Origin of the sequence: Hymenobacter sp. UYCo722 (assembly GCF_040547115.1) — a bacterium.
Classification (GTDB): Bacteria; Bacteroidota; Bacteroidia; order Cytophagales; family Hymenobacteraceae; genus Hymenobacter.
In genome coordinates, this window is the sequence record NZ_JBEPPC010000011.1 from 56,576 (window position 1) to 109,273 (window position 52,698).

Below are 52,698 nucleotides of genomic sequence, written 5' to 3' on the forward strand. Positions count from 1 at the left end.
TCGATGCCTTTCGCCGCCTGCAGGTGGAGGGCCCAATTACCAGCGTTGCACTGCGCGCCGCCCACGTGAGCGGCCCTGGCGTGTATGATTTGGGCGGCCCGGCCGAAATCGCCGGCCGCACCGCCGCCCTGGCCACCAGCAACCGCCAACTGGCCTACGCGCTGGGCACTGGCACGCTCACCATCACGCGCCTCGACACGGCTGGTGCGCACCCCGTAGTGGCTGGCCGGTTTGAGCTGCGCACCAGCCTTACCCCAGAATCTGCCTGGCCCGCCGGTTTCCCCGCCAACGTACGCGTGACCGAGGGGCGGTTCGATATCGAGCTCAGCCGCTAGCTGCTGGCAACGGTGGACAAATGCCGGCTGGCCGGGCGCGGTGCCGGGCTGGGGCCGCTGGTCCGTGCCCGCTACCTTTGCCCATCCAACCCACCCGTTTTCCTCGCATAATGCCCACCGCCCCCGCCCTCACTTTGGCTAACGCTGACCTTCAGTTCGACCGGCAAGACCTTTCCAACGAAACCCTACTGCACCTCTACCAGCACCTGCTGCGGCCCCGGCTGATTGAGGAGAAAATGCTGATTCTGCTGCGCCAGGGCAAAGTGAGCAAGTGGTTCTCGGGTATCGGGCAGGAGGCCATTTCGGTGGGCAGCACGCTGGCGCTGGAGGCCGACGAGTACATTCTGCCCCTGCACCGCAACCTGGGCGTGTTCACGGGGCGCGAGGTGCCGCTGGGCCGCCTGTTTGCGCAGTGGCAGGGCAAACGCCTGGGCTTCACCAAGGGCCGCGACCGCAGCTTTCACTTCGGCACCAACGAGCACCACATTGTGGGCATGATTTCGCACCTCGGCCCGCAACTGGCTGTGGCCGGCGGCATTGCCCTGGCCGATGTGCTCGATAAAAACCCCAAAGTAACCGTGACCTACAGCGGCGACGGCGGGGCCAGCGAAGGCGACTTCCACGAGGCGCTGAACGTGGCCGCCGTGTGGCAGCTGCCGGTTATCTTCATCATCGAAAACAACGGCTACGGCCTGAGCACGCCCAGTAACGAGCAGTTCCGCTTCAAGTCGTTCGTCGATAAAGGCCCCGCCTACGGCATGGAAGCCGTGCAGGTCGACGGCAACAACGTGCTCGAAGTGTACACCACCATCAAGCGGCTGGCCGAGGATATGCGCCAGAACCCGCGCCCGGTGCTGGTCGAGGCCCTCACGTTCCGGATGCGCGGCCACGAGGAAGCCAGCGGCACCAAGTACGTGCCCCAGAGCCTGATGGAGGAATGGGCCGCCAAAGACCCGGTCGAAAACTACGAAAAGTGGCTGCTGGCCGAGGGCATCCTCACCGAAACCGCCAAGCACAGCATCCGCGAAAAAATCAAGGCCGCCATCGAAGCTGGCCTGCAGGAAGCCGATGCCGAGCCCATGCCCACGGCCGATATTCAGGAGGAAATCGCCGACATGTACGCGCCTTTCGAAGCCCCCGTAACCGACGTGCCGAAAGATGCTCCGGCTCCCGAAAAGCGCTTCATCGATGCCATTCAGGAGGGCCTGAAGCAGAGCATGGAGCGCTATCCCGAACTCGTGCTCATGGGCCAGGATATTGCCGACTATGGCGGGGTATTTAAAATTACCGAGGGCTTCGTGGCCGCGTTTGGTAAGGCCCGGGTGCGCAACACGCCGCTGTGCGAGTCGGCCATCGTGGGTATTGGTTTGGGCTTGAGTATCAAGCGCAAGAAGGCCATGGTCGAAATGCAGTTTGCCGATTTCGTCACCTGCGGCTTCAACCAGATTGTGAATAACCTGGCCAAGAGCCACTACCGCTGGGGCCAGAACGCCGACGTGGTGGTGCGCATGCCCACCGGCGCGGGCTCGGCGGCCGGCCCGTTCCACTCCCAGAGCAACGAGGCGTGGTTTACCCACGTGCCCGGCCTGAAAGTGGTGTACCCCAGCAACCCGCACGACGCCAAGGGCCTGCTCTGCGCCGCTTTTGAAGACCCTAACCCGGTGCTGTATTTCGAGCACAAGATGCTCTACCGCAGCCTCACCGGCCCAGTGCCCGAGGCCTACTACACCACCCCCATCGGGCTGGCCGCGCTGGCCGCCGAGGGCGACGAGCTCAGCATTATTACCTACGGCATGGGGGTGCGCTGGGCCCTGCAAACCTGCCAAGACCTGGGCGTGTCGGCCGATATTCTGGACCTGCGCACCCTGCTGCCCTGGGACCAGGAAGCCGTGCGCCGCACCGTGGAGAAAAACGGCCGCGTCCTCATCCTGCACGAAGACACGATGACCGGCGGCATCGGCGGCGAAATCGCGGCCTGGATTGGTGAAAACTGCTTCGAGCACCTCGATGCGCCGGTGCGCCGCGTGGCCTCGCTCGATACCGCCATTCCGTTTGCTCCACCGCTGGAAGCCGCTTTCCTGCCCCAGCAGCGCTTGCGTGAGCAGGTGCAGGCCCTGCGCAACTACTAGTCCGGCACGGGTTGGCGCGGTTTTCGCGCGTCTGCCATATCGCTATTTACGTATCCTGAGCTTCGGCCCAACTCGCAGTGAAACAACGCTTTTTATCCAATCTATTTTCGCTGCTGTTCGGCGTGCTATTGCTGGCGGGCTTGGGGGGCTGTAGCCTCTACCACAAGGTGGTGCATCCATACCGGCTGCCCACGCCCAAGCCTTCGCGGGAGTTCATTGCCCAGCAGAAAGCCGAGAAGAAGGCCAAAGCTGCCCGCGAAAAAGAAGCCCAGGCCAACAGCGGCCAGAAAACCGGTTTGCTGAGCGGGCTATTTGGGTCGGGCAAGAAGAAGCAGGCCAGGGACGCCAATGGCGCTCCCGAAGCCGCTACCGATGTGTCCACGCCTTCGGGTGCGCCGTTGGCTTCGGCCACGCCGGCGGGCCCGGCAACCAGCACGCTGCCCGAGCGCTCCACGGTGAAATACGACAAGCAGCAGCTGATGAAAAAGCCGAAGCTGAACCGCCGTAAAATCCACAAGCAGTACAAAGGCTTCCATCCAATCGAGTCTATCCGCAACTTCTTCAAATTCGGCCTCCATGCAAAGCCCAACTACAGCCCCGACCACCGGCCCGCGCCCAAGCAGCCCAGCGCTGCTCCCGACAACGCCCCAGCCCCTGATGGTGCTACCCCGGGCGGCCCGCCGCCAGCTCCGGATGCTGGCCCCGGTGGCCCGCCCGCTGCGCCTGGTGCCGGCCCCACGGGCAAGCCGTAACCGCGCCGGCGGGCTGCTGGTGTTCGGGCTGCTGCTGCTGGCGGGGCTGCTGGCGCCGGCCGCCCACGCCCAAATTGTGAAGGAGAAGCCCGGCCGCATCCGGGCGGCCAACCGTCGCGCCCTGCGCGAGGCCCGCACCACCGAATCACCATACAAGGACAGCCATCTCATCGTAACGCCCGACCGCCTGAAGCGTGGGGCCAGCACCGAGCCCCGTCCGGCTACCAACCCCGAGCTCGACTACAAGTCCGGTATCGCTCCCAACGTGCAGCCCGCCGGCCTGCTGGGCCAGCGCCGCAAAACGGCCATTCAGCGCCCGTCGGCTCAGGAAACCAAAAAAGAAAAAAAGAAGTGAGCCTCCTCGCGGGAATCAACTGCCCGCTAGTTGTTGTAGTGTCACAGCCGCCCCAATGTGCTTTGGGTGGCCATCGTTATTTTCCTTATTGCTAACTAAGTAAACCCCGAATGTCCACTCCCTGGCTTCCCCTCACCCAACCCGAACAGCTTACCGACCTCGCGCAGGCTTCGCACGAGCAGCCCGTACTCATTTTTAAGCATAGCACGACCTGCTCCATTAGTGCCGCCGCTAAGGGCAAAATTGAGCGCCAATGGGCCGACAGCGGCCTGACGTTGCCCATCTATTACCTCGACTTGCTCCGTTTTCGCCCCCTCTCGGCCCAGATTGCCGACCAGTTCGGCGTGCAGCACCAGTCACCGCAGCTCTTGCTCATCAAGAACGGCGAATGTGCCTACGATGCCTCGCACATGGGCATCCGCCTCAGCGATGTGCAGGCAGTGGTTAAATAGTTGATTGGTGGAGTAGTTGAGGAAGTTCGGGCTGCTTGGCGGGACGAAGTTCCTCAACTACTCCACCAATCAACTATTTGTATTCGAATACGATGTTCTGCCGCACTTCCGGGTGCAGGCTCAGGCCCACCGGGCAAGTGTGGGCGGCGCGCTCCAGCAGGATACGCTCCTGTGGGGCCAGGGTGGCTGGCAGGGTAAACGTCACGTCAATTTGGGCAATGCGGCGTGGCGGCTCGGCGCTCATGTGCTTGAGCACGGCGAATGTGCTGCCCACGAGGTCCCAGCTGTGGCGTTCGGCCACGATACCTATCACCGTCATCATGCACGAGCCCAGGGCCGTGCTCACGAGGTCGGTGGGGGAGAAGGCCTCGCCCCGGCCGTGGTTATCGACGGGCGCGTCGGTCTGAATAGCGTTACCCGAAGCGGTATGCGTAGCTTCGGTGCGGAGGTGGCCGGCGTAGCGGGCGGTTGCGGTGTTCTTCAAGTCAGATAGTTACCTTTAAGGCATCATGATTTCAGTAGCTAATTTACACCTGCCCGGGAGTTCTGCATCGGAACGGACTGGTTTTGCCCGCTTGCGAGCCGGCATTTGCTTCATCGCGCGCGGCCTGCCGGTGGTGGCGCTGGGGCTGCTGCTGGCCGTGGGGCCGGCGCGGGCGCAGGCGCCAACGCGCGCTGGTGGCGTGCTCCCAGCTCCCTCCGACGAGCAGTCCTACAACAAGGAATTCGTGTTCGGCATCAACTTCAACACCCAGGGCGGGCTGTTGGGCGGGGCGTCCATCCGGTCGTCGCGCGTGCTCGACGACCGCAACCTGCGCTTCTGGATGTTGGAAGGCGTGATGCTGAAAAATGCGAAGGAGCAGCGCGTGACCAATCCCTACGTGGGCGGCACCTACATCGCCAGCAAAACCAACTACGGGTTTGTGCTGCGGCCCTCGTTTGGCCTGCAGCGCGTGCTATTTCGCAAGGCCGCCGATGCCGGTGTGCAGGTGAATGTGCTGGCGAGCGCCGGCCCCTCCATTGGCCTGCTCATGCCCTACTACATTAGCTACGACCGCACTTTCGCGGTTGGGCAGGCCCAGTACAATCTGTCGCAGGACGACATTGTGAACGAGCAATACGACCCCTTAAAACACAACGTCGAGCTGGCTATTCTCGACCACGGCCCGCTTTTCAGTGGTATCGGCCAGACGCAGGTGGTGCCCGGCGCGCACCTGCGCGGCGCGCTCAGCTTCGAGTATGGCCGGTATCGCGATGCCGTGGCCGGCCTGGAAGTAGGCTTTTTGGTAGAAGGGTTTACCAAGCGAATGATGATTCTTGCGCCCAACCCCAACTTGGCCAGTGACCAGCTCAACCGTCGGTTTTTCCCCTCGGTGTATCTCACGCTCTACTTCGGGCACCGCAGCTAAAAGCAGTTAACAGTTAATAGTGAGCAGTTAGCAATGACTGTGCAAACTAGGAAACTGCTATTGCTGTTGGCCAGTGATTCTGAGGTTATTTTTGTGCCGCTGCTGGGTTGAAACGATTTAGCGGCGAATTGCTTTTCATAGGGTTAACTGCTCACTGTTGACTGCTCACTGTTAACTGAAAATGATTGATTTGCCCGTTATCCAGCCCGAAACGGCTGCCCCTGCCCGCCCCCGCAAGCCCGACTGGCTGCGCGTGAAGCTGCCCGTGGGCGAAGAATACGCCGCCGTGCGCCGCCTCGTGGACGAGCACAAGCTGCACACCATCTGCGAAAGCGGCAACTGCCCCAACATGGGCGAGTGCTGGGGGGCCGGCACGGCCACGTTCATGATTCTGGGCAACATCTGCACCCGGTCGTGCTCGTTTTGCGCCGTGGCCACCGGTCGTCCCACCGAGTACGACCTCGACGAGCCCCGCCGCGTGGCCGAAGCCATTGCCCTGATGAAGGTAAAACACGCCGTCATCACCTCTGTGAACCGTGACGAGCTGAAGGACCGGGGGGCCAGCGTGTGGCGCGAAACCGTGGTGCTCACCAAGCAGCTCTCGCCCGGCACCACCATCGAAACCCTGATTCCGGACGTGAAGGCCAACTGGGATGCGCTGGACGTGATGATTTCGGGGGGCCAGGAAGTGATTTCGCACAACATCGAAACCGTGGGCAGCCTCTACCGCCTCGTGCGCCCCCAGGCCCGCTACGACCGTAGCCTCGAGCAAATCCGGCGCACCAAGCAGGCCGGCCACCGCACCAAATCCGGCATCATGCTGGGCCTGGGCGAAAAAGCCGACGAGCTGTACCAGGCCATGGACGACCTCGTGGCCAATGGACTCGATATTCTCACCCTGGGCCAGTACCTGCAGCCCACCCGGCGGCACCTCGACGTGGCCGAGTTCATCACCCCCGACCAGTTTGCCCACTACAAGGAAGAGGGCCTGCGCCGCGGCCTGAAGTACGTGGAAAGCGGCCCACTCGTGCGCAGCTCCTACCACGCCGAGCGCCACGTGAACGTGCCGATATAATCCAGCCTTAAAAAAATCCGCAATGGCTTTTTTTACTGGTGCGGGGCGTTTGCGCCGCCGGGGGTATTTCTGTCGGGTGCTGGGGCTTTATGCGCTGGCGCTGGTGGTATATGCCCTGCCAGGCTGGCTTTACGCAATGGAGGTGCCGGTTCCCGTTGCGCTACTGGCTTTGGCGGGGTTTGTCGTCATCTTCTATCTGGTAGTCGTGCAGGCCCTGTTGCGGTTGCACGACCTGAATCTCAGTAGCTGGTGGAGCCTGGTAATGCTCCTGCCGGTGGTGAGCTATATTTTGGGAGCCGGCCTGCAATTCGTGCAGGGTACGGTGGGCCCCAACCGCTTTGGGCTCGACCCCAAGCGTCCGTACCTGCTTCCACCACCACCGCCACCGATGATAGTACCGCCGGGGAATACCGAACCCGAATAACGCAAAAGAGCCGCCCCATCTAGGGCGGCTCTTTTGCGTTATTCGGCGATGCTGCCGGGTTAGCGGCGGGCGTTGTTGTCCTGCGGCGGGTAGGTGCTCAGAATTCCGTTCACAATGCGGTGGGTTTCCACTTCATCGATGGTATTCTGGTTCACCTGCGCTTGGCCGGTGCCGCGCCAGGCGAGCTCCTTGCGGCGGGCATCCACGATGTCGATGACTACGGTGCCAGCTTTGTACTGCGTCACGGGCGAGTAGCCGCGGCCGTAGTAGCCATAGCCGTAGCCGTAAGGGTAGCCCAAGCCATTGTAGTAAGGCGAAACCTGCTGCTTATCCTCAACGCGGGCACTGTAGGCTACATAAATGTCGGGGGCCGCGGTCACGGCTACCTCGGTCAGGCCCTTGGCGGTCATCTCGGTCGTTACGGCAGCGCGCATACGCTTGTCAAGGAATGATTCGTAGCCTTTGGCGGGTCCGCCCTCGGCATCTTTGGGCTGCTGTGGGTACCAGGCCCAGGTTTTGAAAGCCCGGAAGTTAACGGCGTGGTCAAAATCGTTGGTCACGCCCACGCGGGCGGCGGTGGTGCAGCCGCTGGGCCCCAGCAGGAGGAGCAAGCCAATAGCGGCCAAAGCCGCCGGACGGGCCAGATAACGGGTGATGCGGTTCATAGAATAAAAATGGAACAAGTGAGTGGAGCGCCTGACGGGCCGTTTATCAGTGCAAACGAGCGGGTGCCGGCGGCTATTGTACTAACGGAAAATGATAATCCGACGTTCAAATTTTACCAGTTCCCGAAAAACCCCCGTCTGGCCACTAATTATGCTTGCCTACTATTGACTTAACAGGATTTTGCTCTACCTTACCCACAAAATACATCTTCCTGTTTCTCGTTTGATTAATGAAAAATACAGTCTTACTCTTAGTGTCCGTAGTTGGATTGGTTGCTGGCTGCACCGCCTCCCGTGACGAACTGAACCGAGGCGGCATCGAGCGTACGCCCGTCGCCTACAATACCATCGTCGATTGCCCGGTGTATGATGGCATGACCAAGACCTCAGCCGTGCTGGCCCAAACCACTACCGGCAACGAAGTGCAGGTGACCGACACCATCAATGCCTATTTCGTGCGGGTTCGTCTCGACAAAGGTGGCCAAACCCAAATGGGCTACATGGACCGCCGCTGCTTCGGCGAGCGGGGTAACGAGCGAGGCAACCGCAAAAAGAAATAAAATTTTCGTCGCCGGAGGTTTCACCGCCACAAACCCCGGCAGGGCAGTCACAAAAAAGCCTCGTCAGCAATGACGAGGCTTTTTTGTGACTGCCCTGCCGGACTTGGTTAGTACGACGGGCCTTTATCGGCCTGCACCAGCTCTTCCTGCTGGTCGGCGTATTCTTCCATGGGCGTGCAGCTGCAAATCAGGTTGCGGTCGCCGTAGGCCGAGTCGATGCGGCTGACGCTGGGCCAGAACTTGTTGGCGCGCACGTACTCCATTGGGTACACAGCTTGCTCACGCGAGTAGGGGCGGGTCCAGTCGTGCACGAGCACGGTGGCGGCGGTGTGCGGGGCGTGCTTGAGGACGTTCTCCTTGGCATCGGCCTTGCCCGACTCCACATCGGCGATTTCCTTGCGGATGGAAATCATCGCGTCGCAAAAACGGTCGAGCTCGGCTTTGCTTTCGCTTTCAGTGGGCTCAATCATGAGCGTGCCGGCTACCGGGAAGCTCACGGTAGGCGCGTGGAAGTTGTAGTCCATCAGGCGCTTGGCGATGTCTTCAACTTCGATGCCGGCCTTTTTGAAGTGGCGGCAGTCGAGAATCATCTCGTGGGCGCAGCGGCCGTGGCTGCCGGTGTAGAGCACCGGGTAGTGCGCTTCGAGGCGGGCCTTGATGTAGTTGGCGTTGAGAATGGCCAGCTCGGTGGCGCGCTGCAAGCCGTCGCCCCCCATCATCGAAATGTAGGCGTAGCTGATGGGCAGGATGCTGGCCGAACCCCACGGCGCGGCAGATACGGCACCGCTGGTGCGGCCCTCGACGGGCACCACGGCGTGGCCGGGCAGGTAGGGCGCGAGGTCGGCCACTACGCCGATGGGACCCACGCCGGGGCCGCCGCCGCCGTGCGGAATGCAGAAGGTTTTGTGCAGGTTCAGGTGGCACACATCGGCCCCGATGGCGGCGGGCGAAGTGAGGCCCACCTGGGCATTCATGTTGGCCCCGTCCATGTACACCCGGCCGCCATACTCATGAATCATATTACAGATGTCGATGATGGTTTCCTCATACACGCCGTGCGTGCTGGGGTAAGTCACCATCAGGCAGCTCAGGTTGGCGGCGTGCTTGTCGGCCTGCGCCTTGAGGTCGGCCAGGTCAATGTTGCCGTCTTCGGAGCTTTTCACCACCACTACCTGCATGCCGGCCATCACGGCCGAGGCGGGGTTGGTGCCGTGGGCCGACGACGGGATGAGGGCCACCTTGCGGTGGTGGTCGCCGCGGGCCTCGTGGTAGCCACGAATGGCCAGCAGGCCGGCGTATTCGCCTTGCGCACCGGAGTTGGGCTGCAGGCTCACGGCGTCGAAGCCGGTTACCTCGCAGAGCCAGGTTTGCAAGTCGGCGAAAATCTGCTCGTAGCCTTTGGCCTGCTCAACGGGGGCAAAGGGGTGGAGGCCACCGATTTCGGGCCAAGTCACCGGAATCATCTCGGCGGTGGCATTCAGCTTCATGGTGCACGAGCCGAGTGCAATCATGGAGTGGGCCAGGCTGAGGTCCTTGTTTTCGAGCTGCTTCATGTAGCGCAGCAGCTCGTGCTCGGCGTGGTGGGTGTTGAAAACGGGGTGCGTGAGGTACTCGCTACGGCGCACTAGGGCGGCGGGCACGTGCAGCTCGGCGGCTTCGCTTACGTCGGCCAGCTGGCCGGCTTCCTTGCCCAGCACTTTGGCAAACACGTCCAAGATGTCGGCTACGTCATTCAGCTCGGTGTTCTGGTTGAGCGAGATGCCAACGCGCACCTCTTCAAAATAGCGGAAGTTGAGGCGGGCGGCTTCGGCTTCTTTTTTCAGGGCCTGCTGCATCTCGGCGCTCTCAAGGCGCAGGCTCAGGGTGTCGAAGTAGTGCTCGTTGGTTTGCTCGACGCCCAGCTTTTGGAGGCCGGCGGCCAGGGTCTGGGCCAGCAGGTGGGTATTGGTGGCAAACTGCTTCAGGCGCTGCGGGCCGTGGTACACGGTGAACATGCCGGCCAGCACGCTCAGCAGCACCTGGGCGGTGCAGATGTTGCTGGTGGCTTTTTCGCGGCGGATGTGCTGCTCGCGGGTTTGCAGGGCCATGCGGAAGGCTTTGTTGCCGGCCGCGTCGATGCTCTGGCCAATGAGGCGGCCGGGAATAACGCGCTTGAACTGCTCGCGGCACGAGAAGAAGCCGGCGTGCGGCCCGCCGTAGCCCATTGGCACGCCGAAGCGTTGGGAGTTGCCCACGCACACATCGGCCCCCAGCTCGCCGGGCGAGGTGAGGAGCGTGAGGGCCAGCAAATCGGCGGCCATTACCACGAACACGCTGTTTTTCTGAGCATCGGCGATGAAGGCCGAGTAGTCGAACACCTCGCCGTCGGCGGCGGGGTACTGCACCATGGCCCCGAAGAAGCCGTCGTTGCTGAAGTCTACCTGGCGGTGGTCGCCCACCACCAGCTCGATGCCCACCGGCGTGGCGCGGGTGCGCAGCAGGTCGATGGTCTGGGGCAGCACCTGCTCCGACACGAAGTATTGGTTGGCCCCTTTTTTCTTGGTCTGGCTGTGCAGCATGTGCATGGCCTCGGCGGCGGCGGTGCCTTCATCCAGTAGGCTGGCGTTGGCGATTTCCATGCCCGTGAGGTCAATTACCATCGTTTGGTAGTTGATGAGGGCTTCGAGGCGGCCCTGGGCAATTTCGGCTTGGTAGGGCGTGTAGGCGGTGTACCAGCCCGGGTTTTCCAGAATATTGCGCTGGATAACGGGGGGCAGGGTGGTATCGTGGTAGCCTAGGCCGATGTACGACTTGAACACCTGGTTCTGGCCGGCAATCTGCTTGAACTTCGCCAAAAAAGCCCGTTCGCTAAGGGCGGCGGGCAGGTCAAGTGCTTTCTTCAGGCGGATGGCGGGCGGTATGGTTTCGGCGATAAGCTGCTCGATGCTGTCCACGCCGATGGTGCGGAGCATGGCGGCCTGCGCGTCGGCACTGGGCGCGTTGTGGCGGGCTTCAAAAACGTCGACTGGCGAGAATTTCAACGACATAAAGACGGGAATGGATTGGTGGGGAGCCGGTTAGGCGGGTGGGATTACGGAGTCAGATTCCTTAACAAAGGTACGCCCGAAACGTCCCGCCGAACTGTAAGAAAGCTGTAATTTTGGGCGTCGGCTGGTTTCTTGGTGCATTGCAGTGCCATTAAACCCATGCGTCATCCTGAGCGCAGCGAAGGAGCTTATCACCGCTGAGCGATTTGTGGCAACGCTGGCAGCACAGGCGTGATAAGGTCCTTCGCTGCGCTCAGGATGACAGACGCTTCCCCCATTCCTTTCTCCCTACTCCCACCCATGTCCCTCACCATCGGCCTGATTCGCGAAGGCAAAACCCCGCCCGATAAGCGCGTGCCCCTTACCCCCAAGAAATGCGGGGAGGCGCAGGCGGCCTTTCCCGGCCTGCAAATCGTGGTGCAGCGCAGCAATATCCGCAGCTACTCCGACCAGGAATACCGCGACCTCGACCTGGAAGTGCGCGACGATATTTCGGCCTGCGACGTGCTGATGGGCGTGAAGGAGGTGCCCATCGACCAGCTTATTCCCCATAAAACCTACCTCTTCTTTTCGCACACCGTGAAGAAGCAGCCCGCCAACCGCAAGCTGCTGCGCGCGGTGCTCGACAAGCACATCACCCTGATTGACTACGAGCGGCTGACCAATGCTCAGGGCGAGCGCATTGTAGCTTTTGGGCGCTACGCCGGCATCGTGGGGGCGTATAACGGCCTGCTCACCTACGGCCGCAAGCACGGCCTCTACCACCTGAAACCCGCCTACCAGTGCGTAGACATGGACGATATGCAGGAGGAGTTTTTTAAGGTGAAGCGGCTGCCACCCATTAAAATGGCCGTTACGGGCTCGGGGCGCGTGGCCCAGGGCGCGCTGGAAGTGCTCGACCGCATGGGCATCCGGCGGGTGAGCGTGTACGACTACCTCTACCTCAATTTCAATGAGCCGGTGTACACGCAGCTGCGCAGCTCGGATTACAACCGCCGCCGCGATGGCCGCGTGTGGGATACCCAGAATTTCCACCAGCACCCCGAGGAGTACGAATCCACATTCGGCAACTTTCTGCCCGTGACCGACCTGCTTATTTCCTGCGCCTACTGGCATCCGGCCGCGCCACTGCTCTTCAGCGAAGCCGACACGCGCCGGCCCGATTTCCGCATCAACACCATTGCCGACGTGACGTGTGATGTGAATGGCTCGGTGCCCACCACCAAGCGCAGCAGCACCATCACCGAGCCGGCCTTTGACTACAACCCCGCTACCGGCGAGCTGGAGCCGCCCTACTCGCGCCCGGAAAACATCACCGTCATGGCCGTGGATAACCTGCCCTGCGAGCTGCCCCGCAATGCCAGCCGCGACTTCGGCCGCCAGCTAATCGACATGGTGCTACCGCACCTGCTGGGCGACGACGCCGAGGGCGTGATTGCCCGCGCCACTATTGCCAAAAACGGCGAGCTTACCGAGCCCTACCAGTACCTGACCGACTACGTAACCGCGCCGGTGCAGGCATAGCCGCTACAGGCCCCGCAGCAAGGGATAGCGGGCGTGCACCAGCGAATAGAGGCCGTAGGCAATGAGCCCGACGGCAACGGCAGCCAGTGCAGGTTGCCCCATAGCGGCCAGAAAGTCGAAGGCCTCGTCGGTATTGCCGACGGCGCCGGCCCGTGACTGCTGCCCCGCCTGCACGAAAAAATAGCCAATGATGCCCACCACGATGCCCCGGGCCGTGACGCCCACTTGGGCAGCCCGGTACACGAGGCGGCTTTGGGTGGCACTAAGCCGGCGGGCACTCACATCAGATTCCAGCCGCCCGGAGAAGGCGCGGTACCCTTGGTACAAGCCGATGAAGATGGTGACCACGCCCGCAACAATCAGGAGCCAGTCGCCCCCGGGCCAGCTCAGTATTTTGGCGGCCAGGGTTGTCAGGGTATCGTCGTCTTCGTCGGCGTGGCCCCGGAGGGCTAGCTTGGCGGCATAAATGGCCAGGCCACTATAGAAAAGCCCGCTGCATACGTACCAGAACCGAAAGCTCAGCCCCTTGAGGCTGCTCCCTTTGCCTTCGGTATCGAGCAGCGCCTGCACGAAGCGCCACAGAATATAGCCGAGCAGGCCCAGCGCAATCAGGCCCAGGAGCACGCTGCCGCCGGGCACCTGCTGCAGGTGCCGCACGGCTTCTTCCCTGTCGGCATGCTGCGCACCGCGTTGCTCGGCCACGGCCGCCAGCAATGCCAGCACGCCCATAAGCACATACACCACGCCAATGGCGGCAAAGCCGAGCTTGGCCAGCGCTTTGACGCCAGACGAAGGGGAAGAAGGGATAGTGGCAAGCAGCGTATCGAGGGCAGACATGGCAACGGCGTAAGACGGAATTATTCTACGCAGCACCCCGGAGGCAAGGTTGAGGTAGTGAGGCGCGCATGCATACAAAAAGCCCCTGCTGTTTCCAGAAGGGGCTTTATGGTGATGAAGCAACCCGGCGCAGATTGGAATCGCGTCACTTCATCAAAAGCGGAATGGACTAGAACGTACGCTGAAACCAGCTTTTGATGTCATCGACGGCGTGGCCCGTTTTCTCTTGCAGGCGGCCGTACCACTCGTCCTGTTTGCCGTCTTCGTAGTCGAGGTCGTCGTCGGTGAGGTTGCCCCATTTCTGCTTGGCTTGGCCTTTAATCTGGTTCCAATCGCCGCGGGCTTTCAGCTCGGTGCTGTTGCCGCTGGCCACCGCGCCGGCATCGCTGGTGGTGTTGTGGAACCAGTTCTTGATGCTATCAATGGTTTCGCCGGTTTTCTCCTGCAGGCGGCCCAGCCATTCGTCCTGTTTGCCTTCGGTGTAAGTCAGGTCGTCGTCGGTCAGGTTCGACCATTTCTGCTTGGCGGCACCCTTCATTTGATTCCAGTTGCCGCGAGCTTGCAGCTCGGTGTTGTCGCCGATGTTATTGTTGTTAACGTCCATGGTTAAAAGGAAATTTTAGTGAAAGATAAGGGTGGGAGGAGGTGAAACTGTTAGGATTATACGCAGGGCTTTTTGGCTGCGTTGAGGCGACGGGCCGAAAGCCGGAATTTTACACCCCCTTCGCTGGCAGCTAATAGCCCGGCCGGCAGTGGTGCTGCGCTACTGCAAGCCCGCCACAATGCCGCCAATAAGCGCTACCCACATGCCCGCGCCCACACCATAGCCGCTCCAGGCCCGGCCGCGTTTGCGGCGCTGGGCCTCCGCGCGATAGGCCTGTCCATACGCCGGGTCGGCCAGCAGCCCGGGTTGAGGGGCCTTCAGGTTGGCCGTCGCTATCGCATGGGGTGCGATAATGGCCGGGGCCACCACGCCCAGCAACGGCCCTCCATATATCGTCGCGCCCAGCGAACCCCAGAACGGGCCGTTGTTGCTGTAGCTGCGGGCCGCATCCTGGCGGCCCTTGGCGCTGCGTTGCGCGGCGCTCAGGTCTGGCAAAAGGTCGGCGCTTCGCGGCTTTTCCGATGGCGATACTGGGTGCAGCATCTCGCGGGTGCCGTTGGCGTAGCGCACCAGAAACACCTCGGCAATGGCCAGGCGCAGGGTATCGGTACCGGCGGGCGGCAGGTAGCACAGCACCAGAGGCGAGATGGTGAGCACCCGGCCTGCTACTTCGCTGCCGTCGATGCGAAGGATAACATCCGTTTTTGCAGCTTCCTGAGCATGAGCCAGGCTCAGGCCAGCCAGCAGCAGGAGTAGCAGACACCGTAAGTGGCGCATGGCCGTAGCAAGAGTAAGCATGGCCTAGCGATGACGGGCGTTGAAACCGAGCAGCAGGCTAATGCGGGTACCACCGTTGCCCGGCACCACGGCCAGATTCACGGGAAAGTTGATGCCGTTGGAGCGAAACGAAGTGCCCATCGCCAAAACCAGGTTGGCCCCCAGAGGCGTCAGGTTTGGGCCCACGCCAAACTCGAAGCCCTTGGCCCCGCGCATGCCCAGCAGCCCGCTCAAGCTGGGCAGAAATTTGCCCTGCTCCAGCCCGCCCACCAGGGGTACGAATTCCACCAGCCCGCTCACTCCGTTGGGCATCCGAAACAAGCGGCTTTCGAACTGCCAGCCAAACTGCGTTAGAAAAGGGCTGAGGCCCGGTACGCTTTCGCGGGCTTTGTCCAGCACGCTGGCCGATAGAATGGTGAAGCCAATGCGCGGACCATCGAGCCGAATGGGCTCGTCCAGGATAGCATCGTCGGGCGACTGATTGCTGACCGTGGGCACATTGGTCGGGAAAGCCGTGCGCGCCGCCGCCGACATGGGTACTCCGGCACTGGCCGCAACCGGGGGCGTGGTAAGCACTTCCTTGGTGCCGTTGGCGTAGCGAATCATAAACACATCGGTACGCCACAGGCTGATGAGCGGGCCGTCGGGATTGTCGGTACGGCGGTATTTTACTTCGGTGGGCGTTATTTCAACCACCTTCACCGCAACTTCGTCGCCGTTGCGCTTGGTAAGCAGGTCCTGGGCGTGCGCCAGCGGACTCAGCAGGATGAACAGGAGCAGGAGTAAAAAAGGGCGCATGAGCAAAGGGCTAAAAGTGAGGTGTAAGAACAAATCAAATATGAGGTTTTAAACTGCCGCTGTCCAGTCAATATTTGCTTTTTGCAGACTTTGCTTTAAAACCAATTTTATATTAATGTCTATGATATTCAGTTGATTGTGAACGAATTTTCTGACTTTATAACTTCCCGCTCGGCAGCTTGTGCCTTGGTGCCTCCCTCCGGCGTAATTTGGCCACATGGATGACCTGCGCACTACTCTGCTCACCCTCAGCACCGATGAGCGCCGCGACTTCGGCGTATTCATTCAGCGGCAGCGCCGCAAAACCAACGGCCGGCTCGATTCGCGCCTCTACGAGCTGCTGGTGCAGGCCAAAGAGCTTAAGCCCGAGCAGCTGGTGGCCAAGCTCTACCCAGCCCAGCCCAACGCCGTAGCCTACTACGCCCTGCGCAAGCGCCTCATGCGCCACCTAACGGACTACCTGCTGCTACGCCAGCGCCAGCTCGATACCACGGCGGCCGCCACCGTGCGCGGCCACCTCACCCTAGCCCAGTACCTGTTCGAGGCCGGTATTCCGCGCCTAGCCTGGAACACGCTGCGCAAAGCCGAGAAGCTGGGCCGCGAAAGCGAGCAATACGAGCCGCTGAATGCCGTCTACAACCTCCAGATTCAGTACGCCAGCTCGCCGCATGCCGAGCCGCTCGATGACATTCTGCCCCGCTACCGCCTCAACAAAAAAGCCGCCGACGAAGAAGAGCGCGCCAACATTGCTGACAGCGTGCTGCGCCAGCGCCTGCGCGGGTCGCGGGCGCTGGGACGGGCCATGGTACCAGCCGATGATATTTTGCGCCAGGTGCTGGCTGAATACGATTTGCAGGAAGCCTTCGCCCGCTCGCCTTCGCTGCTGAGCCGGCTCATGTCCATCACGCGGAATGCCATGCTGGTGCGGCGTGATTTCGCGGCTTTCGCGGTCTTCATCGAGCGCTGCTACAAGCTCATGGAGCGCCGCCACGGGTTCGCGCCGGCCCAGCGCGGGCACCAGCTCAAGCTGCTCTACATGCTGGCCCACGCCCTGTACCGTTCGCGCCGCTTCGCCGAGTCGGTTGCTTATCTGGCGCAGGCGCAGGACATGCTGGCCACCGGCCCGGGCCGGCAGTTTGGCGAGTACGCACCGCGCTTTACGCTGCTGCTGGCCGCCAACTATTCCTTTCTGCGCCGCAACCTCGAAAGCATCGCGCTACTCGATGCCCTGCTGGTCGGCCCCAAGCCCCTCACCGAAAACAACGAGTTGGCGGTGCGCCTGCAGCTCACATTTCATTACTTCGCCGAAGGCAAGTTTGCCAAAGCCAACCATATTCTGCTCAGCCTGGCCCGTACCGACCACTGGCTGGAGCAGCACCTGGGCCTAGAATGGATGCTGAACCGCAACATCGGCGAAATGCTGATTCAGGTGGAGCTGGGCAATACCGAAGTGGCACTGGGCCGCCTGCGCGCCCTCGACCGCGGTATCCGCGAGCAGTTCCCGGCGGTACCGGCCACCGCCTATGCGCCGGCGATACCCGCCGGCGGCGTGTACCAACCCGTCCTGACTTACCTGGCCCTGGTGCGCGAGTTGGTCGAAAACCCGCATATCACCCAGGAGCGCCCTTTCGGCAACCGGGTAATGCATCTGCCGCCATTTATTTCGGAGGGGCGGGAAGATTTGCAGGTCATCAGCTTCTACGCCTGGCTGAAAGCGCGCATTTTGCAGCGGCCCTACTACGAGGTGCTCCTGGAGCTGGCCCATGCCTAGCAGTAGGGCAGCAACTGGCTCTTATGGCCATAAAAATACCCCAGGCGTGGTGGCCTGGGGTATTTTTTGGTTGAAGCGAAAGGAGTTGGCCCGAAGGTCAGACTACTTCTTCATGGCGTCTTTCATGTTCGCTTTGGTCTGCTGGGCCGATTTTGAAGCGGCATTGCCCATGGCGTCCATCTTGTTGCCAGCGGCTTCCATTTTAGCATCCATTTTGGCACCGGCAGCATCCATTTTAGCACCGGCTTCTTCCATCTTGTTGTCCATTTTGGCACCAGCGGCCTCCATGTTGCCTTCCATTTTGTTGCCGGCGGCATCCATTTTATCGCCAGCCTCTCCGGCCGACATCATCGTGGTCGAATCCGTGATGACGGTGGCAGTGGTGCCCTCGGGCGTGGTGACGGTGGTTTCGGCGGTTTTGGTTTCGCAGGCAGTGGCGGCAAAAGCAACGGCAACAGCTACGAGCAGGGTTTTAACGGAGAGATTCATGGCTTTGAAAAAATGAGTGGGGGTGAGATTATGCTCTTAATCGGCGTTGGTCTTAAAAGGTAACCCATCGGCCGGCCGTCGTTGGCCGGGCCCGGCGCTAACTTTTTAGGGCCGGGCCTAGTATAGTCCCTTACCCATTTTCATCACCTCCGCTTTCTTATGGATTCCACCGCCTCCACTCCGCAAACGCCCGCCATGCCCGCCGTGCCCATGGCCGTGAGCGACCAGCAAAACACCGCGCTGCTCGACGATACGCTCACGTTCCTCACCAGCAGCAAAGCCATCAACTCCGGCCCCGAGGGCCGCACCGAAATCGACCGCTGGCTGGCCGTGCTCGGTGCCTCGGAGCGTACTGGCCTGGCCAAAATTAAGCAGGAGCTGGCCCAGCTCAACGAGCTGCTGGCCAATGCCAAAACTCCGGCCCACGACATCGCCGAAGTCCTCGCCAGCCTTGGGGCCGAAACCGCCAAGGTGGCCGACGAAGCCGGCGGCGACTACAGCGCCCCGCTCACCAACCTCAGCAAGCAGCTCATCAAGGCGGCCTCCACGCTGTCGAAGTAAGCCCGCCCAGCGGTTTCGTAACTATTGTAGCGCGAACTTTGTGGTTCGCGCCGCCCGTGCCAGCCGGCATATGCCCGGCCAATTCGGGTGGCGCGTGCCCAAACGCTCGCGCTACTGCTTTTTATGGCCCCACTCACTCCCGCCGCCCTGCTGCCCTACGACCCGTTCGACGGCATGCGTTTCGGCCCCGAAACCTGCTTTCTCAGCGGACAGCCCGTTGGCCCCGATGATACCGTGCCCGTATTCGCCGAATGGCTGCAAGCGCGCTATGAATTGGCCGAGCGCCCCATTCAGCTCCTCGACCAGCGTACCGTCCTCATTAAAGACCTGCGCCTGCCGGCCAGCCCGGCGGCCCGCCAGCGCATCGAAGAACTGGAAAGCAGCATAGCCGCCGCCGCCGCCGATGGCCCCGCCGCTCTGCGCGCCCTTGGCGACGATACGCTGTTCCTTTGGCTGGGCAAAATGTTCTACGGCATCTTCATCACCGAGCTGCTGAATGAGTTCGAGCCGCTGATAAAGCCCAAGTACCCGCTGGCCGAAAATGCTGCGCTGGTGCGCCGTTTTCAGGCATTTTTCCAGCTGCTGCAGGGCCTGCGCGTGCCCACCGAGTACGCCGATTTCGTGCCCGGCTCCGTATTTGTGCTCGAAGCCGATTCCGCTGAGGATGCCACGCCTTTCGAGTACGACGACGACCTGAACACGCTCGTCTTCAGCATCAAGCTCGATAAAACCGTGTTAGTAGCCTGTCTGGTCGATATCGGCCTTGTGGGCCAGGCCATGCGCAAAGTCTACGCCGACGCTCAGCGCCCGCTGCATCCGGTTCAGATTGCCGAGTTCAAAGCCCGCGTGTATTACGCCGCCCACCTGTTGCACGTCGTGCCCGACGTGTATCCGCGCCACCCGCGTCCCGGCGACACGCAGATTGTATTCGATGCCCTCATTGATGACGTCACCGGTGCCATCTTCAACCCCTGGGAAAACAGCGCTTATACGCAAACCCTGGCCGAAATGTGGCAGCGCTGGAACATCACCCTCGCCGATGTAGTGGCCAAACCCACCGAGCCCATGACGCTGCTTTATAACGAAGACGGTACGCCGCGCGAGCTAACGCATTGGCCGGTGGTTGACCAGTAAGAACGGTGCCAAGCGCAGCGGGCCACCGCACGCGCCGCACTAAATTTATCATGCCACCCTGCGAGCGGGACTTCTCGGCTGCGCTCGCCACGACGACCTAACCTTTTAAATGCTGTGCTAAGAAACTATATGCGGCTGCTGCTGCTGCTCGTGCTACCCCTCACCAGCTGCCTCAAGCTCCTTAAGCCGCCGCACGACTTCGCCTACTACCACCCCGGCCCCGGCCCCGACTACGCCGACGGCCACAACTGGGCTGCCCTACCCACCCGCCACGACTCTTCCCACGCGGTGCCCTCGCAAACCCGACTCCGCGACCAGCAGGCCACGGCCGAAGCCGATGTGTTTTTCGTGCACCCCACCACCTACTTCTGGCGCGGCTCCTGGAACGCCGACGTGGGCAACTGCCGCCTCAACCGCTATACCGACAAAACCACCATCCGTAAGCAAGCCACCGTGTTTAACGCTGCGGCGCGTATTTACGCACCGCGCTACCGCCAAGCCACGCTGTATTCCTTCTTCGATTCCACCGCCGAAGGTAGCAGCCGCAAAGCGCTGGCCCTGGCCTATTCCGACGTGCGGAAGGCCTTCCAATACTACCTCGCGCATTACAACCAGGGCCGCCCCATCATCATCGCCGGCCACAGCCAGGGCACCGACCACGCCACCCGTCTTCTGCACGAGTTCTTCGACAACGACCCTAAGCTGCGCCGCCAGCTGGTAGCTGCCTACCTCATCGGTTTCAAAGTGCGGCCTCACGAGTACCAGACCATCCGTCCCTGCCCGGACTCGCTCGCAACCGGCTGCTTCGTGGCCTACAATTCTGTAGCCACCGGCAACGAATTTCCGCCCTTCAGCCACTTCGCCGTCATCAATCCGCTCACCTGGACGATGGATACGATTCGGGTTCCCGCCAGCCTCAACCGGGGCGGCGTTAGCCAGCGCTTCAAGGGCATCGACCCGCACGTGACCGATGCCAAAATCCACGACGGCCTCCTCTGGATAACGCCACCCAAACCCAGCGGCTACCCCCGCTTCCTGCTCCCCGGACTCCCCGAGCTGCGCCATTCCTATCACATCGCCGATTACGGCCTGTTCTACATGAACATCCGTGAGAACACGAAGGCGCGGGTGCGGGCGTGGCAGAAGAAATAAGACACTTTTATTTTCTTAGTTGAGTGACCGTTCCTTCAAGGAACTTTGCCCACTTATCAGCAGGGTATTGCTCCCGAAACGTTTGATAATCGCGCCAGAACCATTCTTCATTGAAATCCTCGAAGTCATTACTAGAATAAAATGCAAGGTTATGTATCCAGTCAGTTAAGCTGTTAATAAATCTTAACACCCTCTCTTGTCCGACTTCTTGCCAACTGGATTCATATGAATGCCCACGCAAATCAATAAGGGCTGTATAGAGGAGTTTTCGGTACAGGTTCTTGCGTTCTTGAGTCATAACCACAAAGAAAAGCCCCGCTGGCACAATGCCAGCGGGGCTTTCAGTTTAGCTAAAAACGGCAATTAAGCGCCGATAGCCACGCGCTTGAAGTCCGAAACCGTCATGCCTTTCGACTTGCTGTCGAGCAGCTGGGCGATGGTCATCGAGTTGTCTTTCACGAATTCCTGGTTCAGCAGGGTGTTGTCCTTGTAGAACTTGTTGAGCTTGCCCTGGGCAATTTTCTCCAGCATCGCCTCGGGCTTGCCTTCGGTGCGGGCCTGCTCTTTGCCCACTTCAATTTCACGCTCCACCGTAGCCGAGTCCACACCGTCTTTGTCAACGGCAACGGGCTTCATGGCCACAATTTGCATAGCTACGTCGCGGCCCACAGCAGCAGCGTCGGCGTCGCCTACGTTCTTCAGGCCCACCAGTACGGCCTTTTTGTTGTCGGAGTGGATGTACGAAGCTACTTTCTCGGCGGTCAGCGTGGCGTAAGTCACCTCCAGCTTCTCGCCGATTTTGCCCATCAGGTCCGTTACGTGCTCCTGAATGCTCATGCCATCCGACGCCTTGGCGGCAAGGATGTCTTCTTTCGTGCCCGCGTCGATGCGCACGGCCGTGTCCAGAATTTGCTGAGCCAGCTCGCGGAAGTTGGCCACTTTGGCTACCGATTCGGTTTCGCAAGCCAACGCCACCAGTTTGCCCTGGGTGCCGTCCTCGCTCACGTTCACCAGCACGAGGCCTTCCGACGTTTCGTTCTCGGCGCGCTTGTCAGCGATTTTCTGGCCGTGCTTGCGCAGAATGTCGCGGGCGGCTTCGAAGTCGCCATCGGCTTCCACGAGGGCTTTTTTGCAATCCATCATGCCCGCACCGGTCATGGTGCGGAGCTTGTTTACGTCTGCGGCGGTAATAGCGGCCATTAGAGTAGGTATTTGTTGGGTTGGAATTCAGGAAAAAGAAAAAGGGAACCTCCGGAGCCTAGACTACTCGAAGGTTCCCTTCTTTCAAAGAGCTAAGAAGGGACTATTCTTCGTCAGCAGCCGTTTTCTCAGCAATGGCAGCCTCGTCGGCTTCCTTGCGGTCGGCATCTTCTTTGTCAACTTTGCGCTCCGACAGGCCGTCTTCGATGGCCTTGCCAATCACGCCAACAATCAGTTGGATAGATTTCGAAGCGTCGTCGTTGGCGGGAATCGGGAACTGGACCAATTCGGGGTTCGAATTCGTGTCGCAGATAGCAAAAACCGGGATGCCCAGTTTGTGCGCCTCTTTAACGGCGATGTGCTCGCGCTTCACGTCGATAACGAACAGGGCAGCGGGCAAACGGCCGAGGTCGGCGATACCGCCGAGCACGCGGTCGAGCTTTTCGCGCTCGCGCTGCATCATCAGCTTCTCGCGCTTAGCCAAGGCGGCGTAGGCGGTGTTCTCTTTCACCATCTTGTCGATGGTAGCCATCTTCTTCAGGCTCTTGCGAACCGTGGCGAAGTTGGTGAGCATGCCGCCCAACCACCGGTCGGTCACGAAGGGCATCTTCAAACGCTCGGCTTCCGTGGTGACGATTTCCTGCGCCTGCTTTTTCGTGGCTACGAACATGATTTTGCGGCCGCTTTTCGCAATGTTGCGAATAGCCGTGGCAGCGTAATCAAGCGAAACCAACGTTTTGTTGAGGTCGATGATGTGGATGCCGTTCTTCTCCATGAAGATGTACGGCGCCATTTTGGGGTCCCACTTGCGGGTGAGGTGACCAAAGTGGGCACCTGCGTCGAGCAGGTCCTTATAAGTCGTCTGAGCCATGATAGTATCCTCCTGGTTTTAGCGTTTCGAGAACTGGAACGAGCGACGAGCCTTGCGCTTGCCGAATTTCTTGCGTTCCACCATGCGCGGGTCGCGGGTGAGGAAACCTTCCTTCTTCAAAGCCGGACGGGTTTCTTCGTTGTCGCTAACCAGCGCTTTGGTGATTGCCAGACGGATAGCCTCGGCCTGAGCCGAAATCCCGCCGCCTTTCACATTCACCTTGATGTCGTACTGGCCGACTTGCTCAAGAATTGCCAGGGGCTGGTTGACCACGTTCTCCAGCAACTCGTTGCTGAAATACGCCTTCATGTCCCGGTCATTGATAGTGATATTCCCTTGCCCGGCCTGCATGTAAATGCGGGCCACCGAGGTTTTTCTTCTACCAGAGGTGTTGGTAATTGCCATTAGTGGAAAAATTGTGAGGTAAGCTTGAGCTTGCCGGATAGCAAGCCATTTAAAAAAGCAGGACCCGACACGGCAAGCAAAAGCTTACCGCACGTGGACCTACAGGTTTTTCAGTTCGATTGCCACGGGCTGCTGCGCCTCGTGCGGGTGCTCCATGCCGGCGTACACGTACAGGTTGCGGTACTGGGCCGAGCCCAGCTTGTTGCCCTGCAGCATGCCTTTCACGGCGTGCTCGATAACACGACGCGAGTCGCGGTTCATCTGCTCACGCACGGTGCGACGCTTCTGGCCGCCGGGGTAGCCCGAGTGGGTGATGTAGACCTTCTCGGTCATTTTTTTGCCCGTTACACGCAGGTTATCAGCGTTGAGGACGATGACGTTGTCACCGCAATCAGCGTTGGGCGTGAACGAAGGCTTGTGCTTGCCGCGCAGAATGTTGGCAATCTGCGAGCAAACGCGGCCCAGAGGGGCGACGCTGGCGTCGATGATAACCCAGCTCTTCTGGGCGTTGGCCTTGCTGACGTGGGTCGTCTTGAAGCTCAGGTGGTCCATGAGTCGAAAAAAAAGGTATGCTAAACTATTGAATAAGAGTGCGGAGCCGCCAGGGCTCCGGGAAAAACGGACACAAAGGTACTGATTTATGGGCGAATAGCCAAACGTAGCGCAGTAGTTTTTCTGAGAATCACCGGTTTGCCTATAGCCCCCGCACCTAGCGGTTCTGGCCCAGTACTTCTACCAGCACCCGGAAATCTTTTGGATACGGCGCTTCCACGCTGATTTCTTCGCCGTTCAGGCCCGTGAATTGGAGACGCAGGGCGTGCAGGGCGAAGCGCTTAATAAAAGGCTGCTCTTCCTGCCCTTCTTTCAGGTTAAACTTCTTCTTGAGCGACGACAGGAAGAAATCTTCCCCGCCGTAGTCCTTGTCGCCCACAATGGGGGCTTGCAGGTACATCAGATGCAGGCGAATCTGGTGCATGCGGCCCGTCACGGGCTCGCAGAGCATCAGGGCGTGGCGGGCGTAGGTTTCGAGGGTGGTGAAGTGGGTTTCGGCAGCCTTGCCTTTGTAGGCGAGGCGGGCCTTGCCGCGGCTGGTGGTTTCAATGTTGCGCGTTACCACTTCGTCGGTCAGCTGCGGGGCACCCCACACCACGGCATGGTACTGCTTTTTCACCTCGCGGTTTTCGAACTGCATGGCCAAGTGGCGGTAGGCGGCGGGGTTTTTGGCGAAGGCCAGCGCGCCGCTGGTTTCGCGGTCGAGCCGGTGGGCCGCCTGAATATCGTCGTGCTGCTCGCGGGCCAGGCGCAGCATGTTGGGCGCGCCGCCCACCCGCTCGTCGAGTGTGGCCAGAAATGGCGGCTTGTTGACGACGAGGTAATCGTCGTTCTCAAAAATAACGAGGTCGGAAAAATCAGGAAGCTTCATAAGAGGCCGCAAAGGTACGACGGCCTCAGGCCGCGCCTTCCACCGGGCCGGTTTTGGGCTTATTCAGCTTGAATTCCAGCGTGGTGCCTTCGCCCAACGTGCTCTTTATCTTGATGGTAGACTTGTGCGCCTCCACAATGTGCTTGCTGATGGCCAGGCCCAGCCCCGAGCCCCCCGACTCGCGCGAACGGCTCTTGTCAATCCGGTAAAACCGCTCGAAGATGCGGCTCTGGTGTTCCGGGGCGATTCCCGCACCGTCGTCGCGCACGGCAACGCGCACTGTGCGGCCGCTTTCAACCAACGACACTACCACGCGGCCTCCATCGCGACCGTATTTGATGGCGTTGTCAATCAGATTGACCAGCACCTGCCGAATGCGGTTGCGGTCGGCAATAACCGGTAAGCCGGTTTCGGGCAGGCTGGGCGGAAACAGCTCAAGGTGGGTACCGCGTCGGTCGGCCTGCTGCTCTAGCAGCTCGAAGATTTCGCGCACCAGCACAATCAAATCGAAGCGCTGGCGGCGCATGCGCACCACGCCTTTTTCGAGCTGCGCGATGGTGACCAGGTCCTGCACCAGGGCATCGAGCGTGTCGAGGCTGGTGGCGGCTTTGCGCAGGAATTTGCGGCGCGTAGCCAGGTCTATTTCGTCGTCGTCGTCGTCGAGAATGGTGTGCACAAAGCCCTGTGCGGCAAACAGCGGCGTCTTGAGTTCGTGTGACACGTCGGCCAGGAACTCGCGGCGCAGGGCCTGCAGGCGCACCAGCTCATCCAATTCCTGCTGGCGGCGCTCAGCCATCTGAATTATTTCTTCGCGCACGCGCTTCACCGGCTCGGGCCGGAACAGGAACTTGTTGCTCAGCTTCTTAAACTCCTTGCGCTTGATGTTTTCGAGGCCCGCGTACACGCCGTTGATTTCGCGAAACAGCAGCGCCTCAAACGACAGGTATACCAACAGGAAGCAGGCCGCTATCGTGACGCCCGCCGCCAGAAAGGCTTCCCGAAACGGCAGGGTGGGGGCAATGCGCGCGTAAGTCGTGAGCACTGCGGCCACCAGCAGCGCGATGAAAACGGCAATGGTGCGGGAGGAGAAGTTCATGGCAAATAGGGCAAGTCGGGTTAAAATAAGTCATCCTGAGCGCAGCGAAGGACCTTCTCACGGCTGAACGAGTGTTGTTCGGGCGTGAAAAGGTCCTTCGCTACGCTCAGGATGACAGACGAGGGCCGACAGAATTAGTCGGCGTTGAACTTGTAGCCCACGCCCTTGATGGTCTGGATGTGGTGGTCGCCCACCTTTTCGCGCACTTTGCGCACGTGCACGTCCACGGTGCGAGCCAGCACAAAAACGTCGTTGCCCCAGATATTCTGGAGCAGCTCTTCGCGGTTGAACACCTTGTGGGGCGAGGAGGCCAGGAAGGCCAGCAGCTCAAACTCCTTTTTGGGCAGGCTGATTTTTTTGCCATCCTGGTACACGGCGAAGGCCGTGCGGTCGATGCGCAGGCCGTTGATGTCGATGGCATCGACGGCGGCGTGGGGGTCCTGGTCGCGGCGCTTCACGGCGGCGAGGCGGCCGAGCAGGGCGCGCGGCTTGATGGGCTTGGCGATGAAGTCATCGGCCCCGGCATCGAAGGCGGCTACCTCGGAAAACTCTTCGGCCCGGGCCGTGAGAAACAGAATGTAGGTGTCCTTGAACTTGGGGTTTTCGCGCAGCAGGCGGCAGGTGGCAATGCCGTCGAGGTGCGGCATCATCACGTCGAGCAGGATGATGTCGGGGTTGAAATCGGTGGCCACTTCCAGCGCTTTGCGGCCATCGGGAGCCGAGGCCGTCTGGTAGCCTTCTTTCTTCAGGTTGAACTCCAGCAGCTCCACGATATCGGGGTCGTCATCGACCACGAGGATTTTATACACGGGCGTTTTAGCGGCAGTCACGGCGAAAGGGCTTAAGTGAAGCAGAACAATGCGCCAGCAAAAGTACCGATTCCGACGGCGGGCGCTGTGTTACGATTGTGTGACCACAGCTTGAGGGGATTTTAACGAATGAATTCATCCGTTAAAATCCCCTCAAGCTGTGGTCTAGCCCCTCATTCTGTGGTCTAGTTCACCATGTTCAGCTTCCAGCGCAGGCCTTGATAGCGCACCATGTCCACCTTCACGGTACCCACAAACATCTCGGCTTGAAACAGCACCGGTATTTTATTGCGGTCGTCGGAAAAATATATCGAGATGGCATTTTCGCCCCGGAATAGCTTGTTGTTGGGCATACGCGGCACCAACTTAAAAGCCCGCACATCGCCGGCTTTGGTCTCCACTACTTCGCGGCCTTTAAACACGACTTCGAGCATGAAATTATCGCCGTCGAAATAGCCCGGCATGCGCACCACGTCGCCCACCTTCATGCGGTCGAAATTGAGCGTGCGCAGGAAATAGAAACCACTCACCAGCTCCAGGGTATTGTTGGCCACTTTCACCGAAGTACGGGCATTTTCGTGGGTGTGGTCGGTTACTTCGGCCATGTCGTGCAGGTGGTCGAAATCCACGGTTTCGCGCTTGCGGTAGTTCTTCTCGGCAATCTCGCGTTGGGCGCGCAGGGGCAGAATACTGGTCGTGTCGATGAGGGCGCGCCATTGGTCGCGGATGCGCAGGAAAAAGTCGAACGAGCCGGTGGTCTTGCCGCTCACCGAGGCGCGGTAGCAGGGCCGGCCGTTGAAATGCTCTAGGCCGCCGCCAGTTTCCACGGTGGCCTCGCCACCGTTGATGAGGCCGTAGTGCACCGTGTACTTAATGGTTTCGCCCCGCCCGAAGCTGGACTGCGGAACACTGCGCGCGGCATCGCCGGGGCCCAGCGCGGGCACGGCAGCTGCCAGAAACAACACAACAGCAGGAGTAAGAATGAGCCAGCGGCGATTCATAATGATAACAAAAGGGAACGTAGCCCGGGCTTAGACAAACGAAGTGCCAGCTCGACAGTGCTATCAAAGATACGGACGTAAAAAAAAGCCCGCCGCCAAAGGCAACGGGCTTCCAGTTGAGAGTTGTAGGTTAGGAGTTAAGAGCTAGTGGTTCACAGTATACGCTCTTAACTCAATTTACAGCGTGTCCTCGCCGTCCTCTACAATGGTCAGGTCCACGGGAATGACGTCGGTATCGCCCTTAGCCATGTCGCGGATTTTCTTTTCGATTTCGGCGGCCAGCTCGGGGTTGTCGAGCAGCAGGGTTTTCACCGCCTCGCGGCCCTGACCGATTTTGGTTTCGCCGTAGTTGAACCACGAGCCCGACTTGCCGATGATGCCCATATCGACGCCCAGGTCCACAATCTCACCTACTTTGGAAATGCCCTGGCCGTAGATGATGTCAAACTCGACCACCTTGAAGGGCGGTGCTACTTTGTTCTTCACCACCTTCACCTTGGTACGGTTGCCGGTAATGTTGTCTTTGTCCTCCTTAATCTGGCCGATGCGGCGGATATCGAGGCGCACCGAAGCGTAGAATTTCAGGGCGTTGCCACCGGTGGTGGTTTCGGGCGTGCCGAACATCACACCGATTTTTTCGCGGAGCTGGTTGATAAATATGCAGCAGCAACCCGTTTTGTTGATGGTGCCGGTGAGCTTGCGCAAGGCCTGGCTCATGAGGCGGGCGTGCAGGCCCACTTTTGAGTCGCCCATGTCACCTTCGAGCTCGGCCTTGGGAACCAGGGCGGCCACGGAGTCAATCACGATGATGTCGATGGCACCCGAGGAAATCAGCTGGTCGGCGATTTCGAGAGCTTGCTCGCCGTTGTCGGGCTGGGCGATGAGCAGGTTGGTGGTGTCGATGCCCAGCTTCTCGGCGTACGATTTGTCGAAGGCGTGCTCGGCGTCGATGAACGCGGCCATGCCGCCTTTTTTCTGCGCCTCGGCAATCATGTGCATCGTGAGCGTGGTTTTACCCGACGATTCCGGGCCGTAAATCTCAATGACGCGGCCGCGGGGCACGCCGCCAATACCGAGGGCAATGTCGAGCGAAAGCGAACCGGTGCTGATGCTGGGGATGTCGACCACCACATTGTCGGAGAGCTTCATGACGGTGCCTTTGCCGTAAGCCTTGTCCAACTTGTCCAGCGTGAGCTGGAGGGCTTTCATTTTTCCGGCGGCGGTGTTGAGGTCGCCGGTCTCTGCTTTTTCAGCTTTCTCGGCCTTGGGAGCCGCTTTGGTAGCTAGTGCCATGTGGGGATGTTTGGGAAAAACGGGTTAGGTTTGGTAAAGTTAACGGTTTTGGCCGGGTCGCAATCGAATAAATCTATTCTTTCGTTGAAGCCCTTTGGAGGCCCTTTTGCGACGGCTTTTTCTAACACAGAGGTCAGTGGTTTGGTGCCTTTGAAAGGCGAAATATATGCGGATTTATCTAAAAATATTAGTTGGCCTTGTGGCTCTGCTAATTAGCGTAGTAGAAGCACGGGCGCAGGTCGATAATCGGGCGTTTACGAGCCCGACACCGGGTAAGAAAGAAGACACTCTGCTAATTGGGAAAATCGCCGATGTGCCCCAGCGATTTAACGACAGTATTGAGATAATAAATGCAGCTCGTCAAGTTGCTCTCTATCCTATAGCTCCGGCTGCCGGCGAGTTGCGCCTTTCACTCAACGCCTTCGTCTTTTTCAAAGACAACGAGTATTTCAACAAGATTGTGGACGGCTACACGCTGTATGGCACGCAGCTGAACCCGCAACTGGTATACTACCCGACCAAGAACCTGCGCCTCGAAGGCGGCGTGTTTCTGTGGAAAGATTTTGGCAACCCGAAATTGCAGCAGGTGCGGCCCACGTTTCGGGCGACGTGGACGACGGGCAAGCAGCAGATAATTCTGGGCAACATTCGGCCCAACCTGCACCACAACTACATCGAGCCGATGTTCAATTTTGAGCGGGTGATGCTCAATCCGCTGGAAGAAGGCATCCAGACCATCTATCGCGGCAAGCGGCTGTTTCTGGACCAGTGGGTGGACTGGCAGCGCCAGCAGTACCGCTACAGCAACTACCAGGAGGAAGTGGCCGGCGGCCTGAGCACCAGCTACCGCATCAGCCCCGACGACAGCCGCTGGACCGTGGCCCTGCCGTTCCAGTTCACGGCTATTCATAACGGGGGGCAGATTGATACGCTGGACAAGCCGCTGAAAACCGCTTTCAACGAGGCTTTTGGCTTGGAGGCCCGCTACCAGCTGGAGGGACCGAATGTCCAGGCCGTGCGCTTCAGTGGCTATGTGCTGGGCTTTCAGGACTACTCCTTCACGGCGGGGCAGTTCCCGTACAAATACGGCCGGGGCCTGTACCTGAATGCCACCCTCGAAACCCGCTTTGCCGATGTGATGGTGAGCTATTGGCAGGGCTCCCGCTTTATTTCGCCGTTGGGGGGCGACTTATACCAAAGCGCCTCGCGCACGGTCTCGAACCCGGAGTTCCGGGACCCGCAGCGCAAGATTGTACTGGTGCGGCTGTTGCGCGATTTCCGCATCTCCGACGCGGCCTCGCTCACGGCAAGGGCCGAGCCGCTGTTCGACCTGAATGCCAAACTGCTCGACTATTCGTTTGGCATGTACCTGAATTTCCGGCAGGACTGGCTGCTGGACAACATCGGTAAGCGCGTGCGCGTGGGGCAGTAGGTTTATTGAACGTCTGCTTCAGCCTGTTGTGCCCGACAGCCCGGCACAACAGGCAGAAGCAGTTACTACCCTTTCGCCAGCCAGAAGCGGCGGATTTGGCTCAGCGCATCGGCGTTGCGGAACCAGACCGGGCGCGAGGGCGGCGGCTCGGCCACGAAGCCCATGGCGCGGGCCACGGCCTGGCCGCGCACGTTGTCGTGGTAGCAGCGTACCAGCAGCCGCCGGCTGCCTACCAGCTCGAACCCAAAGTCGGTGATGGCACCCAGCGCCTCGCGGGCAAATCCCTGGCCCTCGGCAGCGGCGGCCAGGTAATAGCCGATTTCGGCCTGGCTCTTCTGCTGGGGCATGAGGCAGATGTCGCCCACGTAATCGGCCGAGGCGCGGTGCCAGATGCCGAATACGTAAAAGCGGCCGGTGCGCCAGTCGTCGGCGAAGGTGCGGAGCGCTGCGTAGGCATCGGTTATGGTGCGCACGGCCTGCAGCCGGTCGGGGAAGGAGGGCTTAAAGCGGGGACGGTCGGCGTGCAGCAGCGCGAAGAAGGCGTCGGCGTCGGCCGGCTCGTAGGGACGCAGGCAGAGGCGTTCGGTGTGGAGGGGGGCGCGAGTAAGCATAACGGCAGACTACGAAAAAGGGCCGCCTCCGTGCCCGGAAGTGGCCCTTTCACAAGCAATAAACGGGTTATTTGTTCAGGCCCACGTACTGGCTGGGGCTGCCCAGGGCTTGCTGGGTGCGCATCACGTTCACCTGCCGGGCCGCTTCGTTGAAAAACTCCAGGCGGCGAATGAGCATCTCCTTCACCAGCACGCGGCCTTCGGGCGTGCTCATGATGGCGCGCTTATCGGCCAGCACGCGTTGCATGGCCGCTAGCGTCTGGCCCTCGTGCTTCATAAACTGCTGCTGGAACTCGGCCAGCCGGGCCACGCCGCTGGCAGTGAGGGTGTAATGCTCGCCAGCACCCTGGTTCAGCACCTCGCACAGCACGTACACTTCAATGGGCAGGCTGGTTTCGAGGGCCGTGGTGCGCAGGTCGAGGCCGGCGGCCAGAGCGTCGAGAATGATGCGCACGTTGCGCTCAAATTGCTGGTAGTAGGCTTGGGCTTCCATTGGGTTTCTGGGGCAGGCAGTCAGTTAGGGTACAAAGAACGTCATGCTGAGCGAAGCCGAAGCATCTCTACCGTGCAACTAATCACATTTAGTGTGGCGGTAGAGATGCTTCGGCTTCGCTCAGCATGACGGTGCTTCCAGTTCTACAACAACTCTTTCACAATCTGCTCCACGCCGATGCCTTCGGCCTCAGCTTTAAAGTTGCGCACGAGGCGGTGGCGCAAGATGGGCACGGCCACGGCGCGCACGTCTTCAATGTCGGGCGAGTACTTGCCGTTGAGCAGGGCGTTGCATTTGGCCCCCACGATGAGGTGCTGCGAGGCGCGCGGACCAGCACCCCACTCCAGCAACTGATTGGTGCGGGGGGCGGCGCGCTCGGTGTTGGGGCGGGTTTTGTGCACGAGGCTCACGGCGTATTCCACCACGTTGTCCGCCACCGGCACCCGGCGCACCAGCTCCTGGAAGGCCTGGATGTCGGCCGCGTGCAGCACTTTACTAACCGTCTGCTTCAGGTTAGAAGTCGTCTGCTTCACGATGTTCAGCTCCTCGGCATAAGTGGGGTAGCCCAGCTCGATGTTGAACATGAAGCGGTCGAGCTGCGCCTCGGGCAGCGGGTAGGTGCCTTCCTGCTCGATGGGGTTTTGGGTAGCCAGCACGAAGAACGGTCGCTGCAAGGGGTAGCGCTGCCCGGCCACCGTCACGGCGTATTCCTGCATGCTTTCGAGCAGGGCGGCCTGGGTTTTGGGCGGCGTCCGGTTGATTTCGTCGGCCAGAATGATGTTGGCGAAGATGGGGCCTTTCACGAAGTGAAAATCCCGCTGCTGGTTCATCGTTTCCGAGCCCACAATGTCCGAGGGCATCAGGTCGGGCGTGAACTGGATGCGGTTGAACGACAGGTCGAGCGAGTCGGCAATGGTCTGGACCAACAGGGTTTTGGCCAGGCCGGGCACGCCCACCAGCAGGCTGTGGCCCTGCGAAAACACGGCCGTGAGCACCAGCCGTACTACCTCATCCTGCCCCACGATGACTTTGCCGATTTCCTGGCGCAGCTGCTGGAAGGAGGCGGCCAGCGCGTCAGCAGCTTCTTTGTCGTTTTGGTATTGAGCCATTCGGGATTCTGGAAAGGGAAAGCACGTCATGCCGAGCGCAGCCGAGGCATCTCGCGTGTGGTCGTAACTCAATCGGTTGGTTCACTTCTGCACGCGAGATGCCTCGGCTGCGCTCGGCATGACGTGCTTTTTCAGCCTTAGTTACCTCTCGGCCACGTCCAGCACCTTGCACTGGGCGTATTCGGGGGCTACTTCGAGGTAAACCGTGCCGCGGTTTTTGGCAAACCAATCATCCAGGGCTTTGTTTTTCTTCTCGTTGAGGGCGGCAGCGGCAATTTTCTGGTAGTCTTCCTGCAGGTTGGCCTGGTGGGGAGCGGTGTTCGATTTCAGCCACAGCAGGCGCATGGCGTCCTTGCCTTCATCGGTGCGGTAGGGCATGGGCGGGGTGATGTGGCCCACCTTCATGGTGTCGATGGTGAAGAAGATAGCAGGGTCGAGTTTGTCGAGGGGCAGGCGCGAGCCGCCGTCGGCACGGTTGGCCAGCAGACCGCCGTTGTTGGCGCTTTGCTTGTCGGTCGAGTTGTCCTTGGCGGCCTTGGCAAACGTGATGCTGTCGCTCAGAATCTGACGGCGCAGGCGAGTGAGTAGTTTGGCCGAAGTGCTGATATCGGCCGCGCCGGTTTCGGGCTTGAGCAGGATGTGACGCGTAGAATACGTGTTTCCCTTGCGCTCGATGAACTGAATGAGGTGAAAGCCGAACTGCGACTGCACCACCGGCGACATCTGCCCCGGTTCCAGCCTCATCGAAGCAGCCTCGTACTCAGGCACCAGCTCGCCGCGCTTAAACGAGCCCAGGTAGCCGCCTTCCTTGGCTGAGCCCGGGTCTTCGGAGTACTGCTTGGCCAGGGTGGCGAAGTCGGCCCCGGCGAGTATCTGGCCCCGCAGGTCGTTGAGCTTGGCAATGGCGGCCTGCTTGGCCTTGTCGTTCACTTGGGCGGGCACTACAATCTGGCCCACTTCCACCTCGGTGCTGAAGTAGGGGAGGCTGTCCTTTGGAATGCGGGTGAAGTACTGCGCCACTTCGCGCGGCGTCACGGCCACCTTGCCGGTGATGGTTTCCTGCATCTTCTGCTGCGTGAGCTGCTCCTTTATTTGAGGGCGCAGGTCCTCTTTCAGCGACTTCAGCGACTTGCCGTACTGCTCTTCGAGGCGCTTCTCGGAGCCAATCTGCTGCACGAAATAGGCCATGCGGCGGTCTACTTCGCCGTTCACCTGCTTGTCCTCTACCGTCACCGAGTCCACCTCGGCGCGGGCCAGCATCAGCTTGTTCAGCACCAAGCTTTGCAGAATTTTACACTTGAGGTCGGGCGGTATGGGCTTGCCGGCGGCGCGGGCTACCTCCTGGGCGTACACGAGCTCCACGTCGGAGCGCAGCACAATTTGGTTGTCCACCTTCACTATTATGCCATCGAGCAGCTCCTGCCCCTTGGGGCGGCTGATGCCCAACTGGGCCTGGGAGGCGGGCGCGAAGCCCAATAACAGCGCCAATGTCAGCAGGGCCAACGTCGCGGCGCGATTCACTTTAACAAGCATAGAATAGGATTGAAGAGCCCGGGCAGCTGCCCGAACGAAAGCCGTTGGGCGCATAACACCACTACGGCCGCACAAATTTCATGATAAATCCGTCGGCAGACAATTCCAAGGAGCCGAATGGAAGAATAAGGGTTGCAGGCTGAAAGCAGTTATCAGTTAACAGTGAGCCGTTAACAACGCGTTTTCATTCGGAAAAGCGCCCTGTTAACTGCTCACTGTTAACTGGTAACTGTCGTTTACTTGGTTATCAGCTTGTTCACTTCGGCCTCGTTTACCTTCACGGGGCGCGCGGTGCGCAGCTGGGTAATCCACTCCTTTTCGAGGTAGGTCTGGTAGTCGCTGGTGGCCTGGCCGCGGGCTTCGGCCAGGGTTTTAGGGCCGGCGGGCAGAGTCCGTTCGATGGTCACGGCGTAGTAGCGGCCATCCTTCTGCACATTGTAAGTGCCGGGGCCTTTGGTTATCAACTCATCCATGACCTTGTTATCGCCCTTGGCAAACACGCGCTGGCTGATTTGCACCGACAACGGGTTCTTGGTGTTAAAGCGTTGCTCGATAGCCGCCGGGTCGCTGGTATAAGCCGTCACCGAAGCGGCATCCGGGCCCCCTTTGCGGGCTTGGGTATTACTCAGGCCAATGCGATTGATGCTCACCTGCTTATCCCGCAGATACGTCTGAATGCGCGCAGTGCGCTGCCCGGCCAGGCCCAACGAGGTTCCCTTGCTGGCGGATGCATTGAACATCACCTGTAGGGTCGTATCCGCCATCATCAGATTAGCCAGCTTGTCGAGAGCTTCCGAGGCGGCGGGAGTCAGCGTGGCGGTGCGCGGCCTGAAGCCAATAGTCGCCGGGATGCCTTTCGTCGTTGGCATCACCGTGCCAGCTACGCCGGAGGCGACCAATCCGTTGGCAGTGCGGCGGGTGGTGGAGGTGGGTTTCACGAAATAACGCTGCACTTCGTCGCGCAATGCTGGCGTGGCAGCGCTGATAACGCGGCCCTGCACGCGCTGGTCCCACTGGTACTTGGTCTGGTTGTCGGCGAAGAATTTCTTCAGGCCCACAGTATCCTCAATGGCTTTGCTCCACACCTTCTCATCCATCAGCTGGAAGAGCAGGATGCCGTCGCGGTACTCCTTCACCAGCATGCGGTAGTCCTCGTACTTGGTATCGAGGCTGCCCTTTTCAAACTCGGTCAGGCTCTGCTCCACGTACTGGTCGTAAAGCTGCTGCATGGCAAAGCCGGGCTGCGCACCCGGGCGGGCCCGCTGGTTCTGCTGCACGTAGGTGAGGAAATCGCTCACGTAGTACGGCTTGTTCTTGATAAGGAACAGGGGCATCTTGCCACCGCTGGCTTTAGCCTGCGCCGGTTTCATGCCCTCGCCCGCCATAAACTGGTACTTGAAGCGGCCAGCTACCAACGCCGTGTCGGCTTTGCCGAAAGCATAGACTTTGGCGGCCGGAATCTCCACGAACTGGTCTTCCTGGCGCACGCGCTTGAGAAAAGCGGCCTTGTTAAGCTCCGAGCGCGAGTCTTTCGACACCTTGCTTTTCAGGCCGGCTTCGAGGTCGGCAAACTTGGCCAGGGGCTGCTTCTCAATCAGCTTGATAACGTGCCAGCCGTAGGGTGTCTGCACCGGGGGCGCGAGGTCGCCGGGCTTTTGCAGCTTGAAGGCGGCTTCCTCGAACGAGGGAATCATACGGCCGGTGCCGAAGGGTGGCAGCTCGCCGCCGTTGGCCGCCGAGCCGGCATCTTCCGAAAACTGCGCCACGAGCTTTTCCCAGCTCTCGCCTTTTTTCAGGCGGCTGTAGAGCTCGTCAATCTTCTTGCGGGCCGTGAGCGAGTCGGCTTTGGCGGCGCTGGGGTTCATGCGAATCATCAGGTGGGCCACCTTGATTTCGCCCTGCGCCGTGCGCTTGTCGTTCACCTTGATGACGTGGTAGCCGAAACGCGTGCGAATGGGGGCCGAAATCTGGCCCACCGGCGTTTTATAAGCGGCCGACTCGAACGGGTACACCATCTGCATGGCCGTGAAGTAGCCCAGCTTGCCGCCGTTCTCGCGGGCCGAGGGGTCCTCGCTGTTGGCGCGGGCCAGCTGGCCGAAGTCGGTGCCGGCCACGGCCTGTTGGCGCAGGGCCGCAATCTTGTTGTAAGCGGCCAGCGTGTCGGCCGGGGTCGCGTCGGGCGCTACCCGAATAAGGATGTGGGAGGCGCTCACTTCCTGGCTCATGCGGTCGTAGGCCTCGCGCACCAGCAGGTCGGTCACGCTCTTCTCGGTGAGGTAGGGCTGGGCCAGCTGCTGGCGGTAGCCATCGAGCTCGCGCTTGAAGGCCTGGGTGGTGTCGAGGCCACGCTGCTCGGCTTCCAGCACCTTCAGCCGGAAGTTGGTGTAGAGGTCGAGGTAGTCGGTCACGCTCTGGCGGGTGGCGTAGTCGGCGGCCGCGCTGTTGTTTTTGCGGTACACGTAGGCAAACTCGTTGGCCGGCACCGGGTAGGTACCCAGCATTTCTACCGACGGCCCGGCCGGAGTGGCCATCAGCGAAGTAGTAGCGGCCGGTTTGGCAGCCTGGCAGCCCGCCAGCAGCGCGGCAGTGGCTGCGCTGGCATACAAAATGCGTTTATGCATAAACAAGAGAAAGAGTCGTTGGGCGCTGGCACAATGAAACAAGCGCGCGGGCATAAAATTACCGGTGCGAAATTAACCAACTTTCCGGCCCGGGGCGAGAGGCCCGAAAAAAGAACGTCCGGCCACCCAAAGCAGCCGGACATTTTCAGTAGGGGCAGACGCTGGCGCAGTCAGGCCAGATGCTTGCTGAGATGGCAAACGGTGTGGTTGCCACGGGTAAAGAATTCGACGCGGTCCATGAGGCGGGTTACCAGAGTCATGCCCATGCCGCCCTTCCGGCCTTCCTGAATGTAGGCGTTCAGGTCGGGGTCTTTGTGCGGGCCGGGCTGGAAAATAGTGTCGCCATTGTCGGCAATCTCTACATTTAGGTCGTGGTCGTCGAAGTTGAGTTTCAGGTCCAGAAACTGCGATTCGTCCTCTCCGTTGGCATGGATGATAAAATTGGCCACCACCTCATCCACGGCCAACACTACCTGGTTCACCGTTTTATCCGACAACTGCCGGGTACTCAAATAATTCCGCACGAAGTCACGCACCTGCTGGAGGTTGGCGCGCGAGCAGGCAATGCGGAGAACTGACTTCATGGGGAGTTAGCAGTCGAGAGCTAGGAGTTAAGCGTTGAAGAACTGAAATGACGGGAAGGCAAATCCAACCCTTTAACGCTTGACTTTTAAAGCTTAACTGAATTAGGCGGCTTCGGCTTCGGTAGCGCTGGGCACGATGGTCATCAGGGCATCCAGCCCCAGGATTTCGAACACGTTGAATACCTTTTCCTGCATGTTGAAGAACACCAGCTTCACGTTGGCATCCTGGAAGCGTTGCAGGTGCGAGATGAAAACGCCCAGGCCAGCCGAGGAGATGTAGCTGAGCTTGGCGCAGTCGATGAGAACTTTGCGGTAGTTCAGAATATCGGGCTTGGCCAGTTCGGTATCGAGGACGATGGCGGAGCTGGCGTCAAGCTCGCCATCGAGCTGCAGCGTAAGGGTATCGGCGGAGGGTTGCGCGGTAACTTTCATAATGAGGGCGATACGTCGGGCCTAGGGCAGGGGTTGGGCCGACTTGAACTTAATGACGAGCAACGTCTGGTCGTCATGGATGGGGTGACCGGACGTAAACGCGTTGAGGTCGTTGAGGATAATGTTTTTGATGTCGTGGGCCTCCTGGAAATAACATTCCTCGAGGCGCAGCTTGAGGCGGTCTTCGCCGTACTCGTCGGTGCCATTGCCGCCGCGCGCCTCCACGATGCCGTCGGTGTAAATCACCATCACATCGCCGGGGCTGTAGTCGTAGAACTGGTTTTTGATGTGCTTCTCGTACGAGTCGTTGCGGATAATGCCCAGCCCCAGCCCCGCCGAGTCGAAGTAGAACACTTCCTCGCGCATGGCGTGGTAGTAGAGCGTGTGGCAGTGCCCGGCCCGGGCAAACACGAAGCCGCCCTGCTCATAATCAATAATATAGAGCGAGGAGGTGATGAACGACGACTTCTCCAGGCAGTGGATGAGGGCCGTGTTGGCCTGGGCCATGAACTTGCTGGGTACCGGAAACTTGTCGCGCTCGTTTTTGGCCAGCGGGTTTTCCTGCATCAGCGAATGAAAGATGCCTTTCATCTGGGCCATGTGGAAGGCGGCCGTGACGCCCTTGCCGCTCACATCGCCGATGATGACGGCCAGCCGCCGGCCCTGCAGGTGCAGAAAGTCGTAGAAGTCGCCGCCCACTTCCTTGGCCGCCAGCGAGTGCGAGCTGATATCGAACCAGTTATCCGTCGGCAGGTTCTTCGGAATCAGGCTGTCCTGCACCTGGGAGGCAATCTTCAGCTCTTCCTGGGTGCGCTGGTTGACCAGCGAGGTCTGCATCAGCTCCAGGTTTTCGATGCTGAGCACGGCCTGACTGGTGAAGGTCTGGAGAATGCTGACGTCTTCGCGGTTGAATGTGCCGGGCTCTACTTTCAGCAGATAGAGCGTACCGTAGCCGAAGCGCAGGCCGCGCAGAGGCAGCTGAATGAGCGAGCGAAAAGCCTGCGAGGTACCCAAAAAGCCGAGGTGCTGGTTCAGGTCGTTGGTCACGTACTTGCCCTCCACAGTTGGGTGGGCGCGCAAGCCCGTGCGCAGGGCTTCAGCCTGCGCGGGGGTGATGTGGTGGTACTGGGTGGCGCTGTTGTCATCGACGCCCGTGTGGTGGGTGTCGATGTCAATCCAGGCGGCATCGGCCCGCACGGTTTCTACCGCCGAATTCAGCAGCATGTGATACACCTCGGAGGAGGTCTGGCCCCGTTGCACAATCTGGGCCAGGCGTTGCAGGCTCAGCATTTCGCTTGCCCGAAGAGCGGCAGGAGTTGCGTTGCCCGGTGCAGCCGGCGAACGGAAAAACAACCTGACCAGCACTGCGAGGGTGCCCAAGTCAGCCAGCAGCAGCAGCCAAATGGCCCACGGCGTGGGCCCGGAGCTACTATCGGTCAATAAATTGCCGACGGTCAGCGCTCCACTCAGCAGCGCTAATAGAAAAACGATGTAAAGTAACGGATGACGCACAGACAGAAACCAGGAATAACACAAGCACACCAGCCCGTCGCGCCGCAGCCGACGCTCAACCGGCTTGCAAGATACAATCAGCCGTCCAAAAAGTATTTATTTGATTCGATGCATCAAAAATGGCCAACGCCGGCCGTAGCCCGCGTTGGCCATTATACTTCAGGGGTTTATTGCGTGCCAACCCCAGCCAGCTCGTACTAGCGGCTCGAATAATTCGGTGCTTCCTTGGTAATCTGCACATCGTGCGGGTGGCTCTCGCGCAGGCCCGCTCCGGTAATGCGCACGAACTGCGCCGCTTGCAAGGCCTCAATGTTGGCCGCCCCCACGTAGCCCATGCCCGCCCGCAGGCCGCCCGCCAGCTGGTAAATCACCTCGCTCACGTTGCCTTTGAAAGGTACGCGGCCCACAATGCCCTCGGGTACCAGCTTCTTCACGTCGTCCTCGGCATCCTGGAAGTACCGGTCTTTGCTGCCGTCTTCCATGGCTTCTACCGAGCCCATGCCCCGGTAGCTCTTGTATTTGCGGCCTTCGTACATAATGAGGTCGCCGGGTGCTTCCTCGGTGCCGGCCAGCAGCGAGCCCACCATCACAGCCGCCGCGCCACCGGCCAGTGCCTTCACGAGGTCGCCCGAGAACTTGATGCCGCCGTCGGCTACCAGCGTCACGCCGGTGCCGGCCAGGCCCTTGGCGGCTTCGAGCACGGCCGAGAGCTGCGGCACCCCAATGCCGGCGATGATGCGCGTGGTGCAGATGGAACCCGGCCCCACGCCCACTTTCACGCAGTCGGCCCCAGCATCGGCCAGGGCTTTGGCCCCGGCGGCGGTGGCCACGTTGCCGGCCATCACGGCGAGGCTGGGGTAGGCGGCTTTAATAGCCCGCACGGCATCCATCACCCCTTTGGAGTGGCCATGGGCCGTGTCGAGGCTCACGAGGTCGACACCCGCTTCCACCAAAGCAGCTACGCGCTGGAGCAGGTCGGGCGTGACGCCCACGGCGGCCCCCACGCGCAAACGGCCCTGGCTGTCCTTGCTGGCGTGAGGAGCGCGGCGGCGCTTGCGAATGTCTTTGTAGGTCATCAGGCCGGCGAGGCGGCCCTCGCTGTCCACCAGCGGCAGCTTGTCGACTTTGCTATCGGTGAGCAGCTGCTCGGCTTCCGCCTGGTCGATGCCGGCGGGCGCGGTAACGAGGTTGGCCAGCGAAATCATCACGGACGTCACGGGCTGGCTGAGGTCTTTTTCGAAGCGCAAGTCCCGGTTGGTGAGGATGCCTTGGAGGCGGCCATCGCCGTTCACCACCGGAATACCGCCGATGTTGTGCTTGCGCATCAGTTGGCGGGCGTCGGCCAGGGTGGCGGTGGGCGGCAGGGTGAAGGGGTCCTGAATCAGGGCTGACTCGCTGCGCTTCACGCGGCGCACCTGCTCGGCCTGCGCCTTGATGGACATATTCTTGTGAATGATGCCCAAACCGCCTTCCTGCGCCAGGGCAATGGCCATGTCGGCCTCGGTCACGGTGTCCATGGCCGCCGAAATCAGCGGGGTTTGCAGCCGGATGGTGGAGGTGAGGCGGGTGCCGGTGTCGCAGTCGCGGGGCAAAACCTCGGAGTACGCTGGCAGCAGCAGTACGTCGTCGTAGGTGAGGGCCTCGAAGGCAATTTTAGGGGTTGCGGAATCCGCCATGGCAAAAGGGGTTGGGGGTTGGTGCCTTTTGCCAGTCAAAGGTACGGCGGGAAGTTGGGTTGAAACCCTACTTTCCCGCCGCCTCGTGTTTATTCTTTGGTGAATTTGCTGGTGCCCACCGCGCCGCCGGCCGAGAGGCGCGATAGATACAGGCCCGAGGCCAGGCGGCTCACGTCCACGGCCTGGCCGTTGCGCACGCGGGTGCGCAGCACCGCCCGGCCCCGCGCATCGCTGATTTCAAGCAGCGCTTCGCCGGCCACGTTGGCGGGCAGGGCCACGCGCAGCTCGCGGGCGGCGGGGTTGGGGTAGAGGCTTACGGACAGCGTCTGGGCCGGGCGGGCGGCGGTGACCGTGGCGGGCGCGTACAGCCAGGAGTAGCCGGCCGGAAACTCGCGCTTCCAGAACCACTCGGCGTGCTGGCCGTCGGTGCGGGTGTTGAAGCTGAGATTGGCGGCCGGCACGCCACCACGCTGCAGCGAATCGCGCAGGGCCTGCATCTGGGGCACCATGTTGGTGCTTTCGGTAGTGCCGCTCACGAAGTAGAAGCGGGTATTGGGGTTGGCGGGGTGCTGGTGGGCGTAGGCGGCCAATTGCGGGTAGGCAAACCAGTAGGCCGGCGAAAACGACGCCACTTTGCCAAATACCGCCGGCTCGCGCAGGGCCGCGTAAGTGGCAATGAGGGCACCCATGCTGGAGCCGCCGATGCCGGTGTTGGCGCGGTCGGCCAGGGTGCGGTAATTGGCGTCGATGTAGGGCTTGAGGGTTTGCACTAGGAAATCGACGTACAAATCGCCCTGGCCGCCGCCGTACTGCGGGTTGTTCCAGGGCGAGTATTCGTCGAGGCGGTTGGGGCCGTTGTCCACGGCCACCACGATGCAGCCGGTGGGGTCCTGGCCGTTGGCGGCTAGCTGGTTCAGGGCCTCATCCACGCCCCACTCACCGGCGAAGGAAGTGGCGGCATCGAACACGTTCTGGCCATCCTGCATATAGAGCACGGGATAGCGGCGGCCGCTGGTGGCGTAGCCGGGCGGCAGGTAGAGCCACACGCGGCGGGTGCGGCCCAGCTGCGGCATGGCAAAGGCGGTCGAAATCACGCTCACATTGGCCGCTGCCGTGGAGGCCGGCCCGCCGCCGCCGGGGCCAGCCAGGTCTTCCCAGTTCAGTACCTGGCCCAGCACCGTGGCCGGGGCCGTGCCGAAGGTGTAGCTGCGGTTGGGCACCGAGCCGTTGGCAGCGTTGGTTTCGACGGTGGCCCAGGTGCCGCGCGTAAACTTGTATTCCATGGTGCCGGTAGCGGCGGGCAGCGTAATCTGGTAGCTGCCGTCGGGGTTGCGGGTGAGGGCGTGGGCCGCGCTGCCGGGATTCCAATTATTGAACGTGCCGGCGATATAGAGCGTGGCATTGGCCGGCGTGCTAGCCGGCACGGCCGTGAGTTTGAAGGTGACCTGGGCCTGGGCGGTGAAGGCGATGAGCGCCAGCAGCAGCGAGAAAAGCTTTCTCATAGCGAGGGGTGGGATTTGGGAGGATAGGCGAAATTAGGCTGCAAAGCTACGGCCAGGGCGGCCGGGTCTGCGGCATAAGTAGAATGGCCTGCTTCGGCGGCGCTTAGCAGGACGTTCTGAACAATTAGCCGGCCGATACCGTCTTAACGCCTACCATTTCAAAGAACGATTTATTATGTCTGATTCAACTGCCAAAACCTGGTTTATCACCGGCGCTTCGTCCGGTTTCGGCGAAGCCCTGGCCGACTACGTGCTCGAAAAAGGCGACCGGGTGGCCGCCACCTTCCGCAAGCCCGAGCAAGCGGACGAATTCACCAAGAAAATTGCCGGCCGCACCCTCGGCGTGGTGGCTGACGTCACCAACGAAGCCCAGGTGAAAACCGCCGTGGCTGACGCCCTGGCCCAGTTCGGCCAGCTCGATGTTATCGTGAACAATGCCGGCTACGGCTCGATGGGCAGCATCGAGGAAGTGCCCGCCGAAGAAGTGCAGCGCCAGTTCGACGTGAACGTGTTCGGCGCGCTACACGTGCTGCGGGCCGTGCTGCCGCAGCTGCGCAAGCAGCGCTCGGGCCACGTGCTCAATATCACCAGCATCGGCGGCCTGAAAACTTTTCCCGGCGTGGGCATCTACAACGCCTCGAAATTTGCCCTGGAAGCCATTGGTGAGAGCCTGAGCCAGCAGGTGGGTCCGCTCGGTATTAAGGTGACGAACATCGAGCCCAGCGGCTTCCGCACCAAGTGGGCGGGCGAGTCGGCCACCTTCGCCGATACCAAAATCGACGACTATCAGGCCACCGTGGGCGAAAACCTGCGCAGCATTCAGGGCTACAGCGGCCGCCAGCCCGGCGACCCTGTGCGCGCTGCCAAAGCCATGTACGACGTAGTGCAGCTCGAAAACCCACCCCTGCACCTGCCCCTGGGCAAAGCCGCCGTGAAAGGGGCCCGCGAGAAATTCGCCGCTACCGCCAAGGAGCTGGCGCAGTATGAGGAGCTGGGCGACGCGGCTGATTTCCCGGCTGGGGAGTAGCACCGGTTGCCGACCCGAAACGGTTATGCTGAGCGCAGCCGAAACATCTCTACCGCAATACTAAAACAGATTAGTGGCGCGGTAGAGATGCTTCGGCTGCGCTCAGCATGACCGTTTTTTTATCGTTTCTTAACCCTGCTTCGGTACCCTAGCCGCGTATCTTCGCCCCATGTCCCTCTCCGCCAACGACTACGAAGCCACTTCCTGGGAAGACCTGCAACGGCTGCTGTTCCAGGATACCTGGGATGCGCGCATCGGGCGGTTCCGGTCGCCGTTTGTGTATCGGGGCGGCCGCTCGCGCCATTTTCAGCTCGAAACCAGTTTGCAGCGGCTTGGGGGCGAGTACCAGAATCTGGAGCACCACCTGCTGCGCAACTTCCGCAAATACGCTCGCGAAACCGGCCTGCCCGCCGCCGCCAGCACCTGGGACTGGCTGGCCCTGGCCCAGCACCACGGCCTGCCCACCCGCCTGCTCGACTGGACGTACTCGCCCTACGTGGCCCTGCACTTCGCCACCGACGATATCGCCGCCTACCATGAAGACGGCATCATTTGGGCGCTGAACTATGTGAAAGCCGCCGAGCACCTGCCCCAGCGCCTGCGCCAGGCGCTGCAGGCCGAGGGCTCCAACGTCTTTACCTCCGAGCTGCTGCAACCCGTGAGCAGCAGCCTGCGCGAGTTGGAGGAGCTGCAGGCCGAGCCCTACGTGCTGTTTCTGGAGCCGCCCAGCCTCGATGCCCGCATTGTGCACCAGTACGCGCTGTTTTCGCTGATGAGCACGGCCCAAAGCGTGCTGCACGACTGGCTGGCCGACCGGCCCGACCTGTATTTCCGCATCATTCTGCCGGCCCGCCTCAAATGGGAAGTGCGCGATAAGCTCGACCAGGCCAATATCACCGAGCGGGTGCTGCTGCCGGGCCTCGGCGGCCTCAGCCGCTGGCTGCACCGCCACTACTCGCCCCGCGCCGACGGCAAGAACTTCCTGGACGACAACGAGATGCGGTAGGGGCGGGTTGCACCCGCCCGTCGTTCGAAGTCGGTGCAACGGGGCGAACACCGGGCGGGTGCAAACCGCCCCTACCGTTGCCAGTGCCAGCGGAAGCGGTGCTCTTTGGCGCGGCTGCGCTGGGTCGCGTCCTGACCAACCACCTGCACATCCCAGATAAGGCCCACGGCGCGCAGACCGGCTACCAGGTACCAGCCCAGGTCGAGCTCATACCATTCGGTGCTCATTTTGGCCGAGCTGGGGTGAGCGTGATGGTTGTTGTGGAAGCCCTCACCGAAGGACAGCGCGCCCAGCACCCAGCTGTTGTAACCATGCTCCGTGGCATCGTCGATGGCATAGCGGGCGTAGCCGTATTTGTGCGTCATGAAGCCCACAAACCAGTGGCCCAGCATGCTGACGCTTACCCGCACCGGCCCGCAGATTATCATGGCCTCAAACCCAAAAAAGACCCAGATGAGGCCGAACAGGCCGATGACGTGCAGGTACCAGGTTTTTTCCAGGAACACGAGCCAGGGGTCGTGCAGGTCCTCGGCGGGAATCTGGTAGCGGCTGATATCGCCGGGCACCAGGTCGAAGTGCAGGTTCCAGTAGTAGTCGCGGGCCATGGAATGGTCGTAGCGAAAGTAGGGCGGGCAGTCGAGCCGGTTCTGCCAGTAATCGCGGAAATAATGTACCCGCAGCCAGGAGATAGGCCCGCCCAGCCCCGATAGCACCGCCAGATAGGCCAGCACGCCCCGCGTGATGCGCCCGCACCGGTAGGCGTGGTGAATGATGCCCCGGTGCAGGCCCGTGGAGTGCCCCAGCCCCACCGTGAGCACCACCAGCCCCGCCGAGGCTAGTCCCCGTGGCCCCGACCAGCTCGACCAGCCCCAGCCCAGGGCGGCCGCCAGCATCAGGTACATCCAGCTATTGTGGAGCCAGCCCGGCCGAAGCTGGTCGCCGGCTAGCACGGGCGAATTGGGGGTGAAATCCGGCATTGGGGAGCGGTTTTCTGCGGTTTATACGAAGTTAGGTCGCAGAAAAGCAGCGCGCAAAACCGGGCCCAACTTCTACCCGAAATCACTCCGCGGCCCTACAGCCGCACCAGGGCCGTGCGGGTGGGAATGGCCACGGCTACGCTCACCTGCACAGCATTGCGGCTCAATGCCAGGCCCGCCAAGCCGGCGGCCTGGCTCTGGTGCAGGTACACCATCTCCAGCATGGTGCGGCGGCTGGCGCGGTAGCCCAGGCCGGCGCTGGCGCGATTTTCTTCGAGGAAGCTGCGACCATCGCGGGCACCCAGGCCGGCAAACAGCTCATCGGCCGCTACCACGTAGGCGCTGCCCACGGGCCGCCGGCCGCCAGTGCGCAGCGGAATCACGAGCCGCAGCTGGTAGCGCAGGCGGGGTGCGAACCGAAAAGCGGCTTCGGGGGCGGCGCGCAGCCAGCGCTCCTCGGCCCGCAGGCGGTGGCTGGCGCGCACCGGGCCGCTTTGGTCGGCCAGGGCTATTTCCTGGTAAAACCGGTGTTCGGGAACGGTGGAAGCATCGGCGCGACCAAATTCGTTGGCGGCCAGCACGTAGCCGGTTGTCAGGCTGAAGCACGGGGCTACGTTAAGGCGGAAGCCAACCCGCCCCAGCCGCTGCGCGCCCAGCTGGGCGTTGCCCTGGCGGCTTTCAACTTCCGAGTACAAGCTCCAGCGGCCCCGCATGGGCATATCGGCGCTCAGCCGGAGCCAGCCTACGGGTGCTCCACCGCTCTGCGCCCGGGCCGCGCCATGGCATAGCAAGCACACAAGCATCAGCAGAGTGGAGACGTGTTTCATCTCCCCAAGTTATGGAATTGTTACGCTGTATTACGCAATTGTTAACAGATACCGGTAAAACTTAACATTGGAGTGCTGCTCACTTACTAGCCCAGCCGCTTTTTGGTCAGGCGGGTTGGAATGTGCTCCATCGGCTTATCGGGCCAGGGGTGGCGCGGGTAGCGCCCCTTCAAATCCTTGCGCACCTCAAAATAGCCCTTCTCCCAGAAGCTGCGCAAATCGCGGGTTACCTGCGCCGGCCGGCCCCCGGGCGATAGCAGGTGCAGCAGCAGCGGCACGCGGCCAGCGGCCACGGTGGGCGTTTCGGTGAGGCCGAACAGCTCCTGGAGCTTCACGGCCAGCACGGGGGCGGCCGGGTCGCTGTAGTCGAGGGTAATGTGCGAGCCGCTGGGCACTTCCAGCGCGGCCGGGGCCAGCCGGTCCAATTCCTGGCGCTGCTGCCAGCCGCCGGGCAGGCGGGCCAGCAGCGGCTCATACAAGTCGAGGCGCTGCACCTGGTCGAGGGTCTTCAGGCCCGTCAGGTGCGGGCCGAGCCAGTCGGCCAGCTCCTGCGTGAGCGTGGCGTCGTCAGAAGCCGGCCAGCTGGTTGTTGGTTGTTCGTGGTCAGTTGAGCGGCTGGTTTCAGCAGCCGGGAAGTGCTTTCGCAGAAACTCCAGCCGCTGCTGCAGCTGGCGGGCGGCGGGCGTCCAGTTCAGCTTGCTCACGCCGGCTTCCTGCAAATAGTCGAGCAGCGCCCGCGCCACCAGCGCCGCATCGGGCTGGCCAATGACTTTTTCATCGAGCAGCAGCGCCCCCAGGCGGCGCACCCGGCGGCCGGCTACGCGCTGGGTGGCGGCGTCGTAGCGCACTTCGTCGGTGGTGGTTATCTGGTCGGCGAAGGCCAGCTCCAGTTCATCCTGGCCCAGCGGGGCGGCCAGCGTAGCGCGTGGGGCCGAGGCCGTACCCGCCAAGTGCGCCACCGCGAAAAACGTGGCCTGCGGGTCCACCTCGGTCGTATTCAGGCTCACGCGCTGGCCGGTCACGAGGCGCAGGCGGTCGGGGGTTTCGCGCTGGGCCAGCCGGTCGGGGTAGGCCAGCGCCGTGAGCAGGCCAACGGGGGCCTGCGCAATTAAGTGAGTAGGCGAGTTGGCCGACTTGCCCAAGCGGCCGGTGAGGTTGCGGGCCACGTCGCGCACGCGCTGCAAAGTGGCGTGGTGCAGGGCCAAGCCAGGCAGGGGCGGGCGGCCGCTGGCCAAGGCTTCGAGGCGCAGGCGCAGGTCGGGCGGGGCGGGGCGAGTGTCGGTGGGGGTAGCCCAGCGCAGCAGGTCGCGCTCGGCTAATAGCGCGGCCAGCGAAGCCGCGGCCGCGCCGTGGCCCAGCTCCTGGCCCCGCACCACGAGGTGGCCGAGGCGCGGCGGCAGACCCAGCGCGGCAAGTTTCCGGCCGTGAGCCGTGGGCTTGGTCTGGGAATTAAAAATTAAAAATGAAGAATTAAAAATGGGTAGTTGAGCATCGGTTTCGCCTGATTGACTACCCTCATTCTTCATTTTTAATTCTTCATTTTTAATTACCTCTAAAGCCCCCAACCTGACCAGCAGCTCCCGCGCCTGGGCAAACGCCGCCACCGGCGGCAGGTCCAGCCAGCGCAGGCTGGTGGGTTCGGCCGCGCCCCACAGGGCCAGCTCCAGGGCCAGACTGCTGAGGTCGGCGGTGTGGATTTCGGGCGGGCGGTGGGCGGGCAGATGGTGATGTTCGGCTTCAGTCCAGAGGCGGTAGCAGGTGCCGGGGGCCAGGCGGCCGGCGCGGCCCCGGCGCTGGTCGGCGGCGGCGCGGGCCACGGGCACGGTTTCGAGGGTGGTGAAGCCGGTGCGGGGCACGAAGCGCGGCACCCGGGCAAAGCCGCCGTCAATCACCACCCGCACGCCCTCGATGGTGAGGCTGGTTTCGGCGATGCTGGTAGCCAGAATAATCTTGCGGCGACCGGCTTTCGACGGCCGTAGGGCGGCATCCTGGGTTTCGAGCGGCAGTTCGCCGTGCAGCAGGTGCAGGTCAATGTGGTCGGGCAACGAGTCCTGGAGCTTGCGGGCGCTGCGCTGCAGGTCGCCCACGCCGGGCAGAAACACGAGGATGTCGCCCTCCAAATGGGTATTCAGGGCGGCGCGTACCTGGGCCGGCACCAGCTCGGCCAGCCGCTCGTTGGGCTTGTTGGGCAGGGCCGATGCCCGGCGCGGGTCGAGGTAGTGCGTGTCAATCGGAAACAAAAAGCCAGCCGACGACACCACCGGCGCGGGCAGCCACTGCCCCAACCGCTGCGCCTCCAGCGTGGCACTCATGATGAGAATACGCAGCTCGGGCCGCAGCACGGCCTGCGCATCCAGCGCCAGCGCCAGGCCCAAATCCGCGTTCAGACTGCGCTCGTGGAATTCGTCAAATACCACGGCCGCCACGCCTTCCAGCGCCGGGTCGTCCTGAATCATGCGCGTGAGAATGCCCTCGGTGATGACTTCCACGCGGGTCTCCTGGCTCACCTTGCTATCGAGCCGCACCCGGTAGCCGATGGTGCGGCCCACGGGCTCGCCCAGCAGCTGGGCTAGGCGGGCGGCGGCACCGCGCACGGCCAGTTGGCGGGGTTCCAGCACCAGAATTTTATCGGCCGGGTTGCGCCATGCGGCCGCTAGTAGCTCCAGCGGCACCACGGTGGTTTTGCCCGCGCCGGGCGGCGCTTCGAGCACCACGCGGCTATTGGCGGCCAGGGCGGCCCGTAGTGCGGGCAGCGCCGCCAGGATGGGCAGGTTGGGGAGGGGCGGCAGGACGAAGGCGTTGGGCATCGGGCCAAAATTACGGCCGCCGGCCCGGGGAGTCGGTTTCTGCTGGCCGGCTGGCTACACCCGCCGCATGGGCCACAGCTCTACCTGCACCGGGCCGCCGGCGTGCACCACCGGCTTGCCGACGGGCGTGGGCAGGCCGTGGCTCTCAATCAGGTCCGACTCCAGGTGCAGCACCTGGGCGGTGCGCAGCGGCCAGGGCCCGTGTGCGACCCGGCCCTGATAGAGCTTGGTTTGGTCTTTACTGCTGGTGTACAGGCAGTAGCGCTCCGTAAGAAAAAACTCCAGCGAACCGGGCTCGGCAGGGGGCAGCAGCGCGCCCAGCTTCCAGGTAGCCTGGAAGCTGGCGGCGGGCACCCCGCCGTGGGTGCGGGTGGCGGCAAACCGGCGCAGGTCGGCGCTGGGCTGGTCGAGGCGCATGGTGGCGCGCAGGTAGGGCAGGTGGAAGAAAGTGCGGGCCACCCACACGGCCAGCGCGTTGGTGGCATCGAGTGAGAAAAACCACACGCCGGGTACGCCATCGAGGTGCACGTAGGTACGCACGTTCAGCTCCATAAACTGGTGCGTGCCCGGCACCGGCGGAGTGAAGCGGGTGCGCACCTTGCTCATCTCGAACGGCACAATGGCAATCCAGGCCTGGCCCTGGTGGGTGTCGGCTTGCAGCCGGGGTGGTAGGTGGGCCTGCAATAGCTCGGCCGGCACCGGCCAGTGCAGAAACAGCAGCTCGCTCCACTGCTGGCGCAGCAGCGGCGCGCCGGCGGGCCGCTCGCGCAGGGCCAGGCGGGCCGAGAGGGCCACGGCATCGGGCGAGCGGGAGGGGGTGGGGGGCAGGGTTAAATCGAGCATAAACGCGGGTCGGAAAGGAGGAATACCCGCCTTAAACGCAAACCGCCCGCCGCCCGCCGTGTTTGCGGAATAACCACGTTGGCCTTAGTACACCGGAAAATCCGGGTCCACGCGAATGGCCCAGGCATCGACGCCGCCGCGCAGGTTCAGCACGTTGGTACGGCCCAGGTGGCGCAGGTAGCCCGCCGCGTGGGCCGAGCGCACGCCGTGGTGGCAAATAACGACTACCGGTCCTTCGGTGCGGATTTCGGCGGCGCGGCGCGGCAGCTCATCCAGGGGCACGAGCTGGCTGCCGGGCAGGTGGCAGTAGTCGAATTCCATCTCCTCGCGCACGTCGATGAGCTGAATATCGTCGCCGGCCTGCAGGCGGCGGTGCAGGTCTTCGGGGCTGAGGTCGAGGAGTTCGGGGGACATGGAGGCGGGATGAGGGCGCAAAAATAGGTTTGCCCGGCGCTATCTTGCGGCATTCATCACCGGCGGGCCTTTGTGAGTGTGTTTCTGACGTTTGATATTTCCGGAGCCTTCGCGCAGTACTGGCAGGCCACCACGGCGCTGGAGCTGGTGGCCGTAGCCACGGGCTTTGCCTGCGTGTGGCTGGCCGCGCGCGAGTCCATCTGGAACTTCCCGGTGGCTATTGTGAGCTGCCTGCTCTACGTTTTCGTTTACTTTGGGGCAAAGCTTTACGCCGACTGCGGCTTGCAGGGACTGTTCATTTTGCTTAGCGGCTACGGCTGGTACGAATGGCTGTACGGCGGCAATGACGCCACCGAGCTGGGCGTGACGCACACCCCCGGCCGCGAGTGGCTGCTGGGAGCGGCTTTCGCCGTGCTCTTCACGTTGGGCTTCGGCTACTACTTGCACCATCACACCGACGCAGCCTTTCCCTATCTCGACAGCTTTACCACGGCCGGCAGCATTGTGGCCCAATATCTGCTCACCCGCAAGCGCCTCGAAAACTGGCTGCTCTGGCTGCTGGTCGATGTGATTTACGTGCCAGTGCTCTGGTACAAAGCGTTATATACCACCAGCCTGCTGTACTTCCTGTACCTGGCCCTGGCGGCCTACGGCTACTGGCAGTGGCGGCGCGAGCTGCTGGCTCCGGCCCGGCCGGCGGTGGCCCATCGTTGAATTTACCCCGGCCTTTGCGCCGGCTACTTCCTTCCTTTCGCAACTGTTCTTTTTCACGAGTCATTCCCCCTTCTTCACCGTTGCTGCGTGTTTCTCTGACTGGTCCCGAATCGACGGGTAAATCGACGCTGGCGGCCCGACTGGCGGCGCACTACGGCACCACCTTCGCCCCGGAGTTCGCCCGCGAGTACCTGGCCGATTCTGGCCCGCACTACTCGCCCGAAGACCTCGAGGAAATTGCCCGGGGCCAGCTCGCCGCCGAAGCCCTCGCCGAGGCCGCCGCGAAAGCGCAGGGCCACCGGGTAGTGTTTTTCGACAGCGACCTGCTGGTCATCAAAATCTGGTTTCAGCACTCTTTCGGTACCTGCCCCGAATGGATTCTGGAGCAGGTTGCCCGCCAGCACTACGACCTGGTGCTGCTGATGGGCGTAGACCTGCCCTGGGAGCCCGACCCTCTGCGCGAGCATCCGCACCTGCGCCAGCACTTCTATGACCTCTACCAGCGCGAGCTGCGCGAGCAGATGTCCAACTTTGCCGAAGTGGCCGGCAACTACGACCGGCGCTTTGCGCACGCCTGTTTCCTAGTGGATGAGCTGCTCCGGATGGCCGAGCTGCCCGCTACCCTGCCCGTGCTCGATGAGCCCCGCGCCTCTTACCGCGCGCCGGCCTACACGCTGGTCACGCCCGAGTGCCGGGCTACGTTCAGTCCGCGCGGGGCCGAGCTCATCAGCCTCATTGCCAAGGCCGACGGCCTCGAATACTTATGGTCGGGCGACCCCGCCGTATGGGGTCGGCACGCGCCGGTGCTGTTTCCGCTGGTAGGCCGCCTGCCCGGCGATGCCTACCATTATCAGGGCCGCGACTACCGACTGGCCCAGCATGGCTTTGCCCGCGACCAGGAGTTTGCCGTGCTGCGCCAGAGCGCTACCGAGCTGGTGTTTCGCCTGCAGCACGATGAAAGCACGCGGGCCATGTTTCCTTTTGCCTTCGAGCTTCTCATCACCTACACGTTGCGGGGCGCGCGGCTAAGCGTGCGCTGGGACGTGCGCAACCCCGCCCCCGACCAGCCGCTGCTTTTCAGTATTGGGGCGCACCCGGCCGTGCGCTGCCCGCTGCTGCCCGGCGAGCGGTTCGAAGACTATTACTTCGCCTTCGACCACCCCGTAACGCTGGAGCGCCACCTGCTCGAAGGCGGCCTGCTTACGGGCGAAACCGCCCGCGTGCTCACCCAGGGCCAGGAGCTGCCGCTCAGCTACGAGCTATTTGCCGATGATGCGCTGGTGTTCAAGCACTACGATTTTTCCCGGCTCACGCTACGCTCGCGCAAGTCGGCGCGTTTCGTACGCTTTCAGTTCGACGGTTTTCCCTACCTCGGCCTCTGGACCAAAGGGCCGGGCGCGAATTTCGTGTGCGTCGAGCCCTGGTACGGCATCGCGAGCCCTGTTGGCAAACCCGGCGAGCTTAGCGAAAAAGAAGGCATTCTATCTCTGGAGCCCGGCCAGTCGTTCACGGCTACTTACTCGATGGAAATAGGGTAGCCGAGGAATACAAGCTAAAGAACCTGTTTAGGAAGTAGTCAGGAAGGTATAAAAGAGGAAAGACTCCCACAAAAGCGGGAAATTTGAGGTGCGAACCATCTCCTTCCCCTCCC

The 52,698-nt window shown here is 61.6% G+C and carries 52 protein-coding genes (1 of these 52 running past the window's edge); 19 read left to right on the plus strand and 33 right to left on the minus strand.

Annotation, left to right across the window (positions count from 1 at the left end; genetic code table 11):
* The 5 genes from ABIB44_RS19415 to ytxJ form a co-directional block, all read left to right on the plus strand.
* Nucleotides 1–335: the 3' portion of a Riean_0653 family protein gene (locus ABIB44_RS19415; RefSeq protein WP_354586340.1), read on the plus strand. 238 nt of this gene lie to the left of the window's left edge; the window shows 335 of its 573 coding nt (coding positions 239–573); its start codon lies beyond the left edge, outside the window; the stop codon is at nucleotides 333–335.
* Between the two features lie 110 nt (nucleotides 336–445).
* Nucleotides 446–2,464 (plus strand): alpha-ketoacid dehydrogenase subunit alpha/beta, encoded by a 2,019-nt coding sequence (locus ABIB44_RS19420; RefSeq protein ID WP_354586341.1) that lies wholly within the window; start codon nucleotides 446–448, stop codon nucleotides 2,462–2,464.
* Nucleotides 2,465–2,541: 77 nt separating this feature from the next.
* Nucleotides 2,542–3,216: a hypothetical protein gene (locus ABIB44_RS19425; protein ID WP_354586342.1), complete on the plus strand. Its 675-nt coding sequence runs from the start codon at nucleotides 2,542–2,544 to the stop codon at nucleotides 3,214–3,216.
* Nucleotides 3,170–3,571, plus strand: a complete 402-nt coding sequence (locus ABIB44_RS19430) for a hypothetical protein (RefSeq protein WP_354586343.1) — start codon at nucleotides 3,170–3,172, stop codon at nucleotides 3,569–3,571. Before ABIB44_RS19425 ends, ABIB44_RS19430 begins: the two co-directional genes overlap by 47 nt.
* Nucleotides 3,572–3,681: 110 nt before the next feature.
* Complete coding sequence (gene ytxJ, locus ABIB44_RS19435; RefSeq protein ID WP_354586344.1) at nucleotides 3,682–4,023, plus strand: bacillithiol system redox-active protein YtxJ; 342 nt, start codon at nucleotides 3,682–3,684, stop codon at nucleotides 4,021–4,023.
* A 73-nt stretch (nucleotides 4,024–4,096) separates the two neighbouring features.
* Here the strand turns inward: ytxJ and ABIB44_RS19440 are convergent, their stop codons facing one another.
* Nucleotides 4,097–4,507 carry an OsmC family protein gene (locus ABIB44_RS19440; protein WP_354586345.1) on the minus strand — a complete coding sequence of 137 codons (411 nt, stop codon included), beginning with the start codon at nucleotides 4,505–4,507 and terminating at the stop codon, nucleotides 4,097–4,099.
* A 91-nt stretch (nucleotides 4,508–4,598) separates the two neighbouring features.
* On the opposite strand from ABIB44_RS19440, the gene ABIB44_RS19445 reads away from it, so the two are divergent.
* The 3 genes from ABIB44_RS19445 to ABIB44_RS19455 all read left to right on the plus strand — a co-directional run bounded on the left by ABIB44_RS19445 (nucleotide 4,599) and on the right by ABIB44_RS19455 (nucleotide 6,931).
* Nucleotides 4,599–5,432, plus strand: coding sequence for a hypothetical protein (locus tag ABIB44_RS19445; protein ID WP_354586346.1), 834 nt, complete (start codon nucleotides 4,599–4,601; stop codon nucleotides 5,430–5,432).
* Nucleotides 5,433–5,613: 181 nt separating this feature from the next.
* Entirely contained in the window at nucleotides 5,614–6,507 is an 894-nt protein-coding gene (lipA, locus tag ABIB44_RS19450; RefSeq protein WP_354586347.1) for a lipoyl synthase, read from the plus strand.
* A 22-nt stretch (nucleotides 6,508–6,529) separates the two neighbouring features.
* The gene (locus tag ABIB44_RS19455; protein ID WP_354586348.1) at nucleotides 6,530–6,931 is read left to right on the plus strand and encodes a DUF805 domain-containing protein; all 402 of its coding nucleotides are present in this window, start codon (nucleotides 6,530–6,532) and stop codon (nucleotides 6,929–6,931) included.
* 59 nt (nucleotides 6,932–6,990) lie between these two features.
* Here the strand turns inward: ABIB44_RS19455 and ABIB44_RS19460 are convergent, their stop codons facing one another.
* Nucleotides 6,991–7,596 carry a DUF4136 domain-containing protein gene (locus tag ABIB44_RS19460; RefSeq protein WP_354586349.1) on the minus strand — a complete coding sequence of 202 codons (606 nt, stop codon included), beginning with the start codon at nucleotides 7,594–7,596 and terminating at the stop codon, nucleotides 6,991–6,993.
* Nucleotides 7,597–7,850: 254 nt separating this feature from the next.
* Here ABIB44_RS19460 and ABIB44_RS19465 point away from each other — a divergent pair, with 254 nt between their 5' ends.
* Complete coding sequence (locus ABIB44_RS19465; RefSeq protein WP_354586350.1) at nucleotides 7,851–8,156, plus strand: hypothetical protein; 306 nt, start codon at nucleotides 7,851–7,853, stop codon at nucleotides 8,154–8,156.
* A 107-nt stretch (nucleotides 8,157–8,263) separates the two neighbouring features.
* Here ABIB44_RS19465 and gcvP read toward each other — a convergent pair whose 3' ends face one another.
* Nucleotides 8,264–11,182, minus strand: a complete 2,919-nt coding sequence (gene gcvP / locus ABIB44_RS19470; protein WP_354586351.1) for an aminomethyl-transferring glycine dehydrogenase — start codon at nucleotides 11,180–11,182, stop codon at nucleotides 8,264–8,266.
* Between the two features lie 300 nt (nucleotides 11,183–11,482).
* Here gcvP and ABIB44_RS19475 point away from each other — a divergent pair, with 300 nt between their 5' ends.
* Nucleotides 11,483–12,706 (plus strand): NAD(P)-dependent oxidoreductase, encoded by a 1,224-nt coding sequence (locus ABIB44_RS19475; RefSeq protein ID WP_354586352.1) that lies wholly within the window; start codon nucleotides 11,483–11,485, stop codon nucleotides 12,704–12,706.
* A gap of 3 nt (nucleotides 12,707–12,709) precedes the next feature.
* On the opposite strand, the gene ABIB44_RS19480 is transcribed toward ABIB44_RS19475, so the two are convergent.
* The 4 genes from ABIB44_RS19480 to ABIB44_RS19495 all read right to left on the minus strand — a co-directional run bounded on the left by ABIB44_RS19480 (nucleotide 12,710) and on the right by ABIB44_RS19495 (nucleotide 15,722).
* Entirely contained in the window at nucleotides 12,710–13,543 is an 834-nt protein-coding gene (locus ABIB44_RS19480) for a DUF1206 domain-containing protein (RefSeq protein ID WP_354586353.1), read from the minus strand.
* 169 nt (nucleotides 13,544–13,712) lie between these two features.
* The gene (locus ABIB44_RS19485; protein WP_354586354.1) at nucleotides 13,713–14,147 is read right to left on the minus strand and encodes a CsbD family protein; all 435 of its coding nucleotides are present in this window, start codon (nucleotides 14,145–14,147) and stop codon (nucleotides 13,713–13,715) included.
* Nucleotides 14,148–14,306: 159 nt separating this feature from the next.
* Entirely contained in the window at nucleotides 14,307–14,945 is a 639-nt protein-coding gene (locus tag ABIB44_RS19490) for a hypothetical protein (protein WP_354586355.1), read from the minus strand.
* A gap of 3 nt (nucleotides 14,946–14,948) precedes the next feature.
* Nucleotides 14,949–15,722 carry a hypothetical protein gene (locus ABIB44_RS19495; RefSeq protein ID WP_354586356.1) on the minus strand — a complete coding sequence of 258 codons (774 nt, stop codon included), beginning with the start codon at nucleotides 15,720–15,722 and terminating at the stop codon, nucleotides 14,949–14,951.
* A 217-nt stretch (nucleotides 15,723–15,939) separates the two neighbouring features.
* Here ABIB44_RS19495 and ABIB44_RS19500 point away from each other — a divergent pair, with 217 nt between their 5' ends.
* Nucleotides 15,940–17,493: a hypothetical protein gene (locus ABIB44_RS19500; protein WP_354586357.1), complete on the plus strand. Its 1,554-nt coding sequence runs from the start codon at nucleotides 15,940–15,942 to the stop codon at nucleotides 17,491–17,493.
* Between the two features lie 102 nt (nucleotides 17,494–17,595).
* Here the strand turns inward: ABIB44_RS19500 and ABIB44_RS19505 are convergent, their stop codons facing one another.
* Nucleotides 17,596–17,982 carry a hypothetical protein gene (locus ABIB44_RS19505; RefSeq protein ID WP_354586358.1) on the minus strand — a complete coding sequence of 129 codons (387 nt, stop codon included), beginning with the start codon at nucleotides 17,980–17,982 and terminating at the stop codon, nucleotides 17,596–17,598.
* Between the two features lie 159 nt (nucleotides 17,983–18,141).
* On the opposite strand from ABIB44_RS19505, the gene ABIB44_RS19510 reads away from it, so the two are divergent.
* The 3 genes from ABIB44_RS19510 (at nucleotide 18,142) to ABIB44_RS19520 (ending at nucleotide 20,829) form a co-directional block, all read left to right on the plus strand.
* Nucleotides 18,142–18,543: a hypothetical protein gene (locus tag ABIB44_RS19510; protein ID WP_354586359.1), complete on the plus strand. Its 402-nt coding sequence runs from the start codon at nucleotides 18,142–18,144 to the stop codon at nucleotides 18,541–18,543.
* 123 nt (nucleotides 18,544–18,666) lie between these two features.
* On the plus strand, nucleotides 18,667–19,677 hold the full coding sequence (locus tag ABIB44_RS19515) for a hypothetical protein (protein ID WP_354586360.1): 1,011 nt from the start codon (nucleotides 18,667–18,669) through the stop codon (nucleotides 19,675–19,677).
* A 114-nt stretch (nucleotides 19,678–19,791) separates the two neighbouring features.
* Complete coding sequence (locus ABIB44_RS19520) at nucleotides 19,792–20,829, plus strand: DUF3089 domain-containing protein (protein ID WP_354586361.1); 1,038 nt, start codon at nucleotides 19,792–19,794, stop codon at nucleotides 20,827–20,829.
* Between the two features lie 7 nt (nucleotides 20,830–20,836).
* Here the strand turns inward: ABIB44_RS19520 and ABIB44_RS19525 are convergent, their stop codons facing one another.
* The 10 genes from ABIB44_RS19525 to recA form a co-directional block, all read right to left on the minus strand.
* A complete protein-coding gene (locus ABIB44_RS19525) occupies nucleotides 20,837–21,127 on the minus strand; it encodes a hypothetical protein (protein WP_354586362.1) in 291 nt (96 codons plus the stop codon).
* A gap of 65 nt (nucleotides 21,128–21,192) precedes the next feature.
* Nucleotides 21,193–22,029 (minus strand): translation elongation factor Ts, encoded by an 837-nt coding sequence (gene tsf / locus ABIB44_RS19530; RefSeq protein WP_354586363.1) that lies wholly within the window; start codon nucleotides 22,027–22,029, stop codon nucleotides 21,193–21,195.
* Nucleotides 22,030–22,132: 103 nt separating this feature from the next.
* Nucleotides 22,133–22,900, minus strand: coding sequence for a 30S ribosomal protein S2 (gene rpsB, locus ABIB44_RS19535; protein WP_354586364.1), 768 nt, complete (start codon nucleotides 22,898–22,900; stop codon nucleotides 22,133–22,135).
* A gap of 18 nt (nucleotides 22,901–22,918) precedes the next feature.
* The gene (rpsI, locus tag ABIB44_RS19540) at nucleotides 22,919–23,305 is read right to left on the minus strand and encodes a 30S ribosomal protein S9 (RefSeq protein WP_035563789.1); all 387 of its coding nucleotides are present in this window, start codon (nucleotides 23,303–23,305) and stop codon (nucleotides 22,919–22,921) included.
* A gap of 99 nt (nucleotides 23,306–23,404) precedes the next feature.
* Nucleotides 23,405–23,857 carry a 50S ribosomal protein L13 gene (gene rplM / locus ABIB44_RS19545; RefSeq protein WP_342295208.1) on the minus strand — a complete coding sequence of 151 codons (453 nt, stop codon included), beginning with the start codon at nucleotides 23,855–23,857 and terminating at the stop codon, nucleotides 23,405–23,407.
* 157 nt (nucleotides 23,858–24,014) lie between these two features.
* Nucleotides 24,015–24,728 (minus strand): RluA family pseudouridine synthase, encoded by a 714-nt coding sequence (locus ABIB44_RS19550; protein ID WP_354586365.1) that lies wholly within the window; start codon nucleotides 24,726–24,728, stop codon nucleotides 24,015–24,017.
* A 25-nt stretch (nucleotides 24,729–24,753) separates the two neighbouring features.
* Nucleotides 24,754–25,824: a sensor histidine kinase gene (locus tag ABIB44_RS19555; protein ID WP_354586366.1), complete on the minus strand. Its 1,071-nt coding sequence runs from the start codon at nucleotides 25,822–25,824 to the stop codon at nucleotides 24,754–24,756.
* A gap of 134 nt (nucleotides 25,825–25,958) precedes the next feature.
* Nucleotides 25,959–26,654, minus strand: a complete 696-nt coding sequence (locus ABIB44_RS19560; protein WP_354586367.1) for a response regulator transcription factor — start codon at nucleotides 26,652–26,654, stop codon at nucleotides 25,959–25,961.
* 164 nt (nucleotides 26,655–26,818) lie between these two features.
* Nucleotides 26,819–27,634, minus strand: coding sequence for a DUF3108 domain-containing protein (locus tag ABIB44_RS19565; RefSeq protein ID WP_354586368.1), 816 nt, complete (start codon nucleotides 27,632–27,634; stop codon nucleotides 26,819–26,821).
* A 177-nt stretch (nucleotides 27,635–27,811) separates the two neighbouring features.
* Entirely contained in the window at nucleotides 27,812–28,843 is a 1,032-nt protein-coding gene (gene recA / locus ABIB44_RS19570; protein WP_354586390.1) for a recombinase RecA, read from the minus strand.
* A gap of 484 nt (nucleotides 28,844–29,327) precedes the next feature.
* On the opposite strand from recA, the gene ABIB44_RS19575 reads away from it, so the two are divergent.
* Nucleotides 29,328–30,359 (plus strand): lipid A deacylase, encoded by a 1,032-nt coding sequence (locus ABIB44_RS19575; protein ID WP_354586369.1) that lies wholly within the window; start codon nucleotides 29,328–29,330, stop codon nucleotides 30,357–30,359.
* A gap of 65 nt (nucleotides 30,360–30,424) precedes the next feature.
* Here ABIB44_RS19575 and ABIB44_RS19580 read toward each other — a convergent pair whose 3' ends face one another.
* The 10 genes from ABIB44_RS19580 to ABIB44_RS19625 form a co-directional block, all read right to left on the minus strand.
* Nucleotides 30,425–30,970 (minus strand): GNAT family N-acetyltransferase, encoded by a 546-nt coding sequence (locus ABIB44_RS19580; protein WP_354586370.1) that lies wholly within the window; start codon nucleotides 30,968–30,970, stop codon nucleotides 30,425–30,427.
* 67 nt (nucleotides 30,971–31,037) lie between these two features.
* Nucleotides 31,038–31,463: a hypothetical protein gene (locus tag ABIB44_RS19585; RefSeq protein WP_354586371.1), complete on the minus strand. Its 426-nt coding sequence runs from the start codon at nucleotides 31,461–31,463 to the stop codon at nucleotides 31,038–31,040.
* A 143-nt stretch (nucleotides 31,464–31,606) separates the two neighbouring features.
* Nucleotides 31,607–32,572 carry an AAA family ATPase gene (locus ABIB44_RS19590; RefSeq protein ID WP_354586372.1) on the minus strand — a complete coding sequence of 322 codons (966 nt, stop codon included), beginning with the start codon at nucleotides 32,570–32,572 and terminating at the stop codon, nucleotides 31,607–31,609.
* A gap of 141 nt (nucleotides 32,573–32,713) precedes the next feature.
* Complete coding sequence (locus tag ABIB44_RS19595) at nucleotides 32,714–34,105, minus strand: peptidylprolyl isomerase (RefSeq protein ID WP_354586373.1); 1,392 nt, start codon at nucleotides 34,103–34,105, stop codon at nucleotides 32,714–32,716.
* A 236-nt stretch (nucleotides 34,106–34,341) separates the two neighbouring features.
* A complete protein-coding gene (locus ABIB44_RS19600; RefSeq protein WP_354586374.1) occupies nucleotides 34,342–36,726 on the minus strand; it encodes a peptidylprolyl isomerase in 2,385 nt (794 codons plus the stop codon).
* A gap of 170 nt (nucleotides 36,727–36,896) precedes the next feature.
* Nucleotides 36,897–37,310 carry an ATP-binding protein gene (locus ABIB44_RS19605; protein ID WP_354586375.1) on the minus strand — a complete coding sequence of 138 codons (414 nt, stop codon included), beginning with the start codon at nucleotides 37,308–37,310 and terminating at the stop codon, nucleotides 36,897–36,899.
* Nucleotides 37,311–37,412: 102 nt separating this feature from the next.
* The gene (locus ABIB44_RS19610; RefSeq protein ID WP_354586376.1) at nucleotides 37,413–37,742 is read right to left on the minus strand and encodes an STAS domain-containing protein; all 330 of its coding nucleotides are present in this window, start codon (nucleotides 37,740–37,742) and stop codon (nucleotides 37,413–37,415) included.
* A 21-nt stretch (nucleotides 37,743–37,763) separates the two neighbouring features.
* Nucleotides 37,764–39,032: a PP2C family protein-serine/threonine phosphatase gene (locus ABIB44_RS19615; RefSeq protein WP_354586377.1), complete on the minus strand. Its 1,269-nt coding sequence runs from the start codon at nucleotides 39,030–39,032 to the stop codon at nucleotides 37,764–37,766.
* Between the two features lie 419 nt (nucleotides 39,033–39,451).
* The gene (gene guaB / locus ABIB44_RS19620; RefSeq protein WP_354586378.1) at nucleotides 39,452–40,930 is read right to left on the minus strand and encodes an IMP dehydrogenase; all 1,479 of its coding nucleotides are present in this window, start codon (nucleotides 40,928–40,930) and stop codon (nucleotides 39,452–39,454) included.
* A gap of 89 nt (nucleotides 40,931–41,019) precedes the next feature.
* Nucleotides 41,020–42,432, minus strand: coding sequence for an alpha/beta hydrolase-fold protein (locus ABIB44_RS19625; protein ID WP_354586379.1), 1,413 nt, complete (start codon nucleotides 42,430–42,432; stop codon nucleotides 41,020–41,022).
* A 175-nt stretch (nucleotides 42,433–42,607) separates the two neighbouring features.
* Between ABIB44_RS19625 and ABIB44_RS19630 the strand changes: the two genes are divergently transcribed.
* Complete coding sequence (locus ABIB44_RS19630) at nucleotides 42,608–43,459, plus strand: oxidoreductase (protein ID WP_354586380.1); 852 nt, start codon at nucleotides 42,608–42,610, stop codon at nucleotides 43,457–43,459.
* Between the two features lie 169 nt (nucleotides 43,460–43,628).
* Nucleotides 43,629–44,465 (plus strand): FRG domain-containing protein, encoded by an 837-nt coding sequence (locus ABIB44_RS19635; protein ID WP_354586381.1) that lies wholly within the window; start codon nucleotides 43,629–43,631, stop codon nucleotides 44,463–44,465.
* Between the two features lie 71 nt (nucleotides 44,466–44,536).
* Here the strand turns inward: ABIB44_RS19635 and ABIB44_RS19640 are convergent, their stop codons facing one another.
* From ABIB44_RS19640 to ABIB44_RS19660, 5 genes are all read right to left on the minus strand, one after another.
* On the minus strand, nucleotides 44,537–45,442 hold the full coding sequence (locus tag ABIB44_RS19640; protein ID WP_354586382.1) for a fatty acid desaturase: 906 nt from the start codon (nucleotides 45,440–45,442) through the stop codon (nucleotides 44,537–44,539).
* Nucleotides 45,443–45,537: 95 nt separating this feature from the next.
* Nucleotides 45,538–46,269 (minus strand): DUF2490 domain-containing protein, encoded by a 732-nt coding sequence (locus tag ABIB44_RS19645; RefSeq protein WP_354586383.1) that lies wholly within the window; start codon nucleotides 46,267–46,269, stop codon nucleotides 45,538–45,540.
* An 86-nt stretch (nucleotides 46,270–46,355) separates the two neighbouring features.
* Nucleotides 46,356–49,076, minus strand: coding sequence for an ATP-dependent helicase HrpB (hrpB, locus tag ABIB44_RS19650; RefSeq protein ID WP_354586384.1), 2,721 nt, complete (start codon nucleotides 49,074–49,076; stop codon nucleotides 46,356–46,358).
* Nucleotides 49,077–49,130: 54 nt separating this feature from the next.
* A complete protein-coding gene (locus tag ABIB44_RS19655; protein WP_354586385.1) occupies nucleotides 49,131–49,919 on the minus strand; it encodes a YqjF family protein in 789 nt (262 codons plus the stop codon).
* Nucleotides 49,920–50,003: 84 nt separating this feature from the next.
* The gene (locus ABIB44_RS19660; protein ID WP_354586386.1) at nucleotides 50,004–50,333 is read right to left on the minus strand and encodes a rhodanese-like domain-containing protein; all 330 of its coding nucleotides are present in this window, start codon (nucleotides 50,331–50,333) and stop codon (nucleotides 50,004–50,006) included.
* A 72-nt stretch (nucleotides 50,334–50,405) separates the two neighbouring features.
* Here ABIB44_RS19660 and pnuC point away from each other — a divergent pair, with 72 nt between their 5' ends.
* Together pnuC and ABIB44_RS19670 are read left to right on the plus strand one after the other, a co-directional pair.
* Nucleotides 50,406–51,047: a nicotinamide riboside transporter PnuC gene (pnuC, locus tag ABIB44_RS19665; RefSeq protein WP_354586387.1), complete on the plus strand. Its 642-nt coding sequence runs from the start codon at nucleotides 50,406–50,408 to the stop codon at nucleotides 51,045–51,047.
* A gap of 80 nt (nucleotides 51,048–51,127) precedes the next feature.
* Nucleotides 51,128–52,585: an aldose epimerase family protein gene (locus ABIB44_RS19670; protein WP_354586388.1), complete on the plus strand. Its 1,458-nt coding sequence runs from the start codon at nucleotides 51,128–51,130 to the stop codon at nucleotides 52,583–52,585.
* Nucleotides 52,586–52,698: the final 113 nt, after the last annotated feature.

Excerpts from the sequence above, each read along its gene's own strand:
- ABIB44_RS19555 (WP_354586366.1), bottom strand. The coding sequence starts at position 25,824 with ATGAACTTCTCCTCCCGCACCATTGCCGTTTTCATCGCGCTGCTGGTG.
- ABIB44_RS19605 (WP_354586375.1), bottom strand. The coding sequence starts at position 37,310 with ATGAAGTCAGTTCTCCGCATTGCCTGCTCGCGCGCCAACCTCCAGCAG.
- ABIB44_RS19515 (WP_354586360.1), top strand. The coding sequence starts at position 18,667 with ATGGCCCCACTCACTCCCGCCGCCCTGCTGCCCTACGACCCGTTCGAC.
- ABIB44_RS19510 (WP_354586359.1), top strand. The coding sequence starts at position 18,142 with ATGGATTCCACCGCCTCCACTCCGCAAACGCCCGCCATGCCCGCCGTG.
- ABIB44_RS19610 (WP_354586376.1), bottom strand. The coding sequence starts at position 37,742 with ATGAAAGTTACCGCGCAACCCTCCGCCGATACCCTTACGCTGCAGCTC.
- rplM (WP_342295208.1), bottom strand. The coding sequence starts at position 23,857 with ATGGACCACCTGAGCTTCAAGACGACCCACGTCAGCAAGGCCAACGCC.
- ABIB44_RS19655 (WP_354586385.1), bottom strand. The coding sequence starts at position 49,919 with ATGCTCGATTTAACCCTGCCCCCCACCCCCTCCCGCTCGCCCGATGCC.
- ABIB44_RS19600 (WP_354586374.1), bottom strand. The coding sequence starts at position 36,726 with ATGCATAAACGCATTTTGTATGCCAGCGCAGCCACTGCCGCGCTGCTG.
- ABIB44_RS19550 (WP_354586365.1), bottom strand. The coding sequence starts at position 24,728 with ATGAAGCTTCCTGATTTTTCCGACCTCGTTATTTTTGAGAACGACGAT.
- ABIB44_RS19615 (WP_354586377.1), bottom strand. The coding sequence starts at position 39,032 with ATGCTGAGCCTGCAACGCCTGGCCCAGATTGTGCAACGGGGCCAGACC.
- hrpB (WP_354586384.1), bottom strand. The coding sequence starts at position 49,076 with ATGCCCAACGCCTTCGTCCTGCCGCCCCTCCCCAACCTGCCCATCCTG.
- ABIB44_RS19475 (WP_354586352.1), top strand. The coding sequence starts at position 11,483 with ATGTCCCTCACCATCGGCCTGATTCGCGAAGGCAAAACCCCGCCCGAT.
- ABIB44_RS19455 (WP_354586348.1), top strand. The coding sequence starts at position 6,530 with ATGGCTTTTTTTACTGGTGCGGGGCGTTTGCGCCGCCGGGGGTATTTC.
- ABIB44_RS19495 (WP_354586356.1), bottom strand. The coding sequence starts at position 15,722 with ATGCGCCCTTTTTTACTCCTGCTCCTGTTCATCCTGCTGAGTCCGCTG.
- ytxJ (WP_354586344.1), top strand. The coding sequence starts at position 3,682 with ATGTCCACTCCCTGGCTTCCCCTCACCCAACCCGAACAGCTTACCGAC.
- ABIB44_RS19565 (WP_354586368.1), bottom strand. The coding sequence starts at position 27,634 with ATGAATCGCCGCTGGCTCATTCTTACTCCTGCTGTTGTGTTGTTTCTG.
- rpsI (WP_035563789.1), bottom strand. The coding sequence starts at position 23,305 with ATGGCAATTACCAACACCTCTGGTAGAAGAAAAACCTCGGTGGCCCGC.
- ABIB44_RS19525 (WP_354586362.1), bottom strand. The coding sequence starts at position 21,127 with ATGACTCAAGAACGCAAGAACCTGTACCGAAAACTCCTCTATACAGCC.
- ABIB44_RS19590 (WP_354586372.1), bottom strand. The coding sequence starts at position 32,572 with ATGGCTCAATACCAAAACGACAAAGAAGCTGCTGACGCGCTGGCCGCC.
- rpsB (WP_354586364.1), bottom strand. The coding sequence starts at position 22,900 with ATGGCTCAGACGACTTATAAGGACCTGCTCGACGCAGGTGCCCACTTT.
- ABIB44_RS19625 (WP_354586379.1), bottom strand. The coding sequence starts at position 42,432 with ATGAGAAAGCTTTTCTCGCTGCTGCTGGCGCTCATCGCCTTCACCGCC.
- ABIB44_RS19585 (WP_354586371.1), bottom strand. The coding sequence starts at position 31,463 with ATGGAAGCCCAAGCCTACTACCAGCAATTTGAGCGCAACGTGCGCATC.
- recA (WP_354586390.1), bottom strand. The coding sequence starts at position 28,843 with ATGAAAGCCCTCCAGCTCACGCTGGACAAGTTGGACAAGGCTTACGGC.
- ABIB44_RS19640 (WP_354586382.1), bottom strand. The coding sequence starts at position 45,442 with ATGCCGGATTTCACCCCCAATTCGCCCGTGCTAGCCGGCGACCAGCTT.
- ABIB44_RS19505 (WP_354586358.1), bottom strand. The coding sequence starts at position 17,982 with ATGAATCTCTCCGTTAAAACCCTGCTCGTAGCTGTTGCCGTTGCTTTT.
- lipA (WP_354586347.1), top strand. The coding sequence starts at position 5,614 with ATGATTGATTTGCCCGTTATCCAGCCCGAAACGGCTGCCCCTGCCCGC.
- ABIB44_RS19635 (WP_354586381.1), top strand. The coding sequence starts at position 43,629 with ATGTCCCTCTCCGCCAACGACTACGAAGCCACTTCCTGGGAAGACCTG.
- ABIB44_RS19630 (WP_354586380.1), top strand. The coding sequence starts at position 42,608 with ATGTCTGATTCAACTGCCAAAACCTGGTTTATCACCGGCGCTTCGTCC.
- ABIB44_RS19485 (WP_354586354.1), bottom strand. The coding sequence starts at position 14,147 with ATGGACGTTAACAACAATAACATCGGCGACAACACCGAGCTGCAAGCT.
- ABIB44_RS19580 (WP_354586370.1), bottom strand. The coding sequence starts at position 30,970 with ATGCTTACTCGCGCCCCCCTCCACACCGAACGCCTCTGCCTGCGTCCC.
- ABIB44_RS19480 (WP_354586353.1), bottom strand. The coding sequence starts at position 13,543 with ATGTCTGCCCTCGATACGCTGCTTGCCACTATCCCTTCTTCCCCTTCG.
- ABIB44_RS19500 (WP_354586357.1), top strand. The coding sequence starts at position 15,940 with ATGGATGACCTGCGCACTACTCTGCTCACCCTCAGCACCGATGAGCGC.
- tsf (WP_354586363.1), bottom strand. The coding sequence starts at position 22,029 with ATGGCCGCTATTACCGCCGCAGACGTAAACAAGCTCCGCACCATGACC.
- ABIB44_RS19595 (WP_354586373.1), bottom strand. The coding sequence starts at position 34,105 with ATGCTTGTTAAAGTGAATCGCGCCGCGACGTTGGCCCTGCTGACATTG.
- ABIB44_RS19645 (WP_354586383.1), bottom strand. The coding sequence starts at position 46,269 with ATGAAACACGTCTCCACTCTGCTGATGCTTGTGTGCTTGCTATGCCAT.
- gcvP (WP_354586351.1), bottom strand. The coding sequence starts at position 11,182 with ATGTCGTTGAAATTCTCGCCAGTCGACGTTTTTGAAGCCCGCCACAAC.
- guaB (WP_354586378.1), bottom strand. The coding sequence starts at position 40,930 with ATGGCGGATTCCGCAACCCCTAAAATTGCCTTCGAGGCCCTCACCTAC.
- ABIB44_RS19490 (WP_354586355.1), bottom strand. The coding sequence starts at position 14,945 with ATGCTTACTCTTGCTACGGCCATGCGCCACTTACGGTGTCTGCTACTC.
- ABIB44_RS19660 (WP_354586386.1), bottom strand. The coding sequence starts at position 50,333 with ATGTCCCCCGAACTCCTCGACCTCAGCCCCGAAGACCTGCACCGCCGC.
- ABIB44_RS19420 (WP_354586341.1), top strand. The coding sequence starts at position 446 with ATGCCCACCGCCCCCGCCCTCACTTTGGCTAACGCTGACCTTCAGTTC.
- ABIB44_RS19460 (WP_354586349.1), bottom strand. The coding sequence starts at position 7,596 with ATGAACCGCATCACCCGTTATCTGGCCCGTCCGGCGGCTTTGGCCGCT.